Annotated in this window: 54 protein-coding genes (1 of these 54 only partly in view); 25 read left to right on the forward strand and 29 right to left on the reverse strand. The window is 71.6% G+C overall.

Annotated features, from left to right (window positions below):
• The 6 genes from LE548_RS18115 to LE548_RS18140 form a co-directional block, all read right to left on the reverse strand.
• On the reverse strand, positions 1 to 779 hold a 779-nt coding region (locus LE548_RS18115; protein WP_225097906.1), incomplete at its 3' end, for a TIGR03084 family metal-binding protein.
• Positions 780 to 904: 125 nt separating this feature from the next.
• Positions 905 to 1900, reverse strand: coding sequence for a DMT family transporter (locus LE548_RS18120; protein ID WP_225097907.1), 996 nt, complete (start codon positions 1898 to 1900; stop codon positions 905 to 907).
• Between the two features lie 131 nt (positions 1901 to 2031).
• Positions 2032 to 4053: an ABC transporter ATP-binding protein gene (locus tag LE548_RS18125; RefSeq protein WP_225097908.1), complete on the reverse strand. Its 2022-nt coding sequence runs from the start codon at positions 4051 to 4053 to the stop codon at positions 2032 to 2034.
• A gap of 96 nt (positions 4054 to 4149) precedes the next feature.
• The gene (locus LE548_RS18130; RefSeq protein WP_225097909.1) at positions 4150 to 4290 is read right to left on the reverse strand and encodes a hypothetical protein; all 141 of its coding nucleotides are present in this window, start codon (positions 4288 to 4290) and stop codon (positions 4150 to 4152) included.
• Positions 4291 to 4503: 213 nt separating this feature from the next.
• The gene (locus LE548_RS18135; protein WP_225098133.1) at positions 4504 to 5268 is read right to left on the reverse strand and encodes a metallophosphoesterase; all 765 of its coding nucleotides are present in this window, start codon (positions 5266 to 5268) and stop codon (positions 4504 to 4506) included.
• On the reverse strand, positions 5259 to 8300 hold the full coding sequence (locus LE548_RS18140) for an FAD-binding and (Fe-S)-binding domain-containing protein (RefSeq protein ID WP_225097910.1): 3042 nt from the start codon (positions 8298 to 8300) through the stop codon (positions 5259 to 5261). Before LE548_RS18140 ends, LE548_RS18135 begins: the two co-directional genes overlap by 10 nt.
• A gap of 168 nt (positions 8301 to 8468) precedes the next feature.
• Between LE548_RS18140 and serC the strand changes: the two genes are divergently transcribed.
• Positions 8469 to 9587: a phosphoserine transaminase gene (gene serC, locus LE548_RS18145; protein WP_225097911.1), complete on the forward strand. Its 1119-nt coding sequence runs from the start codon at positions 8469 to 8471 to the stop codon at positions 9585 to 9587.
• 104 nt (positions 9588 to 9691) lie between these two features.
• On the opposite strand, the gene LE548_RS18150 is transcribed toward serC, so the two are convergent.
• Positions 9692 to 9898: a hypothetical protein gene (locus tag LE548_RS18150; RefSeq protein ID WP_225097912.1), complete on the reverse strand. Its 207-nt coding sequence runs from the start codon at positions 9896 to 9898 to the stop codon at positions 9692 to 9694.
• Positions 9899 to 10299: 401 nt separating this feature from the next.
• Between LE548_RS18150 and LE548_RS18155 the strand changes: the two genes are divergently transcribed.
• Complete coding sequence (locus LE548_RS18155; RefSeq protein WP_225097913.1) at positions 10300 to 11019, forward strand: hypothetical protein; 720 nt, start codon at positions 10300 to 10302, stop codon at positions 11017 to 11019.
• Positions 11020 to 11134: 115 nt separating this feature from the next.
• On the opposite strand, the gene LE548_RS18160 is transcribed toward LE548_RS18155, so the two are convergent.
• Positions 11135 to 12664, reverse strand: coding sequence for a cellulase family glycosylhydrolase (locus LE548_RS18160; RefSeq protein ID WP_225097914.1), 1530 nt, complete (start codon positions 12662 to 12664; stop codon positions 11135 to 11137).
• A gap of 156 nt (positions 12665 to 12820) precedes the next feature.
• Between LE548_RS18160 and LE548_RS18165 the strand changes: the two genes are divergently transcribed.
• Positions 12821 to 13279, forward strand: a complete 459-nt coding sequence (locus LE548_RS18165) for a PPOX class F420-dependent oxidoreductase (protein ID WP_225097915.1) — start codon at positions 12821 to 12823, stop codon at positions 13277 to 13279.
• A 4-nt stretch (positions 13280 to 13283) separates the two neighbouring features.
• Here LE548_RS18165 and LE548_RS18170 read toward each other — a convergent pair whose 3' ends face one another.
• Complete coding sequence (locus tag LE548_RS18170) at positions 13284 to 14270, reverse strand: WD40 repeat domain-containing protein (RefSeq protein WP_225097916.1); 987 nt, start codon at positions 14268 to 14270, stop codon at positions 13284 to 13286.
• An 89-nt stretch (positions 14271 to 14359) separates the two neighbouring features.
• Here LE548_RS18170 and LE548_RS18175 point away from each other — a divergent pair, with 89 nt between their 5' ends.
• A complete protein-coding gene (locus tag LE548_RS18175; RefSeq protein WP_225097917.1) occupies positions 14360 to 15043 on the forward strand; it encodes a GDSL-type esterase/lipase family protein in 684 nt (227 codons plus the stop codon).
• An 88-nt stretch (positions 15044 to 15131) separates the two neighbouring features.
• On the forward strand, positions 15132 to 15716 hold the full coding sequence (locus LE548_RS18180; protein ID WP_225097918.1) for a Uma2 family endonuclease: 585 nt from the start codon (positions 15132 to 15134) through the stop codon (positions 15714 to 15716).
• Here LE548_RS18180 and LE548_RS18185 read toward each other — a convergent pair.
• Complete coding sequence (locus LE548_RS18185) at positions 15713 to 16816, reverse strand: hypothetical protein (protein WP_225097919.1); 1104 nt, start codon at positions 16814 to 16816, stop codon at positions 15713 to 15715. The genes LE548_RS18180 and LE548_RS18185 overlap by 4 nt on opposite strands.
• A 95-nt stretch (positions 16817 to 16911) precedes the next feature.
• Here LE548_RS18185 and LE548_RS18190 point away from each other — a divergent pair, with 95 nt between their 5' ends.
• Complete coding sequence (locus LE548_RS18190) at positions 16912 to 17907, forward strand: aldo/keto reductase (protein WP_225097920.1); 996 nt, start codon at positions 16912 to 16914, stop codon at positions 17905 to 17907.
• A gap of 212 nt (positions 17908 to 18119) precedes the next feature.
• Here LE548_RS18190 and thpR read toward each other — a convergent pair whose 3' ends face one another.
• Complete coding sequence (thpR, locus tag LE548_RS18195; RefSeq protein ID WP_225097921.1) at positions 18120 to 18692, reverse strand: RNA 2',3'-cyclic phosphodiesterase; 573 nt, start codon at positions 18690 to 18692, stop codon at positions 18120 to 18122.
• A 38-nt stretch (positions 18693 to 18730) separates the two neighbouring features.
• Between thpR and LE548_RS18200 the strand changes: the two genes are divergently transcribed.
• Positions 18731 to 19255, forward strand: a complete 525-nt coding sequence (locus LE548_RS18200) for a GNAT family N-acetyltransferase (protein WP_225097922.1) — start codon at positions 18731 to 18733, stop codon at positions 19253 to 19255.
• 41 nt (positions 19256 to 19296) lie between these two features.
• On the opposite strand, the gene LE548_RS18205 is transcribed toward LE548_RS18200, so the two are convergent.
• The 3 genes from LE548_RS18205 to LE548_RS18215 all read right to left on the reverse strand — a co-directional run bounded on the left by LE548_RS18205 (position 19297) and on the right by LE548_RS18215 (position 22409).
• Positions 19297 to 20466: a TIGR03118 family protein gene (locus tag LE548_RS18205; protein ID WP_225097923.1), complete on the reverse strand. Its 1170-nt coding sequence runs from the start codon at positions 20464 to 20466 to the stop codon at positions 19297 to 19299.
• Between the two features lie 134 nt (positions 20467 to 20600).
• Positions 20601 to 21938 carry an MFS transporter gene (locus LE548_RS18210; RefSeq protein WP_374116125.1) on the reverse strand — a complete coding sequence of 446 codons (1338 nt, stop codon included), beginning with the start codon at positions 21936 to 21938 and terminating at the stop codon, positions 20601 to 20603.
• Between the two features lie 27 nt (positions 21939 to 21965).
• Complete coding sequence (locus LE548_RS18215; protein WP_225097924.1) at positions 21966 to 22409, reverse strand: MarR family winged helix-turn-helix transcriptional regulator; 444 nt, start codon at positions 22407 to 22409, stop codon at positions 21966 to 21968.
• Between the two features lie 155 nt (positions 22410 to 22564).
• On the opposite strand from LE548_RS18215, the gene LE548_RS18220 reads away from it, so the two are divergent.
• Positions 22565 to 22765, forward strand: a complete 201-nt coding sequence (locus LE548_RS18220; protein ID WP_225097925.1) for a BrnA antitoxin family protein — start codon at positions 22565 to 22567, stop codon at positions 22763 to 22765.
• On the opposite strand, the gene LE548_RS18225 is transcribed toward LE548_RS18220, so the two are convergent.
• Positions 22758 to 24206 carry an NCS2 family permease gene (locus LE548_RS18225; protein ID WP_225097926.1) on the reverse strand — a complete coding sequence of 483 codons (1449 nt, stop codon included), beginning with the start codon at positions 24204 to 24206 and terminating at the stop codon, positions 22758 to 22760. The genes LE548_RS18220 and LE548_RS18225 overlap by 8 nt on opposite strands.
• 171 nt (positions 24207 to 24377) lie before the next feature.
• On the opposite strand from LE548_RS18225, the gene LE548_RS18230 reads away from it, so the two are divergent.
• Positions 24378 to 24644 carry a DUF2530 domain-containing protein gene (locus LE548_RS18230; protein WP_225097927.1) on the forward strand — a complete coding sequence of 89 codons (267 nt, stop codon included), beginning with the start codon at positions 24378 to 24380 and terminating at the stop codon, positions 24642 to 24644.
• Positions 24645 to 24660: 16 nt separating this feature from the next.
• Positions 24661 to 27075 carry an HAD-IC family P-type ATPase gene (locus LE548_RS18235; protein WP_225097928.1) on the forward strand — a complete coding sequence of 805 codons (2415 nt, stop codon included), beginning with the start codon at positions 24661 to 24663 and terminating at the stop codon, positions 27073 to 27075.
• Between the two features lie 7 nt (positions 27076 to 27082).
• Here the strand turns inward: LE548_RS18235 and LE548_RS18240 are convergent, their stop codons facing one another.
• Positions 27083 to 27913, reverse strand: coding sequence for a hypothetical protein (locus tag LE548_RS18240; RefSeq protein ID WP_225097929.1), 831 nt, complete (start codon positions 27911 to 27913; stop codon positions 27083 to 27085).
• A 180-nt stretch (positions 27914 to 28093) separates the two neighbouring features.
• Between LE548_RS18240 and LE548_RS18245 the strand changes: the two genes are divergently transcribed.
• Positions 28094 to 28735 carry an HAD family hydrolase gene (locus LE548_RS18245; RefSeq protein WP_225097930.1) on the forward strand — a complete coding sequence of 214 codons (642 nt, stop codon included), beginning with the start codon at positions 28094 to 28096 and terminating at the stop codon, positions 28733 to 28735.
• A 252-nt stretch (positions 28736 to 28987) separates the two neighbouring features.
• Here LE548_RS18245 and LE548_RS18250 read toward each other — a convergent pair whose 3' ends face one another.
• The 3 genes from LE548_RS18250 to LE548_RS18260 all read right to left on the reverse strand — a co-directional run bounded on the left by LE548_RS18250 (position 28988) and on the right by LE548_RS18260 (position 30863).
• Positions 28988 to 29215: a hypothetical protein gene (locus LE548_RS18250; protein ID WP_308030213.1), complete on the reverse strand. Its 228-nt coding sequence runs from the start codon at positions 29213 to 29215 to the stop codon at positions 28988 to 28990.
• A 443-nt stretch (positions 29216 to 29658) separates the two neighbouring features.
• Positions 29659 to 30288: a trans-aconitate 2-methyltransferase gene (locus LE548_RS18255; protein ID WP_225097932.1), complete on the reverse strand. Its 630-nt coding sequence runs from the start codon at positions 30286 to 30288 to the stop codon at positions 29659 to 29661.
• 74 nt (positions 30289 to 30362) lie between these two features.
• Positions 30363 to 30863 carry a hypothetical protein gene (locus LE548_RS18260; RefSeq protein WP_225097933.1) on the reverse strand — a complete coding sequence of 167 codons (501 nt, stop codon included), beginning with the start codon at positions 30861 to 30863 and terminating at the stop codon, positions 30363 to 30365.
• A 224-nt stretch (positions 30864 to 31087) separates the two neighbouring features.
• On the opposite strand from LE548_RS18260, the gene LE548_RS18265 reads away from it, so the two are divergent.
• Positions 31088 to 31861, forward strand: a complete 774-nt coding sequence (locus LE548_RS18265; protein ID WP_225097934.1) for a DNA-binding transcriptional regulator — start codon at positions 31088 to 31090, stop codon at positions 31859 to 31861.
• Between the two features lie 62 nt (positions 31862 to 31923).
• Here LE548_RS18265 and LE548_RS18270 read toward each other — a convergent pair whose 3' ends face one another.
• From LE548_RS18270 to LE548_RS18280, 3 genes are all read right to left on the reverse strand, one after another.
• Positions 31924 to 35067, reverse strand: coding sequence for a sacsin N-terminal ATP-binding-like domain-containing protein (locus LE548_RS18270; protein WP_225097935.1), 3144 nt, complete (start codon positions 35065 to 35067; stop codon positions 31924 to 31926).
• 85 nt (positions 35068 to 35152) lie between these two features.
• Complete coding sequence (locus LE548_RS18275) at positions 35153 to 35638, reverse strand: GNAT family N-acetyltransferase (protein WP_225097936.1); 486 nt, start codon at positions 35636 to 35638, stop codon at positions 35153 to 35155.
• Between the two features lie 33 nt (positions 35639 to 35671).
• Complete coding sequence (locus tag LE548_RS18280) at positions 35672 to 36598, reverse strand: DUF3027 domain-containing protein (protein WP_225097937.1); 927 nt, start codon at positions 36596 to 36598, stop codon at positions 35672 to 35674.
• Between the two features lie 275 nt (positions 36599 to 36873).
• On the opposite strand from LE548_RS18280, the gene LE548_RS18285 reads away from it, so the two are divergent.
• From LE548_RS18285 to LE548_RS18300, 4 genes are all read left to right on the forward strand, one after another.
• Positions 36874 to 38277 carry an MFS transporter gene (locus LE548_RS18285; RefSeq protein WP_225097938.1) on the forward strand — a complete coding sequence of 468 codons (1404 nt, stop codon included), beginning with the start codon at positions 36874 to 36876 and terminating at the stop codon, positions 38275 to 38277.
• Between the two features lie 120 nt (positions 38278 to 38397).
• Positions 38398 to 38877 (forward strand): DUF2771 domain-containing protein, encoded by a 480-nt coding sequence (locus LE548_RS18290; protein ID WP_225097939.1) that lies wholly within the window; start codon positions 38398 to 38400, stop codon positions 38875 to 38877.
• On the forward strand, positions 38847 to 39644 hold the full coding sequence (locus LE548_RS18295; RefSeq protein ID WP_225097940.1) for a futalosine hydrolase: 798 nt from the start codon (positions 38847 to 38849) through the stop codon (positions 39642 to 39644). The genes LE548_RS18290 and LE548_RS18295 overlap by 31 nt, the downstream gene beginning before the upstream one ends.
• The gene (locus LE548_RS18300) at positions 39631 to 40491 is read left to right on the forward strand and encodes a 1,4-dihydroxy-6-naphthoate synthase (protein WP_225097941.1); all 861 of its coding nucleotides are present in this window, start codon (positions 39631 to 39633) and stop codon (positions 40489 to 40491) included. Before LE548_RS18295 ends, LE548_RS18300 begins: the two co-directional genes overlap by 14 nt.
• An 81-nt stretch (positions 40492 to 40572) precedes the next feature.
• Here LE548_RS18300 and LE548_RS46065 read toward each other — a convergent pair whose 3' ends face one another.
• The gene (locus tag LE548_RS46065) at positions 40573 to 40956 is read right to left on the reverse strand and encodes a cold-shock protein (RefSeq protein ID WP_158922086.1); all 384 of its coding nucleotides are present in this window, start codon (positions 40954 to 40956) and stop codon (positions 40573 to 40575) included.
• A 173-nt stretch (positions 40957 to 41129) separates the two neighbouring features.
• Here LE548_RS46065 and LE548_RS18310 point away from each other — a divergent pair, with 173 nt between their 5' ends.
• A complete protein-coding gene (locus tag LE548_RS18310) occupies positions 41130 to 41387 on the forward strand; it encodes a hypothetical protein (protein WP_225097942.1) in 258 nt (85 codons plus the stop codon).
• On the opposite strand, the gene LE548_RS18315 is transcribed toward LE548_RS18310, so the two are convergent.
• Together LE548_RS18315 and LE548_RS18320 are read right to left on the reverse strand one after the other, a co-directional pair.
• The gene (locus LE548_RS18315; protein WP_225097943.1) at positions 41357 to 41989 is read right to left on the reverse strand and encodes an HAD family hydrolase; all 633 of its coding nucleotides are present in this window, start codon (positions 41987 to 41989) and stop codon (positions 41357 to 41359) included. The two genes, LE548_RS18310 and LE548_RS18315, sit on opposite strands and share 31 nt — an antisense overlap.
• A gap of 200 nt (positions 41990 to 42189) precedes the next feature.
• A complete protein-coding gene (locus LE548_RS18320) occupies positions 42190 to 43218 on the reverse strand; it encodes a hypothetical protein (RefSeq protein ID WP_225097944.1) in 1029 nt (342 codons plus the stop codon).
• 77 nt (positions 43219 to 43295) lie between these two features.
• Between LE548_RS18320 and LE548_RS18325 the strand changes: the two genes are divergently transcribed.
• Together LE548_RS18325 and LE548_RS18330 are read left to right on the forward strand one after the other, a co-directional pair.
• Positions 43296 to 45842, forward strand: a complete 2547-nt coding sequence (locus tag LE548_RS18325) for a helicase-associated domain-containing protein (protein ID WP_225097945.1) — start codon at positions 43296 to 43298, stop codon at positions 45840 to 45842.
• Positions 45843 to 45918: 76 nt separating this feature from the next.
• On the forward strand, positions 45919 to 47562 hold the full coding sequence (locus tag LE548_RS18330) for a DNA repair helicase XPB (protein ID WP_225098135.1): 1644 nt from the start codon (positions 45919 to 45921) through the stop codon (positions 47560 to 47562).
• Positions 47563 to 47568: 6 nt separating this feature from the next.
• On the opposite strand, the gene LE548_RS18335 is transcribed toward LE548_RS18330, so the two are convergent.
• Positions 47569 to 47751, reverse strand: coding sequence for a hypothetical protein (locus LE548_RS18335; protein ID WP_225097946.1), 183 nt, complete (start codon positions 47749 to 47751; stop codon positions 47569 to 47571).
• Between the two features lie 379 nt (positions 47752 to 48130).
• Here LE548_RS18335 and LE548_RS18340 point away from each other — a divergent pair, with 379 nt between their 5' ends.
• The gene (locus LE548_RS18340; RefSeq protein ID WP_374116135.1) at positions 48131 to 50095 is read left to right on the forward strand and encodes a UvrD-helicase domain-containing protein; all 1965 of its coding nucleotides are present in this window, start codon (positions 48131 to 48133) and stop codon (positions 50093 to 50095) included.
• 86 nt (positions 50096 to 50181) lie between these two features.
• Positions 50182 to 50841 carry a hypothetical protein gene (locus LE548_RS18345; protein WP_225097948.1) on the forward strand — a complete coding sequence of 220 codons (660 nt, stop codon included), beginning with the start codon at positions 50182 to 50184 and terminating at the stop codon, positions 50839 to 50841.
• A gap of 148 nt (positions 50842 to 50989) precedes the next feature.
• On the opposite strand, the gene LE548_RS18350 is transcribed toward LE548_RS18345, so the two are convergent.
• Positions 50990 to 51691: a copper homeostasis protein CutC gene (locus LE548_RS18350; RefSeq protein WP_225097949.1), complete on the reverse strand. Its 702-nt coding sequence runs from the start codon at positions 51689 to 51691 to the stop codon at positions 50990 to 50992.
• 110 nt (positions 51692 to 51801) lie between these two features.
• On the opposite strand from LE548_RS18350, the gene LE548_RS18355 reads away from it, so the two are divergent.
• On the forward strand, positions 51802 to 52449 hold the full coding sequence (locus tag LE548_RS18355) for a hypothetical protein (protein ID WP_225097950.1): 648 nt from the start codon (positions 51802 to 51804) through the stop codon (positions 52447 to 52449).
• Positions 52450 to 52476: 27 nt separating this feature from the next.
• Entirely contained in the window at positions 52477 to 53580 is a 1104-nt protein-coding gene (locus LE548_RS18360) for a GNAT family N-acetyltransferase (protein ID WP_225097951.1), read from the forward strand.
• 12 nt (positions 53581 to 53592) lie between these two features.
• Here LE548_RS18360 and LE548_RS18365 read toward each other — a convergent pair whose 3' ends face one another.
• Both LE548_RS18365 and LE548_RS18370 read right to left on the reverse strand, forming a co-directional pair.
• Positions 53593 to 53868, reverse strand: a complete 276-nt coding sequence (locus tag LE548_RS18365) for a DUF4031 domain-containing protein (RefSeq protein ID WP_225097952.1) — start codon at positions 53866 to 53868, stop codon at positions 53593 to 53595.
• Positions 53865 to 54257 (reverse strand): hypothetical protein, encoded by a 393-nt coding sequence (locus tag LE548_RS18370; protein WP_225097953.1) that lies wholly within the window; start codon positions 54255 to 54257, stop codon positions 53865 to 53867. The genes LE548_RS18365 and LE548_RS18370 overlap by 4 nt, the downstream gene beginning before the upstream one ends.
• A gap of 56 nt (positions 54258 to 54313) precedes the next feature.
• Between LE548_RS18370 and LE548_RS18375 the strand changes: the two genes are divergently transcribed.
• Together LE548_RS18375 and murQ are read left to right on the forward strand one after the other, a co-directional pair.
• Entirely contained in the window at positions 54314 to 55219 is a 906-nt protein-coding gene (locus LE548_RS18375) for a MurR/RpiR family transcriptional regulator (RefSeq protein ID WP_225097954.1), read from the forward strand.
• A gap of 50 nt (positions 55220 to 55269) precedes the next feature.
• Positions 55270 to 55949, forward strand: partial view of an N-acetylmuramic acid 6-phosphate etherase gene (gene murQ / locus LE548_RS18380; protein WP_225097955.1) — the 5' portion only. 244 nt of this gene lie beyond the right edge of the window; only the first 680 of its 924 coding nucleotides appear in the window; its start codon is at positions 55270 to 55272; its stop codon lies off the right edge, out of view.

The following is a 55949-nucleotide window of genomic DNA, read 5'->3' on the forward strand; positions in this document are numbered from 1 at the left end:
TTGGGCGGGCGGCCGGCGCCGGGCGGGCCCGCGAAGGCCTGGGCGATGTCGAGCCAGCGGTCGGCGTCCGGGCCCGTGGCCGTCAGGGCGAGGTCGGCGCGGTGGGCGCGCTGGGTGACGAGGAGGCAGAAGTCGAGGGCGGGGCCGGTGACGCGCTGCGGCGCGGCTTCGGGGCCGTAGGTCCACGAAGCGCCGGAGGGTGCCGTCAGTTCGACGCGGAACTCCTCGGCGGGCGGGGTGAGGCCGTGGACGGTGTGGGCGAAGTCGCGGGCCCGCACCCCGATGCGGACCACATGCCGGAGCCGGTCCGTGGGTGTGCGCACCACACCGAGCGCGTCGGCGACGTCCTGGCCGTGGGCCCAGGTCTCCATGAGGCGGCCGGTGGCCATGGAGGCGGCCGACATGGGTGGACCAAACCAGGGAAAGCGCGTGCCGGTGGGTGCCGCGCGCAGGGCCTCCTGGAGTGCGGCGCGCCCCTCCCGCCATCGGGCGAGCAGCTCGGCGGGTCGGAGCCGGGCGCCCTCGTCGGCGCCCTCGTCCACGAAGGTGCCGGGCGCCGCGAGCGCCTTCTCGGCCAGCTCACGGAAGCCGCCCTGATCCGTGACGGCGAGCAGCGCGGCCCGGTCCGTCCAGTGCAGATGGGCGATCTGATGGGCGACGGTCCAGCGCGGCGCGGGGGTGCTCCCCGCCCACTGCTCCTCGCTCAACCCGGCGGCGATGCCGTCGAGTTGGTCGCTTTCCTCACGCAGGTCGTCGAAGACGGGCGTCGGCTCGGACATGGGGCGAGCATGGCAGCGGAGACAGAAACAATCAAGCGTGCTTGCATGAATTTGTGACAAGCGGCAGGGAAGGCGGCGCCTCGCTCGGTACCTCACTCGACGGGCCGCATGAGCGGCCCATGGCGTCAGGCCTCCGGTGCCGGCTCCACGCGGGCCCTGCCCCGCCCCACCTGAGTCCGCACCGCACCGATGCTGGCCGCGATGACCAGGGTGATGGCGGCCGCCTCCGTCCACGACAGGGACTGGCCGAGGATCAGGAAGCCCGCCGTTGCCGCGATCGCCGGTTCCAGGCTCATCAGGATCGCGAAGGTGGAGGCGGGGAGGCGGCGCAGGGCCAGTAGTTCGAGGGTGTAGGGGAGGACCGAGGAGAGCAGGGCCACCGCCGAGCCGAGGGCGACGGTGGTGGGGTTCAGCAGGCGAGTGCCCGCCGAGGCGATGCCCAGGGGGAGGAAGAGGAGTGCCGCCACCGCCATGGCGAGGGCCAGGCCGTCCGCCTGGGGGAAGCGGCGGCCCGTACGGGCGCTGAAAAGGATGTAGACCGCCCACATGGCGCCGGCACCCAGGGCGAATCCGACACCGATGGGGTCCAGGTCGCTGAAGCCGCCGCCGCCCAGCAGGAACACGCCGAGCAGGGCCAGGCCCGCCCACACCGCGTTGATCGCCCGCCGGGAGGCCAGGACGGACAGGGTGAGCGGACCGAGGACCTCAAGGGTGACCGCCGGGCCCAGCGGGATGCGGGCGACCGCCTCGTAGAAGAGGCCGTTCATCGCACCCATGGCGATGCCGAACGCGAGCACCGTGCCCCAGTCGGCACGCGAGTGGCCGCGCAGCCGGGGACGGCAGACCACGAGGAGGACGATCGCCGCCGCCAGCAGGCGCAGGGTGACGACACCCAGCGCGCCCGCCCTCGGCATCAGCGTCACCGCGAGCGCGCCGCCGAACTGGACCGAGATGCCGCCGGCCAGCACCAGGCCGACCGGGCCGAGTGAGCCGAAACGGCGGGGCGCTCCGACTGGGGCCGCCGGGGCAGGCGTGGCGGTGCCGGAGGTACCAGAGGTACTGGAGGTACCAGAGGCACTGAAGGTGCTGGAGGTGCTGGAGGTGCTGGAGGCGGTGGTCACGGGCAGTCCTGGGCTTGATCGAGTACGTCCATCGCGATGTACTACCAGGTCCAGGGTAATAGACTCCGACAGGAGCGTGAACCCCTTAAGGGGCTGTCCCGGATGGTGGGACGCCTGCTGCGACACCGGGATCAGATGCCTTGCCGCCAGACCTCCTCGTCTCGGAACAGGGGGCGGCCGTCGGGGAGGTACGACGGCACAGTGCCGTAGGGCTCGTAGGCCGGCTGGGGCGCCACCCATGTCTGTGCGGGGACGTAGGCGGCGTGGTCGTACGGCTGCGGCTGCGGATGAGGCAGCGGATGAGGCTGAGGATGAGGATGTGCCGGCGCCTCCTCCCACAGCGGCATGCGCAGTTCGCCCGTGTCCATCACCGCGTTGTTCTGCGAGCGGTGGAGGCGGGCGTAGGCGCCACCCCTGGCCAGGAGTTCCTCGTGGCGGCCGGTTTCGACGATGCGGCCCCGGTCCACGACCAGGATGCGGTCGGCGTCGGGGGCGAGGTTGAGGTCGTGGGTGATCATGATCGTCGTACGGCCCGCCATCAGGCGGCGCAGGGGCTTGACGACCCTGCGCGCGGCCATCGCGTCCAGGCCGGTCGTCGGCTCGTCCAGGACCAGGACGGGGGCGTCGCGCAGGATGGCGCGGGCGATGGCCAGGCGCTGGAGCTGGCCGCCGGACAGGCGGGCCGAGTTGGGGTCGACCCGGGTGTCGTAGCTGTCGGGGAGGCGGACGATGAAGTCGTGGGCGTCGGCCGCTCTGGCCGCCTCCTCGATGGCCTGGTCGCTGGCGCCGGGGCGGCCGCAGGCGATGTTGGCGCGGACCGTGTCGTGCAGGACGAGGGTCTCCTGCGGGAGCAGGGTGACGTACTCGCGGAGGCGGGCCAGGGGAAAGTCCCGGAGGGGGACGCCGTCCAGCAGGACCTCGCCGGCGTCGGGGTCGTAGAAGCGGAGCAGGAGCTTGGAGACCGTGGACTTTCCGGCGCCGCTCGGGCCGGTGACGATCACCAGCTCGCCGGGGCTGACCGTGAAGGAGAGGCCTTCGAGGGCGGTTCTCTCGGCGCCCGGGTAGGTGAAGGCGACGTCGCGGACCTCGACCGTCCCGTCCGGGCGTCCGGTGTGCACAGGGCCGCTCGGGTCGGTGACCGAGGGGCTGACGTCCAGGATCTCGATGAGCCGCTCGGCGCCGGCCGTCGCGGCGGTGACGGTGAGGCCGAGCTGGGCGAGGCCGCGCACGGGCGGGTAGAGGTAGCCGAGGAAGGCGGCGAAGGCGAGGAGCTGACTGAGGGTCATCCGGCCGGTGGAGATCTCCCAGGCGCCGATGCCGATCACCGCGAGCACGCACACCGTCTCGATGACCTGCACGAGCTGCTCGTAGGCCTCGTTGAGCCGGGTGGAGCGGACCGAGGCGCGGAACCAGGCGTTCGCCTCCTCGCTCAGCCGGCGGCGTTCGGCGTCCCGGCGGTCGTAGGCCTGGGTGAGCACGATGTTGCCGAGGGACTCCTCGACCACGGAGGTGATCGCGCCGTCGGCGACCCGGCCCTCGCGGGAGACGTCCTTGATGGAACCGGAGAAGCGGCGCGCGGCCAGCCAGAACAGAGGCGCGAGGACGAAGGTGGCGGCGGCCAGATCCCAGCGCAGCCAGAACGCGGCGGCGGCGTAGAAGAGGGCGGAGAACGCGGCCGAGGCGGCGCCGATCAGGCCGGAGACCACCATCGTCTCGATGGCCTCGACGTCGCTGGTCAGCCGGGAGAGCAGATCGCCCTGGCGGTGGCGCTGGAAGAAGTGCGGCGGCAGTTGCTGGACATGGTCGAAGACATGCTCGCGCAGCCGCATCACGAAGCGTTCCGTGGCCCACGCGGCCAGGGAGTTGCCGGCGTACGCGACGAGCGCGCCGACGACGGCGATGCCCAGCCACTTCAGGGCCGGCGCCCAGAACGCGCTCAGCGAGCCCTTCTCCAGGGCGTGGTCGGTGAGGTCGCCGAACAGCAGGACGGCCTCGGTCTCGGCGAGCGCGGCGAGCACCGTGCACAGCCAGACGACGAGCAGCCATTTTCTGAGACCCTTGGTCAGCGGCCAGAAACGGCGGAATGCCGTCCGGGCGGGAATGGTGGGGGTCTCGTACTCGAACTCGTCACCCGCATCATCCACGTCGCTCATCGCATTCCCCTTCCGGAATCACCTTCCCGAACGAAAAAGAACGGAAGAAAAAGGGGCCGACGGTGCACCATCGACCCCTTTCCGCTCAGCCTCGGATCACTGGTCCTGGCCGGGGAACGGCTTGGGCAGCGGCTTCGGCGCGTGCTTCGGGCGCGGCTTCGGCTTGGGGTGCGGCGGCGGGGGGAGCTGCTTCGACTTGGGCTTGGGGGGCAGCGGGACAAGCTTGTTGAAGCCCATTTCCTACTCCTAGTGTTTCGCAGTTCTGGTGTTTCTCAGTTCTGTTTTTCGAGAATTCCGCGTCCGGCTCCCGACACCGAAGAACCTACACGCCGCCCACGACCCCGAACAGCAAAGTCGGCAAAGGGGCGCTGTGAATACCTTGGGATTCCTTGGTGGTTCCTGAGAGACCCGTGCGAACCTGAGAGTTCTCTTATGAACCTGAGAGCGGGCTTATGATCCGGCGTCAGCTCCCCATGCGGCCAGCACCTCCGTGTCCGTCGGCCGGGCGTGCAGGTAGTAATCGGCCCACTCGGCGATGTCCGGGTAGGCGCACTCCGCGGTGAGCCGGGCGGCTGCCGCCGGGATGTCGTACGGCGTCACCCGCAGGTCGGTTCCGGGGCCGAGGAGGCACCAGTGGGCGCCGGGGCGGCCGTAGGGCATGCCGACGCTGCCCGGGTTGACCACGAGGCGGCCGTGGGCGAGGCGGACGTACGGCATGTGGGTGTGACCGCAGACGACCGTGCCGATACCGGGGGCGAGGCCGGTGAACACTTCGGCCCAGCGGTCGGGGCGGGAGTCCACCAGCACCAGCTCCTCGTCGTCACGCGGGGTGGCGTGGCAGAACAGGACCGTGCCGAGGCCGCGGACGCACAGCGTGAGCGTCTTCGGCAGGGCGGCGAGGAGGTCGACCTGGTCCTCCCGCAGCGCCCCGGCCGCGAACGGGCCTATCGGGTCGGGGATCTCCGTGCGCTCGCCGCGCCGGTACTCCACCAGCTCCCGGTCCGCGTTCCCGCCGAGCCACAGCACCCGCTCACCCTGCTCCCGCAGCAGGTCCAGCACCTCGGCCGGCTGCGGGCCCGCCGCGATGTCGCCGGTGAGGACGATCCGGTCGGCCGCGGCCACGTCGGGCTCCGCCAGGACCGCTTCCAGAGCGGGCAGTACGCCGTGGATGTCGGACAGTACGGCCAGCCTTCCGTATTCCTCGGTCACTTCGATTCCTCGGCTTCCTTCTCCAGTGCCTGCGCCAGCACCTCCGCCAGATGCCGTCCCCGCACCCCGGCCAGCTGCTCCAGCTGGGTGCGGCAGGAGAAGCCGTCGGCCAGGATCAGCGTCTCCTCGGGCGCTTCCCGGACCGAGGGCAGGAGCTGGTCCTCCGCGCAGGCCTTCGATACCTCGAAGTGGCCTTTCTCGAAGCCGAAGTTGCCCGCGAGGCCGCAGCAGCCGCCGCTCAGTTCGCCGGTGAGGCCCGCGGCCTCGCGCAGGCGGCGGTCGGGGGTGTCGCCGAGCACCGCGTGCTGGTGGCAGTGGGTCTGGCCGGCGACCGGGCGGTTGACGGCGGGCGGGGTCCAGTGCGGGGCGAGCCGCTCCAGGGCCTCGGCGAAGGTGAGGACGGCCGCGGACAGTTCGGCCGCGCGGGGGTCGTCGGGCAGCAGCTCGGGCAGGTCGGTGCGCAGGGCCGCCGCACAGCTCGGCTCCAGGACGACGACCGGGACCCGCGCCCGCAGCACCGGCTCCATCAGGTCCAGGGTGCGGCGCAACACCGTGCGGGCGCGGTCCAGTTGGCCGGTGGAGACGTAGGTCAGGCCGCAGCAGACCCGGGCCCGGCGGGCGGTGAGGAGTGCGGTGGCGGGCCTCGGCCGCCCGGTGCCGAGCGCTCCGCCGCGCGGCAGCAGCGTCGGCGGCAGGGTCACGCGCAGTCCGGCGGCCTCCAGCACCCGGACCGCCGCCTGGCCGACGGGCGGGGAGAGATGCTCGGTGAAGGTGTCCGGCCACAGCACGACCAGGTCCCCGGTTGCCTCGGCGGGTCCCCGCCCGGCTGCCTCGGCAGGTTCCCGTCCGGCTGCCTCGACGCGTCCCCGTCCGGCTGCCTCGGCAGGTCCCCGCCCGGCTGCCTCGGCGGGTCCCCGTCCGGTTGCCTGGGCGGGTTCCCGGCCGCGCCACCACGCCGTGAACGTTCGTGTCGCCAGTCGGGGGATCTCCCGTTCCGGCGCGATCCCGGCGAGGCGCTTGCCGACGGCGGCGAGCGGTCGCAGGGAGGCGAGTGCGTTGAGGAGCGGGGCCGTGTGGGTGCGGGCGGTCCAGCGCAGCCACTCGGGCAGGCGGCCCATGCTGTGGTGTGCGGCGGGGCGGCGGCGGCCGGCGTAGTGGTGGTGCAGGAACTCCGCCTTGTAGGTGGCCATGTCGACGCCGACCGGGCAGTCCGAGCGGCAGCCCTTGCAGGACAGGCACAGGTCGAGGGCGTCACGGACCTCCGTGGAGCGCCAGCCGTCGGTGATCAGTTCGCCCGCCAGCATCTCGTGCAGCAGCCGGGCCCGGCCGCGCGTGGAGTGCTCCTCCTCGCCGGTCGCCCGGAAGGACGGGCACATGACGGAGGGGCCGGTCACCGTCGTCGTACGGCATTTCGCCACGCCGACGCAGCGGCGGACGGCCGCGCGGAAGTCGCCGCCGTCGGCCGGGTAGCCGAAGGCCACGTCCACGGGCTTCGCCGGGAGCGCGGAGAAGCGGAGGTTGGTGTCCAGCGGGGCCGGGCGGACCAGCATGCCGGGGTTGAGCAGGTCGTCGGGGTCCCAGAGGGCCTTGGCCCGCTCGAAGAGCCGGACCGTCTCGGCGCCGTACATGCGCGGCAGCAGCTCGGCGCGGGCCTGCCCGTCCCCGTGCTCCCCGGACAGTGAGCCGCCGTGCGCCACCACCAGGTCGGCCAGCTCCTCGGAGAAGCGGCGGAAGCGGCCGACGCCGGCCTCGGTGAGCAGGTCGAAGTCGATGCGGACGTGGATGCAGCCGTCACCGAAGTGGCCGTACGGCGTGCCGCGCAGCCCGTGCGCGGACAGCAGGGCGCGGAAGTCGCGCAGATAGGCGCCGAGCCGGACGGGCGGCACCGCGCAGTCCTCCCAGCCGGGCCAGGCCTCGGAGCCGTCGGCCATCCGGGTGGCCGTACCGCTCGCGTCCTCGCGGATCCGCCACAGCGTCCGCTGGGCGGCGGGGTCCGTCACCACGATCGCGTCCACCACGTCGGCCGTGCGGACGATCTCCTCCGCACGCGCGCGTGCCTCCCCCGCCGACTCCCCGCCGGTCTCCACGAACAGCCAGGCACCCCCCTTCGGCAGCCCGGCGGGCGAGCGCACCAGGTCGGCCGCCATGCCCTCCACGGTCAGCGGGCCGAGGGGCAGAAGTCCGGCGGCGGCCTCGGCGGCCGCGCTCTCGTCGCCGTACCCCAGCACGGCCAGCGCACGCGCGCGGGGTGCCTCCACCAGCCGTACGACCGCCTCGGTCAGGATGCCGAGCGTGCCCTCCGAGCCGCAGAAGGAGCGGGCCACGTCGGCGCCCTTCTCGGGCAGCAGCGCGTCCAGCGCGTACCCCGAGATCCGGCGGGGCAGCTCCGGGAAGCCGGTGCGCAGCCGGGCCAGCTCGCCCTCTGCCAGCTCCCGCAGGCCCTCGGGCGCCCCGGCCCAGTCCTGCCCCAGCCGCAGCCGCCGCCCGCGCGCGGTGAGGACGGACAGCTCCCGCACACTGTCCGCGGTGGTCCCCCAGGCGACCGAGTGGGAGCCGCACGAGTTGTTGCCGATCATCCCGCCGAGCGTGCATCTGCTGTGCGTCGAGGGATCGGGGCCGAACCGCAGCCCGTGCGGGGCGGCGGCCTCCTGGAGCCGGTCGAGGACGAGGCCCGGCTGGACCACGGCCGTACGGGTGTCGGGGTCGATGGAGATCAGGCCGTTCATGTGCCGCGTGAAGTCCAGCACCACGCCCGTGCCCGTCGCCTGTCCCGCGATCGACGTCCCCCCGCCGCGCGCCACCACCGGGACCCCGCGCGCCCGGCACACCTCCAGCACGGCGGCCACGTCGTCGGCGTCCGCGGGGGCCACGACACCGAGCGGGACACGCCGGTAATTGGACGCGTCCATGGTGACCAGCGCCCGGGACGTGACATCGAAACCGACCTCGCCCCGGACGGCTCTGCGCAGCTCCGCTTCGAGACCGGAAAGATCCGTTGCACGACCCGCACGACTCGCACGACCCCTGAGATCCGTCATGCGTCCAGGATGCATCCGCTCACGCACGGTCACCGCGAGTTTTCCACAGCCCCGCCCGTATCGTCGTACAAACAGTCGTACGAGTTCACAAGTCCACGACCCGGAGATCTCGTCTCATCGGACGGACATGGTTTCCGCCCGGTTTCGCCCACCGATACCCTCCGACTCGTGGCCGACATCCAGATTCCCGCAGACATCAAGCCCGCCGACGGACGTTTCGGCGCGGGCCCCTCCAAGGTGCGCACCGAGGCGCTGGACGCCCTCGCCGCCACCGGTACGTCCCTGCTGGGCACCTCCCACCGCCAGGCGCCCGTCAAGAACCTGGTCGGCAAGGTCCGCGAGGGCATCTCCGAGCTGTTCTCCCTGCCCGAGGGCTACGAGGTGGTCCTCGGCAACGGCGGCTCCACCGCCTTCTGGGACATCGCCACCCACGGTCTGATCGAGAACAAGTCCCAGCACCTCAGCTTCGGCGAGTTCTCCTCCAAGTTCGCCAAGGCGGCCAAGCTCGCCCCCTGGCTGGCCGAGCCCACCGTCATCGCCACCGACCCCGGCACCCACCCCGAGGCGCAGGCCGAGGCGGGCGTCGACGTCTACGCCTTCACCCACAACGAGACCTCGACCGGCGTCGCCATGCCGATCAAGCGGGTCGAAGGGGCCGACGAGGGCGCGCTGGTCCTCGTGGACGCCACGTCCGGCGCCGGCGGCCTCCCGGTCGACGTGTCGGAGACGGACGTCTACTACTTCGCCCCGCAGAAGTCCTTCGCCTCCGACGGCGGCCTGTGGATCGGCATCTTCTCCCCGGCCGCGATCGAGCGCGCGGAGCGCGTCCACGCCTCCGGCCGCCACATCCCGGAGTTCTTCTCGCTCCCCACGGCGATCGACAACTCCCGCAAGAACCAGACGTACAACACCCCGGCCCTCGCCACGCTCTTCCTCCTGAACGAGCAGCTGGAGTGGCTCAACGGCCAGGGCGGCCTCGCCTTCTCCACGGCCCGCACGAAGGACTCCTCGACCCGCCTCTACACCTGGGCGGAGGAGTCCAAGTACGCCACCCCGTTCGTCACCGACCCGGCCAAGCGCTCGCAGGTCATCGGCACGATCGACTTCTCCGACGAGATCGACGCGGCCGCCGTCGCCAAGGTGCTGCGCGCCAACGGCATCGTGGACACCGAGCCGTACCGCAAGCTCGGCCGCAACCAGCTGCGCATCGCGATGTTCCCGGCGATCGACCCGGCGGACGTCGAGGCGCTGACGAAGTGCGTCGACTTCGTGATCGAGAAGCTCTAGCCTCTCGGCGAGTGCGACGGTGAAGGGCGCCCGGCGAGCAATCGCCGGGCGCCCTTCGTCGTGACGTCCCTACGTGAACGTGACCTTCGCGGCGCCGGTCCAGTTCACGTAGTCGACGCGGAGGGTGTGCTCACCGCCCGGGATGGTGAGGTTGAGACTCGTGGAGCGGGCGGGTCGGTCCTCACCGGGGAGCCGGAGAAGGCGGTGTTCTTGTAGAACGTCCGCTTGTAGACGTTGGTCGAACAGCTGACGCCGGCGGCCGCCGCCTGCCGGGCTGCGGCCGGCAGACCGCCGAGGACGACGGCGGCCATGACACCACCGGACCGGGCGGCGACGAGACTCCTCTGGTGCAACGGGGGCCTCTCACGCCTGTGCGGGCAGGACGTACAGCGTGAAGACTCGTAAGGTAAGAAAAGGTTGCAATGCCTGAGGCCACCGACAAATGTGGTCCGCACGTCCGCACGTCACACGTCCGTGCAGCGGACACGGCCCACGGAGATCAAGATTCCGGTTCCTGTCGATTTTCGGTGACAATTCTGGCACTGGAATGGGCCATTCGATCGCATATCGTCGTTCCGTCGCCACCCCCCGTCTCACCGGCCACGACGCGCCTCGCCACCGAACAGTGACGCCGAAGCGCCGGACCGGTGACGAGCGGCATGCAGACCCTTTCCTTCCGGTGTCTCCGGTCGTCGCTTCGAGGAGCTCCTCCATGTCATCCGTGTTCGCACGCCGCCGCCGTTCTCTGCTGACCGCCTCGGTGCTCCTGAGCGCCGTCGGCGCCACCGCCCTGCTGCCGGTGGCGACCGCCTCGGCCGCCACCACCTCCCATGCCGCCGCCGGCCCGTCCGCACGCTACGCGGGCAAGGCCGTCGCCATCGGCCAGGACATGGTCGCCGTCCTGCGCGACGACCCCCGCGCCGGCGGCCCCGAGGCGTGGATCCGTGCCGTGCCGGCGCACTGGCGGCAGGGCGACGCCTACATGTACCGCGTCCTGGCCAAGCTCGACCGCGGCCACGGCTCGGACCAGGAACGCGGCCTCACCCTGCGCCTGGTGGGGGCCGGCGGCTCCGCTCCCGCGCTCAAGGTGACCTCCGCCAAGGGCGGCACGCACACCTTCGCGCTCCCCAGGGTCGGCACCCCCGACGCACGGGGCTGCACCCTCATCCAGGAGCAGTCCATCGGCGCCGGCACCGTCGCCGTGCTGAGCAACGGCCCCAAGGGACCGGAGGCGTTCTTCAAGGACGAGGGTGACGGCACGCGCGTCGCCGGTGTCGTCAACCGCGCGCACCCCTCACTGCCGAAGAGCGCCGGCTTCCTCGCCCGCATCGTGAACCCCTACGGGCCCGCCCCCAAGCTCCTCACCAACATGGAGGGCGGCGGCCACCCCGCGAGCACGACGGCCTTCCCGGCGCCGGGGTGCGTGAAGTGACGTAGCAGGGCCCGGAGTTCCGGGCCCGGCGGGCGGGACCGCGGCCATCGCACGCGCACACGGTCCCGCCCGTCCCCGTCACCGGCCCCACCCCAGCGGACGCGCGCTCAGACCGTCACCGCGCCGTACAGCTCACACTCGGTACACCCCCTCCACCCGGCGCGCCCCCGAACCCGAAGCTCACCGAACTCCCCGCCGGCACCGTGCCGTTCTGCGCGGCGTTCACCGCCGTGACCGTGGCCCCGCTCTGCGTGTACGACGCGTTCCACATGTTCGTGACCTTCTGAGCCCCGCTCCACGTCCACGTCACCTTCCAGGACGTCAGCGCCGTGGAACCGGTGTTCGTCACCGTCACGTCGGCGTTGAAGCCGCTGCCCCAGTCGCTGCTCACCGCGTACGAGGCCGAGCAGGAAGCCGCCGTACCCCCGCCGCCGCCACCGCCGCTCCCGCCACCCCCGCTACCCGGGAACAACGGTGCCTTGATGCTCGTCAGATACCCGTCCTTCACCGTGTCCACCGTCACCCAGTCGTCCTTCAGGATGCCGCCCGTGTCACCGGAGTCGGGGTTCCAGGACCAGAAGGTCCACTGGAAGCTGTCGGCACCGTACGTCGAGGTCGGGCGGAGGTAACTCACCAGTGCCGACAGCCACTTCTGGTCCACCGTCGGCTGCAGTGTCGTACCGAACTCGCCCAGCCACACCGGCGCGATGTTCTGCTTGAAGATGTAGCCCCAGTACGTGTCCCAGATGCCCGGCATGTTGGCCGGGAAGGACGGATCGCTGAACCAGCTCTGCTGGGCCACGCTGGTGGCGTAGTCGTGGGCGGAGTAGACGAGACGGTTCGCCACGTTGAGCCGTACCGGGTACTGGGCGACGCCCATCAGGTTGCCGCCCCACCAGCCCGACACGCCGTTGTACGACTGCACGCCCTCGACGAAGATCAGCAGGTTCGGGTTGACCGACAGGACGGCGTTTCCGGCGCGCTCGGCGGCGAGGCGCCAGTCGACCGATGTGTCCCCGCAGCCCCAGCAGGCCGGATCGTGCGGCTCGTTGTGCAGGTCGATGCCGATCACCGTGTCCTGGCCCAGATAGCGCGTGGCCAGGGTCTTGAGGTCGGCCATCCAGGTCGATTCGGGGACGGAGGATGTGTACCAGAGCGCTGACTGGCCGCCCGCGTCCGGGCGGTGGCGGTCCAGGATCACCTTCAGGCCGTCCTGGCCCGCGTACGCCACGATCTTGTCCAGGACCTGGAGGGACGTCAGGCCCTGGAGGTCGGCGTTCTTGCCTCCCGAGAAGTCGATGCTGTTGGGGACCGCGCCGGGCTTGAGGATGTCGTCGCTGTAGGGCAGCCGGATGGTGTTGTAGCCCAGCGATCTCATCTGGTCGATCATGCTGCGGTAGTCCCGGGACCACAGGCCGTGGACCACCTGGTTGCTGGTCTCGAAGCCGAACCAGTTGACCCCGGCGATCCGCACCGGCTGCCCGGCCGCGTCCAGGATCTGCCGTCCGCTGGTGTGCCAGTAGCCGGCGCCAGGTGCGGCTGCGGCTGCGGGAGTGGTGGCCGCGTGCGCCGTATGGGCACCGGCCAGGGGAAGGAGGAGCGCGGCGGCGGCAGCACACAGCGCACTTCGCAAGCTGTGGAACATGTGCCTTTCCTCTCGGGAGGCGCGGCCCAGGGCGAGTGGGAGCGCTCCCACGCACCGCGTGTCTCCAGCAAACAGATGGATCATGCTCACGTCAAGAGTAGCGTCGGTGCGCGTTCTGGACTTGAGGAAGGAGCCGTCCGGTGTCTCCATGGAGACATGGCCAGTCCACGCCCGAGCCCCGCGCTCGCCCCCTTCGTCAAGCAGTACGCCGCCCTGCTCACGACCCACAAGCGGGACGGCACCGGCGTCGGCACCCCGGTGAACATCGCCGTCGAGGGGGACCACGCCTACTTCCGCACCCCGGGCACCACCTCGAAGGTCAAACGCCTGCGCAGCAACGCCGAGGTGGAGCTGGCCCCCTCCACCCTGCGCGGCGCCCCCACCGGCCCGGAGATCCACGCACGGGCCCGGCTGCTGGAGCACGGCAGTCCGGAGGACCGGCACGCGGCGCAACTGCTGCGGCACAAGTACCCGTTCATGCACGGGCTGCTGGTGCCCCTCACGCACAAGGTGATGCGCGCGGAGACCTTGCACTACGAGGTACGACCCGTGCAGGAGCAGCCTCCCGGGAAGTGGGCGGAGCCCACGGATCGATTCGACCGGCCGGACCAGTGACGGTTCAGCTCCGGCGCCGCAGCCGCCGCAGGCCGAAGAGGGCGGCCGCCCCGGCAGCGACGATCACGGCACCGACCTTGTAGCTCCCGCCGCCCGAACCGCCACCGCCGTCCGACCCGGAACTCCCCTTCCCCGCAGGGGACTCGGACGAGGATCGGCCGGGAGCGTCCTCTGCCACGACCTCGCTGTCGGCGCCCTCGGAGCTGTACAGCAGCTTGGTGCCGTCGACGGAATAGCTGACGCCCTCGCCCTGCCTCTGCAACGGCACGTCGAGCTGGCCCTCGCGCTTGATCCGGCCGCCGTTCCAGGCGTAGTAGATGCCGCCGAAGTAGCCACGCACGGCCAGCTGCCGTCCGTCCGGCGAGAAGGCGGCGTCCGTGGCCCACAGGTCGACGGCGGCGATGGGCCTGAAGATGTTCGCGCCGGAGGTGGAGAGGGTGGCCGGGCCCTCGTACAGGTGCCCGCCGTCCTCCTTCTTGTCGATGATGTAGACGCGCCCGGTCTTCGGGTGGACGACCAGCGACTCGGCGTCCCGGGGCCCGTTCTCGTACTTCACGACGTACTGCGTGGCGGTGACCGTCTCGTCCTTCAGCACCTTCGGCTCGGGCAGCCGGTAGATCCAGACGTACGGCCACTTGCCGCCGAAGTTGTCGCCGATGTCGCCGAGGTAGATCTGGTTGTCCGGCCCGATGGAGACGGCCTCGTCGTCGCGCGGGGCGCCGATGCCGCGCAGGGTGACGCGGGCGACCGTCTTTCCGGTCCTGCTGTCGACGGCGTAGATGTACGGGCCGTCGCCGCTGTCGTTGTGCGTCCAGTAGATGCCGGGGTGCAGGTGGGAGGCGGCGAGGCCGCTGGACTCGGCGATGCGGGGGTCCTTGAGGGTGAAGCCCTGATCGCCGGCGCGGGCCGTGTCGTCGGCTGCGGAGGCGGCGGGCACGGCCGACGCGCCCACGAGCAGGGACCCGGCGAGGAGGGCGAACGATCGGCGCATGCCCCCAAGCCTGCCATTGGCTCCGGGCGTTCGGCGGACGTGGTGGGCCTCACACTCCATGGGCATGCGTGATCGTCCATCATGAGCGGATGCTCAGATTCATGCCCGTAGGTGACTCCATGACGATCGGGAGCGCGGGCGAGCACACGTGGCGTCACCGGCTGTGGCGGCACCTGTGCGAGACGTACGGCGGCCCGTTCACGTTCGTCGGTCCGCGCGAGGAGCTGTACGACAAGACGGCCGAGGCCCCGGTGTCGTACGCCTACGCCGAACCCGGCTTCCCGCGCCGGCACCTGGCGGGCTGGGGCGAGGGCTGGCTGCACATGGCTCCGCTGATCGGTGAGGCGGTGCGCGCCCACCGCGCGGACGTGCTGCTGGTCTCCCTCGGCCTGATCGACCTCGGCTTCTACACGAACGCCGAGCAGACGGCGGAGAACGTGCGCGCCTTCATCGCAGGGGCCCGGGAGGCAGACCCGCGCATCCGCATGGTCCTGCTGCCGGTGATACCGAACATACGGGCCGAGCAGGACACCGACTTCGCCGCCCAGGTGGACCTCTTCAACGTCCTGCTCGCCAAGACGGTCGCCGACCTGGACGAGGCCCGGTCGCCGCTGCTGCTGGCCTCGACTCCGGAGGGGTACGACATCCACGTCGACACGTATGACGGCACGCATCCCAACGCGAACGGGGAACACCGGATCGCGGGGGCGTTCGCCGGGGCGATGTGGGAGGCGTGGGGGGTCGGACAGGCGTACGCGGCTGGAACGGATTGACCGATTTACGGCGTATCCCGGTCACGGTACGTATCGTTGAACCGCGCGGCTGCACCCGTCCGTGGGGCGGCCGGGGAGGAGCGCCACGATGACCGTCCTTGAAGACAGGATCGAGATGGCCGACGCCAACACCGAGCGTTTGGACGAGTGGTTCGAGCGGCTTGAGCGTATGCCCGTCCCCGAAGGATTCAGGGTCGAGATCGTCGGGGGCAACGTCCATATGACGCCACAGCGGGACACGCATTGGGAGATTATCCGCTGGATTGTTCGGGCCATCGAGGACAGGTTCGGGATGCGCGTGAAGGTGTTCTCGGACGTCCGCATCGACTTCCCCGGCCATGAGAACGCCTTCTGCCCGGATGTCGCCAAGCTGAAGGACTCGGCGAAGAAGGAGAAGGGCCGCTGGCGCTACCAGGACGTCGAATTCGTCGCCGAGGTCATCTCCAAGGGCACGGGACCCAACGACTACGGCCCGAAGAAGATCGCCTACGCCGAGGCCGAGGTCCCCGTCTACATCGTCGCCGACCCCTATGTGGGGCGGTGCTACGTCTACACCGACCCCCAGGACGGCGACTACGAGAAAAGGGAGACATTCGACTTCGGCACCGACATCGACCTCACCGGAACCGTCGTCGACCTCATCCTCAAAACCGACGACTTCCCCCGCGATTAACCCAACTCCCACACAAGCAGCGCCTCCCCCGACTCCGCCGCCGTCACCCACAACCCGTCCCCCAAGGCGGCCGGCGCACCGGCGCCCACCGCCCCCGGGTAGGCGACCCGCACCGGCACCCCCGACGTGTCGATGATCCAGTGCCGCCCCTCCCCCCACTCCTCATCACCCTCCACGGTCGATCCGATCAACGTCGTCTCGTCCAGGAAGCCGCCCGCCCAGTCCCAGTAGGGAAGCGCCTCGTCGTTGTCGGGCTCGGCGTCCGGATGCCGGGGGAGAGACGACTCGGCGTCCCACTCCAGGCCCTCCACCACGACACCGCTCGTGTCGCGGACGGCCAGGGCGTCCTGATCGTGGGTCACGGTCATCAGCCGCTCGCCCGAGGGGCTGACGCTCATCAGGGCCAGGTCACCCTCGACGTACTTGACGGCCAGCCTCTCCCCGTCCCAGCCGCCCCAGCGCAACGGCGCCCCGTCCTGCCCCTCGCCGATGCTCAGCCCCATCTGCCACGGGTCGGTCGGGTGGGGCAAGTGGTGACTGCCCGCTGCCGCCGCCTGGGCGTCGGCCCGCGCGAGCACCCGCCCGTCCCCGGCGTCCAGCAGCAGCCACTCGTCTATCGCGGCCGGGCTCAACTCCCCGGTGGACAAGGGCCCGCGCACATGCGCCCACACCAGCTTGCCGTCCACCGAGAACCCGGCCGAGCCGCCCTCCGGGTAGCGGTGGTCCGCGCTGTCGGCGTACTCCTCGTACGACTCGTGCATCTCCCGGCAGGCGCCGTACCAGCAGCCGTGCCGGATCTCCCAGCGGACCGCGCCCGACGGCTCCACCGCGCGGACGGCGTGCACTCCGGCGAACACGGCCAGGCTCGCATCCGGTGCCACCGCCCACATCCCGCGCCGCCGCGGCCAGGGCGCGGGCAGCCGCACCCGCTCCCCCGCCGGTGCGAACGCGTCGTCCAGGGGATGGACCACGAGCGCGTCGTCGGTGCGCTGGGCGAGCAGCCGCCGGCCCGGTCGCCCGAGCAGCTCCGGGAAGCCGGCCTCCGACAGGGGCAGCAACGCGGGGACGGTGGCACGAAGCCGGGCGGCACGAGCGGACACGGGGGCTCCCTGGGGACGATCGACTCGGCGAAACCCTATGCCACGCCCCAAAGACGCTTGCTTCGAGCGCACTTCAAGCCGTTGGCTAGGGAACCATGGAGTACACGCAGCTAGGACGTACGGGACTCAAGGTCAGCCGGCTCGTGCTCGGGACCATGAACTTCGGTCCGCAGACCGAGGAGGCCGACAGCCACGCGATCATGGACGCGGCCCTGGACGCGGGCATCAACTTCTTCGACACCGCCAACGTGTACGGCTGGGGTGAGAACAAGGGGCGCACCGAGAGCATCATCGGCAACTGGTTCGCCCAGGGCGGCGGGCGGCGCGACAAGGTCGTCCTCGCCACCAAGGTCTACGCCAACATGGCGCCCGACGGGCAGCCGGCCTGGCCCAACCACGACAAGCTCTCCGCGCTGAACATCCGGCGGGCCGTGGACGCCAGCCTGAAGCGGCTGCAGACCGACCACATCGATCTCTACCAGTTCCATCACATCGACCGGGACACCCCGTTCGAGGAGATCTGGCAGGCGATCGACACCCTGGTCCAGCAGGGCAAGATCCTCTACGTCGGCTCCTCCAACTTCCCCGGCTACAAGATCGCCCAGGCCAACGAGGCCGCCGTTCGCCGGGGCGGCACCATCGGGCTGGTCAGCGAGCAGTGCCTGTACAACCTGTTCGAGCGCCGCGCCGAGATGGAGGTCATCCCGGCCGCGCAGGAGTACGGCCTCGGGGTCATCCCCTGGTCCCCGCTGCACGGGGGTCTGCTGGGCGGGATCATCAAGAAGGAGGTCCAGGGCGGTCGCCGTGCCTCCGGACGCGCCGCCGACACCCTGAACGACCCCGCCGCCCGCGCCCGGGTCCAGGCGTACGAGGACCTGGTCGACAAGCACGGCCTGGAGCCCGGCGAGGTGGCCCTGGCCTGGCTGCTCACCCGCCCCGGCGTGACCGGCCCGATCGTCGGCCCGCGTACCGCTGAGCAGCTGGAGTCGGCGCTGCGTGCCGTCGAGCTGAAGCTGAGCGAGGAGCTGCTGGCGGGCCTGGACGAGGTGTTCCCGGGCCCGGGGCCGTCGCCGGAGGCCTTCGCCTGGTAGGGCGGATTCTCCTGGCAGCCCCGTGAGGGGCAGCGCCCCCAAGGGGCGCGGGGAACTGCGCGACCGGCCACCGACGGCCCGCAGCCGAAGAACCGGCCACAGTTCCCCGCCGCTCCTACCTGACAGCCGCCGAAACAGCCACCACCACAAACATCAGCACAAGCACACCGGCCATGATCCGGTTCCGGGTTTTCGGGTCCACGCCATCGAGCCTAGCGGCCTGCGCCCAGTGCCCAGCGGGCGACCACCTCATAGCGCGGCTGCTCGCCCGGCACCCCGGACCGTGGCAGGTTGCTGCGCACCAGCGCCAGCTCGCTCACCGTCCAGGTCGTGCTGGTGAAACCCCGGAGCAGATCGACGAAGGGCCGTACGTCCATCGAGTCCCGGCTCCGCGCCACGGTCAGGTGCGCCTTGTACCGCCGGTGCTCCTCCATCGGCAGCCCCGCCTTGCGTGCCGCCGCCTCGGCCCGCTCGGCCAGCAGCCGCATCGCCTCCACCCCGCCGTAGGCGCCCGTCCACAGGGCCTTGCCGTGCCCGAACTGGCCGCCGCCGGAGAGGGCCAGGTCGAAGGGGTCCGTGCGGCGGGCCGCCCGGGACAGGCGGTCCGACAGGTCGGGTACGAGATCGTCGGCGACCTCGCCGTAGAAGGCGAGGGTGAAGTGCCAGCCCGGCCGGTTGGTCCAGCGCAGCCCTTCCGCGCCGGGCAGCCTCTTCAACTTGGCGATTTCGGCGGCGAGTTCATGGACGACGTGGTCAGGAGGGAGCACCGCGGCGAAGAGTCTCATGCCTTCACCTTCGCAGACCCGGTGGGCATGATGGCTGCATGACGATCATCATTCGTGACGGCGGACCCGACGATCTTCCCGTGATACTCCGCATGCTCGACAGCTGTGTGGAGTGGCTGGTCGCGCAGGGCCGCACCGGCCAGTGGGGAAGCGAGCCGATGTCGGAGAACCCGAGGGTGGCGGACTCGGTCGCCGGGTACATGGGCAAGGGCCGTACGTACATCGCCGAGGTCGACGGCGTACCGGCCGCCACACTCACTCTCAGTGACGCTCCCGGCGACTATCTGTCCCACCTTCCGCCGCCCGGCGAGCCCGAGCGGTACATCCACTGGCTCGCCTCCGACCGCCGTTTCAAGGGGCGGGGCGCCGGTGCGGCGCTGCTCGCGCACGCGGCCGAGGAGACCCGGCGGGCCGGGGTCGGGCTGCTGCGCGTGGACTGCTACGCGGGCGGCGACGGCAAGCTCGTGGCCTATTACCGGGCCAACGGCTTCACGCCGACCGAGACCTACGCCTCCGGCGCGAACGGGGACTGGCCGGGGCAGGTGCTCGCCCGGCGGGTGTGACCGCCGGGCGAGCACTCCCGGGTGCGGGAAAGGCCGGCGGATCAGCGCTCGGCGCGCAGGGTGCCGAGCAGCCCGTCCTGTTCGTCGTTGATGCCCGCGGCGAACCAGACGCTGTTCTCGCCGCCGGACTTGGCGGTGCCCCGTTGCAGCCCCCACAGGCCGTTGATCACGATCGGCTGCCCGGCGGGGTTGTCCAGGGTCCCCTCGAAGCGGCCGGTCCGCAGGTCGAACGCGTGGATGCGGCCGTCGCCGAAGTTGCCGACGAGGAGGTCGCCGCCGAACTTCCCGAACTTCTTGGGTGCCACCTCCAGGCCCCAGGGCGAGTTGAGCGGCGAGGTGGGCACGCCCCCGCTGGCGAAGCGCTGGAGCAGCTTGCCCTTGGTGCTGAACACGTTGATGAAGCCGTTGCCCGGTCCGGCGACGTCGTCGTGCTTGTCCGCGTTCTGGAGGGCGTAGGTGACGAAGATCCGGTCACCGATGTTCTTGACGTCGAACGGCGCGAAGCCCGGGGGGAGGCTCGGGTCCTGGAACGCGTCGGCGGGCTGCGGGATCAGCTTGAAGTCGGTGCCGAAGACGTCGATGCGGGCGTCACGGAAGTTCGCGACGAGGATGCGCGGCTGCCGGTGCCCGTGCTGCTTCGTCTCCCTCTTCTCGCTGTCCACGAGGGTCAGGCCCTTGAAGACCGCGTCGTCCTCCTGGGCGACCTGGACGGCCTGCGTCGGGAGGACCCGGGGGTTGAAGGCGAAGAGGCCGCCGTTCTCCCCGGCGTAGATGAACCGCGCGGGGTGGGTCTTTCCGGAGGGGGTGGAGCTGAAGCGGAAGTCGTCGGTGTCGTTGCGTACGACCCCGGTCGGGTCGGCGTTGTCGGGGAGCTGCACGACGGGCGAGCCGACGACGACCGGCCGGTCGTCCCGGGCGCCCGAGTACACCGTGGACGTATTGGTCGCGTTGTTGGAGACCCTGATCGAACCGTCCGTCGTGCGCACCAACCCCCAGGGGTTCTGGAGGTTCTTGTCCTGCACCTCCGCTCGGTTCGCGAGGTCGGAGACGAGGTCGCGCTCCCGGAAGCCGTGGTCGCCGCCCGGCGGCCCGCCCACGGCCCCGGACGGCCCGGCGGCGGCGAGCGCGCCGACCGTGCCCAGGGTCAGCGCGACCGCCGTCAGCAGCCGTACGCGGGAGCGGGGTCTTGGGGTCGATGTCTGTGATGCCATGTGGATGCTCCTGTCCCATACGATTCCCGAGAGGACATATCGTCAGAAGTCATCTCATATGGGACAATCACGCCCGCGATCGACACGCAGACACGCATCCATACGGCCCTAGGCCGAGGCACTACGCCACAGCCCTACGCCGCCGTCGCCAGTTCCTCCCGCTCTCTCGGGACGAAGCGGACCCGAGGGTGGCCCCGATGCCAGCCCACCGTCAGACGCAGCCCGCCGATGCGGACCAGGATCAAACCGATCGCACCGGCCGCGGCGGCCGAGACGATGCCGCCGAGGGCGAAGCCGACCCGGGCGCCGTAGGTGTCGGTGATCCAGCCGACGACCGGCGCGCCCAGCGGCGTACCGCCCATGAAGACCATCATGAACAGGGCCATCACCCGGCCGCGCATGGCCGGGTCGGTGGCCATCTGGACGGCGGTGTTCGCCGTGACGTTCACCGTGAGGCCGAAGATCCCGATCGGGACCATGAGCAGCGCGAACAGCCCGTACGACGGTGCCAGCGCGGCCACGATCTCCAGCGCGCCGAAGGCCAGCGCGGCGGCGATCAGGACGCGCAGCCGGGCCGTGCCGCGCCGGGCGGCCAGCAGCGCGCCGACCAGCGAGCCGACGGCCATCAGGGTGTTGAAGAGGCTGTAGGCGCCGGCGCCGGCGTGGAAGATGTGCTGGGCGTAGGCCGACAGCCAGACCGGGAAGTTGAAGCCGAAGGTGCCGATGAAGCCGACCAGCACGATCGGCCAGATCAGCTCCGGGCGGCCGGCCACGTACTGGAGGCCTTCGCGGAGCTGGCCCTTGCCGCGCGGGGTGCGCTGGACGACATGCAGCTCGCGGGCGCGCATCAGCAGCAGGCCGGTGATGGGGGCGGCGAAGGACAGACCGTTGGCGAGAAACGCCCAGCCGGTGCCCACGCCGGTGATCATCAGACCGGCGACGGCCGGGCCGATCAGCCGGGCGGACTGGAAGTTCGCCGAGTTCAGGCTGACCGCGTTCTGCAGCTGCTCGGGGCCGACCATCTCGGAGACGAAGGACTGGCGGGCCGGGTTGTCCACCACGGTCGCGAGGCCGACGGCGAACGCGGCGACGTACACGTGCCAGACCTGGACCTGCCCGGTGAGGGTCAGCGCGGCGAGCGCCAGGCCCGTCACGGCCATCGACGCCTGGGTCACCAGCAGCGTGGGGCGCTTGGGGAGGCGGTCGACCAGGACACCACCGTAGAGGCCGAAGAGCAGCATCGGCAGGAACTGCAGGGCCGTCGTGATGCCTACGGCGGCGGAGGAGCCGGTGAGGCTGAGGACGAGCCAGTCCTGGGCGATGCGCTGCATCCACGTGCCGGTGTTGGAGACGACCTGGCCGAGGAAGAAGAGGCGGTAGTTCCTGATCCGCAGCGAGCTGAACATCGAGGACTTACGGGAGTTGTGGGTGGTCGGTGCGGGGGCGGAATCTACTCCGGGTCCCGTACTCAAAAGGGTTCGCCTCCTTGCGACGGTTTCTTACAGGTGTGCGAGCTTCTCCAGCACGGGGGCGGCGGCGCGCAGCTTGGCCCACTCGTCCTCGTCGAGGCCCTCGGCCAGGCCGGCCAGGAACGCGTTGCGCTTGCGGCGGCTCTCTTCGAGCATCGCCTCGGCCTGTTCGGTCTGGGTGACGACCTTCTGGCGCCGGTCCTCGGGGTGCGGCTCCAGCCGGACCAGCCCCTTGGCTTCGAGCAGCGCGACGATGCGGGTCATCGACGGCGGCTGGACGTGCTCCTTGCGGGCGAGCTCGCCCGGGGTGGCCGAGCCGCAGCGGGAGAGGGTGCCGAGCACCGACATCTCGGTCGGGCTCAGCGACTCGTCGACCCGCTGATGCTTGAGCCGACGGCTCAGCCGCATCACGGCGGAGCGGAGGGCGTTCACGGCGGCAACGTCGTCACCGTGGGAGAGGTCCAGATCCGGCATGTTCTTTAGAGTAACTCATTACCCTCGCTAAGGACTAGCGTCCCGCTGGAGCCATGCCCGTGACCTCGGCCACTGAACCCTTCACTCACCCATACGGGTGAGCCGATTGCGGAAAGCGACCCATCGGCCGGCCGGATGTGGCGACCCTCGTACGCATGGGGACCAGTGTGCTCAGCCTGCGGATAGACGGGGAGCTGCTCGAACGGCTCCGGCACCACGCGGCGAAAAGAGGAATGAGCGTCCAGGACTATGTCGTCCGGACGCTCATTCGCGATGACTTCGACGAGCGGTTCCAGGCCGCCGTCGAGGAGACGGAGAAGTTCTACGGGGTCTCCGAGCCCCGGCCGATCACGTGAGGCCCAGGGCCGGCATCAGGTAGTAGAAGGCGAAGACCGCCGAGACGAGGTACATCGGCACCGGGATCTCCCGGCCCCGGCCGGCGGCCAGGCGCAGCACCGTGAAGGTGATGAAGCCCATGCCGATGCCGTTGGTGATCGAGTAGGTGAACGGCATCATCAGCATCGTCACGAAGGCCGGGATGGCGATCGTGTAGTCCGCCCAGTCGATCTCCTTGATCGAGTTCGACAGGATCAGGAAGCCGACCGCGACCAGCGCCGGGGTGGCCGCCTGGGACGGAACCATCGTGGCGACCGGGGTGAGGAACAGCGCGACGGCGAAGAGACCGCCCGTGACGACGTTCGCGAGGCCCGTGCGGGCACCCTCGCCGACACCGGCCGTGGACTCCACGAACGCGGTGGTGGCCGAGGAGGAGCTGGCACCGCCCGCCGCGACCGCGAGGCCGTCGATGAAGAGGACCTTGTTGATGCCGGGCATGTAGCCCTCGGCGTCGGTCAGCTTGGCCTCGTCGCTGACGCCCATGATCGTGCCCATCGCGTCGAAGAAGCACGACAGCAGGACCGTGAAGACGAACAGGATGCCGGTCAGCACGCCGACCTTGTGGAAGCCGCCGAACAGGCTGACGTGGCCGATCAGGCCGAAGTCGGGGGTGGAGACCGGGTTGCCGGGCCACTTCGGGACGGTCAGGCCCCAGGACGGGATCGTGGTGACCGCGTTGAGGATCACCGCGAGGACGGTCATGCCGACGATCGAGATCAGGATCGCGCCCGGCGTCTTGCGGACGATCAGCGCGAAGGTCAGCAGCACACCGAGGATGAAGACCAGCACCGGCCAGCCGTGCAGGTGACCGCCGGTGCCGAGCTGGACCGGGACGGTGGTCTGGGCGATGTCGGGCATGCGGGTGACGAAGCCGGAGTCGACCAGGCCGATCAGCATGATGAACAGGCCGATACCGATCGAGATCGCCTTGCGCAGCCCGAACGGCACGGCGTTCATCACGCGCTCACGCAGACCCGTGGCGACCAGCAGCATGACCACGAAACCGGCCAGCACGACCATGCCCATGGCGTCCGGCCAGGACATCCGGGGCGCGAGCTGGAGCGCGACGACCGAGTTCACCCCGAGGCCGGCCGCGAGCGCGATCGGCACATTGCCGATGACGCCCATGAGCAGCGTGGTGAACGCGGCCGTCAGCGCGGTCGCCGTCACCAGCTGACCGTTGTCCAGATGGTGCCCGTGCATGTCCTTCGCGCTGCTGAGGATGATCGGGTTCAGCACGATGATGTACGCCATCGCGAAGAAGGTGGCGAAACCGCCCCGGATCTCCCGGGCGACGGAGCTGCCACGCTCGGAGATCTTGAAGTAGCGGTCGAGCCCGCTCTGGGGCGCACCGCCCGGCTTCTCGGGGGTGGGGACCTTGGCAGGTGCCGAGGTGGACATGCGTGACCTCATCTCCTACGGGGTTCCCCCGAGCCCCGTTGGAGTTTCATACGAGCAGATATGGACAAAGACAAACGGTTTCAGTATGAACGTATGAGTGCTAGATCGCTATCTCCGCGCGTAGACCGCCGTAGAAGGCGCTCAGAAAGGGGCGGCGCTTAAGCTGTGCCCATGGCGAAGTGGACCCCGAAGCACGAGGCGCCGGAGCCCCTGGAGGGCCCCGTGGTCGCCACCATCACCGGCGGCACGATCGTGTGGTTCGTGCTCTTCCTGGTCCAGCTGCCGTTCTACGGCTGGTTCCACTCCCACGGTCACCTGTGGTGGCTGTGGACCTGCCTGGCCGGAGGCGGGCTGGGGCTGATCGGGATCTGGTACGTCAGGAAGCGCGACGCCGCGATCAAGCGGGCAGCGGCGCTGAAGGCGACGACGGCGAAGTAGCCGTACCGTCGATTACATGACCCACATAGACGCGGGTGCCGAACTCGATCCGGTGCATCCGGTGCATCCGGTGCATCCGGTGGCCCTTCCGATGACCGGGTCGGCCGGGCTGACCGGTGCCGAGGTGGCGGAGCGGCGCTCGCGCGGTGAGGTCAACGACGTCCCCGTGCGCAGCAGCCGGTCGCTCGGGGAGATCGTCCGGGCCAACGTCTTCACCCGGTTCAACGCGATCATCGGCGTGCTCTGGCTGATCATGCTGTTCGTCGCGCCGATCCAGGACAGCCTGTTCGGCTTCGTGATCCTCGCCAACACCGGCATCGGCATCATCCAGGAGTGGCGGGCCAAACAGACCCTCGACTCGCTCGCGGTGATCGGCGAGGCCCGGCCGACCGTACGCAGGGACGGGACGGCCGTCGAGGTCGCCACCCATGAGATCGTCCTCGGCGACCTGATCGAGATCGGGCCCGGGGACAAGATCGTCGTGGACGGGGCGTGCGCGGAGGCCGACGGGCTGGAGATCGACGAGTCGCTGCTCACCGGCGAGGCCGACCCCGTCGTCAAACGCCCCGGCGACCCGGTCATGTCCGGCAGCTTCGTGGTCGCGGGCGGCGGCGCCTTCCAGGCCACCAAGGTCGGCCGCGAGGCCTACGCCGCCCAGCTCGCCGAGGAGGCCTCCCGCTTCACCCTGGTCCACTCCGAGCTGCGCACCGGCATCTCCACGATCCTCAAGTACGTCACCTGGATGATGGTCCCGGCGGCCGTCGGACTCGTCATCACCCAGCTCGTCGTCAAGAGCAACGGCTTCAAGGACGCCGTGGCCCGCACCGTCGGCGGCATCGTCCCCATGGTTCCCGAGGGGCTGGTGCTGCTCACCTCCGTCGCCTTCGCGATCGGCGTCATCCGGCTGGGCCGCAAGCAGTGCCTCGTCCAGGAACTCCCGGCCATCGAGGGGCTGGCCCGCGTCGACACCGTCTGCCTGGACAAGACCGGCACGCTCACCGAGGGCGGCATGGACGTCACCGAGCTGCGCACCCTCGACGGCTACGACGAGACGTACGTCCGCAAGGTGCTCGGCGCGCTCGGCGAGTCCGATCCGCGCCCCAACGCCTCCCTCCAGGCGATCATCGACGCCTACCCCGACAGCGACGAGTGGCGGTGCGTGGAGTCGCTGCCGTTCTCCTCGGCCCGCAAGTACAGCGGGGCCGCGTTCAGCGAGGGCGACGGCGAGACCAGCACCTGGCTGCTGGGCGCCCCGGACGTGCTGCTCGCCGACGGCGACCCGGCCCTGGCCGACACCGAGCGGCTCAACGAGCAGGGGCTGCGCGTGCTGCTGCTGGCCCGCGCCGGACGCGACCTGGACGACCCCGAGCCGGCGCACGGCGCCCACCCCACCGCCCTGGTCGTCCTGGAGCAGCGGCTGCGGCCGGACGCCGCCGACACCCTGCGCTACTTCGCCGAGCAGAACGTACGCGCCAAGGTCATCTCCGGGGACAACGCGGTCTCGGTCGGCGCGGTCGCGGCCAAGCTGGGCCTGGAGGGTACGGCGGTGGACGCGCGGCGGCTGCCCGGCGACCCGGCGGGGATGGCGCGGGCTTTGGACTCCGGGACCGTCTTCGGCCGGGTCACCCCGCAGCAGAAGCGGCACATGGTGGGCGCCCTCCAGTCCCGCGGGCACACGGTCGCGATGACGGGCGACGGCGTGAACGACGTGCTCGCGCTGAAGGACGCCGACATCGGCGTCGCCATGGGCTCGGGCTCGGAGGCGACGCGGGCGGTGGCGCAGATCGTGCTGCTGAACAACAGCTTCGCGAGCCTGCCGTCGGTCGTCGCCGAGGGGCGCCGGGTGATCGGCAACATCACGCGCGTGGCGACGCTGTTCCTGGTGAAGACCGTCTACTCGGTGCTGCTGGCGGTGCTGGTGGTGTGCTGGCAGGTCGAATACCCCTTCCTGCCACGGCACTTGACCCTCCTGTCCACCCTCACCATCGGCGTCCCGGCCTTCTTCCTGGCCCTCGCCCCCAACACGGAGCGGGCGAAACCTCATTTCGTGCGGCGGGTGATGCGGTACTCGATCCCGGGTGGCGTGGTGTGCGGGGTGGCGACCTTCGTGACGTACCTGATCGCCCGTCACTACTACACCGGGCACGACCGGTTGGACGCCGGGACCAGCGCGGCCACGCTGACGCTGTTCCTGATCTCCATGTGGATCCTGGCGATCATCGCCCGCCCGTACACCTGGTGGCGGGTGACCCTGGTGGCCGCGATGGGCGTGGCCTTCCTGTTCGTCCTCGCCGTCCCCACCCTGCAGAGCTTCTTCGCGCTGAAGCTGGTGGGGATGACGATGCCGTGGACGGCGGTGGGGGTGGCGGTGGTGGCGGCGGCCGCCCTGGAGTTCCTGTGGAAGTGGGTCGACCGCCGTTTCCCTGACTAGCTGAGGCTTACTTCGCGGCGACGTACACGCCCGTGGCGCTGACCGCCGGGGTGGTCGAGTAGCCGCCGAAGGAGTAGCGCCAGTAGCCGCTGTAGTTCACGGTGGCCGTGGTCTTCAGGTTGCCGTAGGAGTCGGTGTACACCGTCTTGACCGTGGTGTACGTGCTGGTGCCGGCCTTGCGGAACTGGAGCTTGACCGGCACACCGGAGAAGCCGTGGTAGAGGTGGTCCTGCCAGTTGGCGCGGGAGAGCTTGCCCGACACGGTGACGCTCTTGCCCTTGTAGACGGACGTCGAGCTCACGCTGGTCGTCAGCTTGGAGTTGCGCTGGACCAGGGTGGTGCCGAGGCCGCCCTGCTCCTTGAAGCCGACCTTGCTCATGTCGGGGTTGCTCTGGCTCTGGCCGTTGAAGGCGATGGCCACGCCGCCCACGCTCCAGCTGCCGGCCCAGGCGTTCTGCAGGTCGCCGTCGGCCGGGTGGATGTCGACGGAGCCCTTGCACGTGGCCGTCGTCGACGAGGTGGCGGTGCAGGTCGCCGGGTTGTCGCCGTACAGCCTGGGGGCCGTGTCGCCGTAGGTGCCGTGGTAGAGGAAGGCGCCCGTGTAGAAGTCCTTCGCGGCGATGTTCACGGTGGAGCCGTGCGTCAGCGTGTACGCGTACGAGACGCTGACCTCGCTGGTCGTTCCGACCTTGACCGCCTTGGCGATCGAGACGTTCGAGAAGCTGACGTTCAGCGTGTACGGGGTGCCCGAGTTCGGCGCGGCCTGCGCGGCCGGAACTGCGAGGGCGGTAAGGGCCAGGGCGCCGGTGACGGCGGCCATGGTGGCACGAATGCGCATGTGCGTTCCCCTGAAGGGAGAAGAGATCGTGGAGTCGGTTGACTCGCGTGATCAGATCCGCGACCCCGGGGGTTGGTTGTACGACAAGAACGATTTCCGGCCAGATTTGGGGCGGGGATTGCCTGATCATGACGTACGCCATGCGATCGGCCATGCACGTGGGGTGCATAGCCTCTCAAGGTGATTGAGACCATCGTGTTCGACATCGGAGAGACGATCACCCGGGACGACCGCTACTGGGGCTCATGGGCGGACTGGCTCGATGTCCCGAGGCACACACTGTCCGCCCTGGTCGGAGCTGTCGTCGCGCAGGGCCAGGACAACGCAGAAGCACTACGGCTGCTGCGCCCAGGGATCGACATCGCCGCCGAGTATCGCGCACGGGAGGCAGCCGGCCATGGTGAACATCTGGACGAGACCGACCTGTACCCAGATGTCCGGCCTGCGCTGTCGGCCCTTCAGGAGCAGGGCGTGCGGGTGATCGTCGCTGGAAACCAGACGCCGCGCGCGGGCGAGCTGCTGCGCGGCCTGGATCTCCCGGCGGACCTCGTCGTCACTTCCGGAGAGTGGGGTGTCGCAAAGCCGCAGCCGGAGTTCTTTCAACGGGTGACGGAGGTGGCGCACTCCGCGCCGGGCGCGACTCTGTACGTCGGTGACCATCCCGCCAACGACGTGTTCCCGGCGAAGGCAGCCGGGCTGCGCGCCGCGCACATCCGCCGCGGCCCATGGGGACACCTGTGGGCGGACGACGCCGACGTCGTCACAGCTGCCGACTGGCGAATCGACAGCCTGACCCAACTCACCACCATCGCCGTCGGCTGAGCGGCAACCAGCCCTTCCAGCAAAGCAGTTGGTGGAGCCGTTTGCTGGAGTGGCAGCGCCTCGCAGGTGCAGCCGCTCATGGGGCTCCAAGTGGCCGACCGCCCGCCGCGATGAGAGCGTGGACAGGGGCGGACGGCCGGTCTCGAACCGCTACTGGGCCTGTGGGCCGCACCCGATGCGGCACGCACTCCGCCGACAGCGGCGCCTCCCCTGCGCGACTCCCGGTCTGTTGCGGATGCTTGACGGGCGCGGTCATGCGAACACCCCGTCAGCACCGATCAGGTGGCGGTCCAGGTCGATGCCGAAGTCAGCGGCGAGGACCAGGGCGACACGGCGCCGGTACTGCCGAGCCCGCTCGCACTCCCGCTCGGCTTCGAGGACGTACGGCCGGACCAGGCGGGAGGCGAGGCCGTCGAGGGCCGTGTCCAGTCCGTACGGGGAACGATGAGCCGGAGGCCAGGCCGCGGCGGTCCGGGACATCTCCGGGCTATGCTCGAAAATGGGTGAGGCGGGGCACGCACCCGCCCGACGGCTACCGGTACCGGGCGCCAACACGCCCAGTACCCACCGCAGGAACACGTGGATAATGCTCACTGTCATCAGCTCCTCAGTAGCTGGTGGCCACGCCCCCGGACGGTTGCACCCGTCGCGGGGGTCCTTGTTTTTTCGCAGCGTGGGGGCCGTACCGCCAGACTGCCGAGATCTTGCGCGCCCGCATCGAGGGGGCGTGTACGTGGTGGACAAAACGCGCTGACGGCGGTGCCGACTGACGTCCGACCTGGTCAGGCCCAGGCAGCGGCAGAACCGGCACCTGCGGGTGCCACAGGTTTGCCCCCGCGCAGAGCCGCGAAGTGGAGCGCCATGACGGTTCGCCCCGTCTGCCAGAAGGCGGGGATTTCTGAGACAGGCGCGCAGTCGCGCGGTCAGGCCGCCAGGGCACGGACAAGCATCGTGCCCACGGCCCTGCCCTCTGGCGGGTCGATCAGAGACACGCACACGTCAGAGAAGCCGTGCCCCATCAGGATGCGCCCCCACTCATCCGGGGTGCGGTCGTGCCGCAGTCCGGCTTTGCCAGGCTTGGGCGCCTGACTGCCTGGAGGCAAATGCGAGAAGGCCAGGATGCCGCCCGGCGCCATACGCGGGCGGATCAGTGGGAGCAGGGTGTCCGGATCGACGAACCACACGGCACCAAAGATCGAGAGCACGACATCGTATGTCTCGTCCGTCTCGCTCAGGAACGCCGTCGCCTCCGCCGTACGGAACTCAAGGCCCGGCAGATTGCCCCAGCGCTCCCGCGCGGCCCTCTCGCGGGCGGGGGCGATGTCTACCCCTTGGCCTGTCGCACCAAGCGTCACGAGGTGCGCGAGGTTGCTACCGCTCCCCGAGCCGAGTTCCAGCACCCGACGTCCGGCCACGGGACCCAGAACGCTCTCGTCCGGCCCGTGATCGGCGTACTGGGTCCAGTTCAGCCAGGTCGTCTCACCCTTGGCGTTCGCGGTCCTGCGTGGCTTGCTCCCGACCGCGTACCTGTCCCAGGACTCAGCCAATGACATGCGGTGATCCTTTCCGGCATGGGGCCCATCCCCCAACGTACGGGGACAGGCCCCAACTCACCTGCTGCTCACTACTACTTGGGCGAGTCGTGGCACCCGGCGTGGCACTGGTTGCAGTCGGCCGCGTCCTCCATGCCCCACAGATCGGGGTCGATCTCGAACCCGGCCGCCTTGATGGCCTTGATCGTCTGTTCCAGAACGAGCGGGCCTCCGGTCCTGGGGTCGTGGCCGTCTCGCGTCGCCTTGTCGTCGCTGACGCACTGGACACCAGCCATCAGCCCGGGAAGCTCCGGAACGTGGTGGATGTACCGGCCGAAGTGCCGGCTGGTGAAGTGGTGGTACGGGATCGAGTCGAGCATGAACGAGTGCCATGCTTCGTCCACCTGCTCGGACGGGCCCATGAGAAGGTCCGGGTTCTCGCCGCACGTGACCAGGTAGGCGATGGCCTGTCCGAACTTCGCCTCTGCCAGTTCGCGTGTGTTCTCCGGGTTGCGGAGGAGGAGGGCTACCTCCCGCTCCCACACGTCCGGGGTGACGTACGCCTTCGGGTCGCGGATCACTACTGCCTTGCTCATGCTGGCTTGCCTCCACGTCATTGGGGGTCCGTGGTGCTCCGGTCATGTCGCCCGCCCCTGCACTTGGAGCAACAGCGCTGATGCGGATGGACATGACGACCATGTTCCGGATCGATCACGACCATTGCGGCGACGTTCAAGGCGTCCCTCGGGCGTCATGCCGGTGCCACCCCGAGGGCGTCAAACCGGTGTCATTGGAGGCGGGACGTGGCTACCCTCGGATCATGACGACTACGGCCGAGCGTGAGCGAGTCCCCAACGACGTGCTGACTTCCGTACGAAAGTCGATGAACCTCAGCCAAGACGAGTTCGCCCGGGGCTTACGTGGCGCAGGTGAGGAGCTGGGGGAACCGAACGACGCCTCCAAGCGACTCGTGCAACGCTGGGAGTCCGGGGAGACCAGGACATGCCGCCCGCTGTATGCGCGGGCACTGAAGCGGTTCACCGGCCGTGCCCCTGAGTCACTGGGGTTCGCGATCCCGATGGCACGCGTCCACTCGGACGGGGCAGGAGGCCACGACATGGAGGCTGGGGAGGTCGGCATGGCTGACGCTGCCACAAGCCCGGAGCCAGAGCCGCAGAGCGCGTACGCGGGCATCTGGCTGTCCCGGTACGAGTTCTACTCATCCAGCCGTGACGAGACGTTCGACTGCAAGCACCACGTCGTGATCGTCCAGCACGGCAACCGGCTGACAGCCCAGAGCCTGCCCGGAGCGTCGACCAACCCGGACAGCCCATTGTCTCTGGATCTCACCGCTGACCGGAACGTCGTCACCGGTACATGGACTGAGCAGACGGCGGCCGACGGGTACTACCGGGGCTCCCGGTACCACGGTGCGATTCAGCTACTCGTCGAGCCGACAGGCCGACGCATGGCGGGCAAGTGGGTCGGGTTCGGCAAGGACTTCGACGTGAACACGGGCCCGTGGGAGCTGCGCCTGCTCGACCGATCGACAGGCCGCGCGAGCATCGAGCGGTACTCGACCACACCGCAGTGAGGACCGGGGCGCTCCCCTGCAAGGAAACAGTAGGAGCGCCCCGTGCGGGCGCCTGGCCGCCGTCAGTCGAACCAGCGGTCCCGGGCCAGTTCCTCCGTCCTGGACGGGTCCTCCAACAGGGCGGCCACCTCGAAGCGGCGGGGCCACTGGCCGGCCGCCCAGGCCAGGCCGGCCGCGACGCCCTCCAGGGTGGCCGCGTGCAGCACGCCGTCGTCGGTGAGGCGCCAGTCGATCTCCACGGCGTCCACGACCAGCTCCTCGTGCTCGACGTACGTCTGCGGCGTACGCGGTCCGAGCAGGACCCGCACCGACTCCGGTACGTCGTGCTCGGTGCCCTTCGAGTGGACCTCGCCGGTGACGGACTCGCTCAGCCGCCGCACCTGGAACAGTTCCGCCAGCTCGGCGGCCCGGGCCGGCCGGACCGGCAGCAGCGGGACGCCGGAGGTGAAGGGCAGCAGGTCGGGCGAGTCGACCACGACGGCGTCGGCGGCGTCCACGACCGTCACCCGGCCGTCGACCACGGCTCGCAGCTCGTCCGGCAGGGTCACCTGCTCGGGGTCCAGGTCGGCCAACGCGCTGTACAGGCCGTGCAGTTGGGCTGACGTCACCGGCCGGTCGGGGTCGGCCAGGCGGTCCAGCAGCTCGGCGGCGCCGCCGGGCTCGTCCAGCAGGGCCGCGACCGAGGTGCGCACCCCGAGGGCGCGCAGCACCTGCTCGTCCTCGAACCCGGTGGCGTCGGCTTCGTCGTACAGGCCGTGCAGCAGCGGGTCGCCGCCGGCTGCCAGGAGGCCGGCCGGGCGGCGGCCGTCGATGACCGGGTGGCCGCGCAGCCACCACGCGGTGTACGGCCGTACGACCTCGTGGGTGCCGTCGGGCAGCAGGACGCGGACCGGCTGGGTGAGGGCGTCGCGCAGCGGCCGCTGGGCGAGCAGGGCGAGTGCCTCGGGCCAGTGGTCGTCGTCCACGAGGTCCAGGTCGCGTACGGCGATCAGCTCGGTGGCGACCGGCGGTACGGGGCTGTCCGGGAAGCGGTCGAGGATGTCCTCGCACCACACGTCGACGGCGTCCAGCAGCCCGGCGTCGTCGGGCTCGGCGAAGTCGCCCTCCCGGGGCTCCAGTTCGTCGGGGTCGAGGACCACGTCGGTGGCGCGGACCAGCGCGAAGCCGGCGAGCACCCCGCAGGCGGTGAGGGGCTGTTCGCCCCACTTGTCGGCCAGGTCCTGGTCCACGGCGGCCAGTTCGCCGTCGCGGATGACACGGGCGAAGGGGCTGCCCGGAAGCACCAGCTCACCGGCGGGCGCGAGTTCGCCGTCCTCGTCGGGCAGTGCGAGGGCGCCCAGCCAGGGCTCGTCACCGGGCTCCAGCCCCGCGTCACGCACCAGCGCCAGGACGGTGTCGGCGAGTTCCTCGGCGTCGGGCGCGTCCTCCTCCCAGCCGATGCCCTCGTCCTCCAGCGAGGCGGCGACGGCGGCCCGCACCTGCGGGGTGGTGAGCACCGCGCGCGGGGTGGCGGGCAGGGCGCCCAGCTTCTCCAGCAGCGGATGCGCGGCGTCCTCGTGGGCGACCTTCAGCCCGAGCCGGCCGAGGACGTCCGGGTGGATCAGGGCCGCGTCCGGGGTGGGGAGGAGGACCTGGCGGGGGCCGATGGTGGTCCGGCCGTCGGCCAGCGGCACGGGAAGGCCGGACAGCCGGTCCGGGTCGACCCCGGCGAGGCTGTCGTAGAGCCGCCACCACCAGTCGGGGTCCTTCTCCAGGCCGGCGAGGCGGTCGACGGCGTCGGCGAGCGAGAGCCGGGCGACGCCGAGGCCGCGCAGCTCGGCCCGGCGTTCGAGGCCGGCGGGCAGCAGGGTGGGCAGCACCTCGGCGAGCACCCGGACGGTCTGGGCCCCGGCGCCCTCCACGATCTCCGCGTCCCGGGGCCGCAGCGCCTCGGGCAGCTCGTCGTCCTCCCCGGGCTGGACGGCGGGCGGCAGGAAGGCGAGCCGGGGCAGCCGCTCCAGCACCGCCTGCCGCAGCGCGCCGTCCAGCTCGCCCTTGCCCAGCGGGCCGGGCACGAGGTCGATGATCCCGTCCGTCACCGGCCGCCAGCCGGCGAGGAGTTCGGTGTACGTGTCGGCCGCGCGCTGCACCAGGAAGTCGGTGAGGGGGCCGGGGGCGGTGTGCCGGCGGGTGGTGTCGAGGGGGAAGGAGGCGATCAGCAGGGCCGGGACGCCGAGGGGCTCGTCGCTGGGGGTGGGCGCGTGCACGACGGGCGCGGTGCGCGGCCGTGCGGGCCGCCCGTCCTCGCCCTCGGGTACGGCCCAGGTCACGGACCAGTGCGGACGCAGCCGCTCCTCGACGGGCCGGTCGGCGAGCAGCTCGGCGGCGAGCGGCCCGTGCGCCGCGGCCGTACGCCAGCGCGTGGTCCCTGTGCGGGAGTCCTCGACGACTACGACGGTGCCGCCGTCGTCGGCAGGACCGGTACGGCGGCGCAGGACGCGCGGGGCGTCCCCGCCGGCCTCGATGACGACCTCCGCCAGCCCGGGGAGGGCGAGGAGCAGGGCGTCGTCCACGGCGTCCAGGAGCCGCTCGGCGAGATCGGCGGCGGCCGCGTCCCGCAGGGGCAGGATGACGGCGGTGTCGTACGGCTCCGGGGCGGTGCCCTCGGCGGCGAACGGCAGCCGGAGGAGGGGAACGTGCCCGTCCCTTCTGCGCACCTCGTCCCCGAGTCCGGGGCTGTGCCGGGCGATGTCGGCGGCCAGCTCCCGGACCTCGGCGAGGGACCAGCGGACACCGCCGTGCCGCCCCACGATCGCGGGCTCGTCCGTCACCGCGAGTACGGCGGCGAACCCGACGCCGAACCGGCCCACGGCCCCCTGGGTGCCCTCGGTGTCCCGCTTGGCGGAGGCGCGCAGCGTGGACAGCGACTCGACGCCGGCGGCGTCCAGGGGGGCGCCGGTGTTGGCGGCGACGAGGACGCCGTCGCGGAGGGTGAGCCGCAGCCGGCCCGGGGTGTGGGCCCGCGCGGCGGCGTCGGCGGCGTTCTGGGCCAGCTCGATGACGAGCCGGTCCCGGTAACCGCCCAGGACCAGGTCCTCCTCGGCGTTGGCGTCCTCCCGGAAGCGGGCGGGGCTGGTGGCCCAGGCGTCGAGCACACCGCGCCGCAGCCGGGCCGTCCCGAACGGATCGGCACCCTCGGCCGCCGGCCGCACGTACTTGCTGCTCACGTTCACACTCCTCGTCGACGTCGGGACGAAGGTACAGCGGGCCGGGGCGAACCCTGACCTTCGCCCGCCCGCCGGGCTCGGCCGGTCAGGGAAAGGCTCGGTGGTAGCGCTGGCGGGACCCGCCCTCCGGGCCAGGGGGTGCTGGGGCGGAGGGGGTGAAGCCCAGGTGTTCGTAAAAGGCTCGGGCGCCGCTCTGTGCCGCGCCGGGGTGGTCCTTGCCGAACGTGACGACCTCCAGGGAGGCCGGGGCGTGGACCCATCTGCGGGCGGCGTCGGTCAGCAGGGCGCGGCCGACCCCCGTGCGCCGGGACTGTTCCGAGACCACCAGCCAGTGCACCTTGTGGACGGGTGCCGTACCGCCGAAGAGCAGGGCGCCGAGCAGGTCCGTACCGGAGTCCTCGCCGCAGCCCTCCCCGGTCTGTGCGACCAGTGCCGTGGAGCGGCGGATGTGTTTCTCCACGGCACCGGTGAAGCCGGGGTCGTCCACCATCGGGCCGAACCAGTGCTCCACCTGTGCCGCCAGCCGGAGAAAGCCGGGCAGGTCCCGCCGCCCGGCGAGTCTGATGATCACCTGCTCAGTCTCGCAGCCGGCCCCGGCCCCGGCTCAGGAGTGGCCCAGCTCCGCCGTCTCCTCGTCGGCCGGCTCCGGCACCGAGCCGGAGTCGCGGGCGGGACGCAGCGGGAAGGCGTCGACCTTCGTCTCGTCGATGACCGGCGGCGCCGGCTGCGGGGGCTTCGGCATGACCGCGGCCTCCGAGTGCGCCCCGCAGCCGTAGGCGAGGGAGACCACACGGCCGTCGGCCGGGGAGAACTCGTTGGCGCACACGCCGAAGGCCTGGCCCAGCGAGCCGCCGATCGGGTTGAGGAAACCGCAGGTCACGCACGTGGCAGGGGCCGCCTGAGCCATCGCCGTCTTCGGGCCGTACGCCTCCTCCCAGCGGTCGGCCGCGCTGTGCAGGCCGTAGCGGGACAGGACGCGGGCGCGGCGCATGCCCAGTTCCTCGGCGACCGCGGCGATCGAGCCGCGGGAGGGGACGGTGGGCTGGACGGCCGGGGTGCCGGGGGTGACCTCGGCGTCCTCCGCGTCCGCCAGTTCTTCCATCTCGTGGGAGACCACCGAGTGCGGCGGCGGTTCCTCCTCGGCCGTGTAGCCCGGCTCCAGGCGCAGGTCCTCCTGGTCGGTGGGCAGGAGGTCGCCGGGGCCGAGGTCGCCGGGGCGCAGGCGCTCGCTCCACGGGACCCACTCGGGGGCGAGGAGGGCGTCGGGTCCGGGGAGGAGGACCACCTCGTCGAGCGTCACGATCTTGGCGCGGGAGGCGCGGACCACCGTCGCCGCCCAGCGCCAGCCCCGGTAGCCCAGTTCCTTGCACTCGAAGAGGTGCGTGACAACGCGGTCGCCCTCCGACACCAGGCCGACGTGCTCACCCACCACGCCGGGCGCGGCTGCCTCCTCGGCGGCGGCGCGGGCGAGATCGACCGCCTCGGCGCACAGACGGTCGGGGGTGCGGCTTCGCGTTGTCGCTGCGCTCACAGGTATCGCTTCTCTCCTACGCCGTCTCACGAGTGCGGCTGCCTCCGGCGGGTTGGCCGACGGAGCGGACCGGGGGACCGCATCGACGTCTGCATCCGCGCGCTGGGCGCACCTCTGCCATCCATTCTGCGTTATGGCTGAGATACGCACGCTACACCGAACAGGATTCGTGGGTTTTTCCCACCCGCCCACACACCCGCCCGTGCATCCCGCACCGCCGCCCCGCGCACCCGACTCGCCCGGCCTCGCACTATCCACCCTCTTCTCGGGGCACTATGAACGTCGTGACAGCCGCGGACAAGGCGAGTGGTCGGGGCGGCGGTGCGGGACGCGTGGGCGGTGCCGTCCGCTCCGTCGGGCGCGCCCTGCACTTTCCGGTCACCGGGGCGGCCCGCGGGATCCGGAAGGCGACGCACGCCCATGGCGCGGGCGAGTCGGGGCTGGGCAAGCTGATCGAGCTGCACGCGGTGAACGGCGCCGGCGACGTCATGATCACCGTGGCGCTCGCCTCCACCGTGTTCTTCTCCGTGCCGACCGCCGAGGCCCGGGGCCGCGTCGCGCTGTATCTCGCCATCACCATGGCGCCCTTCACCGTCCTCGCCCCCGTCATCGGCCCCCTGCTCGACCGGCTGCCGCACGGCCGGCGCGCCGCGATGGCCGCGGCCATGCTGGCCCGCGCCCTGCTCGCGCTGATCATCTCGGGCGCCGTGGCGAGCGGCAGCCTGGAGCTGTACCCCGCCGCGCTGGGCGTGCTGGTCGCGTCGAAGGCGTACGGCGTGGTCCGCAGCGCCGTCGTGCCGCGGCTGCTGCCGCCCCGCTTCTCGCTCGTGAAGGCCAACTCCCGGGTCACCCTCGCCGGCCTGCTGGCCACCGGCGCCGCCGCGCCGCTCGCGGCGGGGCTGCACACCATCGGGGATCCCTGGCCGCTCTACGGCGCCTTTGTGATCTTCGTCGCGGGAACGTTCCTGTCGTTCACCCTGCCGCCCAAGGTCGACTCGGCCAAGGGCGAGGACCGGGCGCTGCTCGCCGCCGACGAGCAGCATCTGCACGGGCCGCTCAAGCGGGAGCAGATCAAGCGGCCGGGGCTGCGGACCGTCGGCCCCGCCGTCACGCACGCGCTCGGCGCCAACGCCGCCCTGCGCTGCCTCTCCGGCTTCCTGATCTTCTTCCTGGCCTTCCTGCTCCGCGAGCACCCGCTGACCGGCGAGAGCGCGGCGGTCTCGCTGGGGGTCGTCGGCGTGGCCGCCGGCGCGGGCAACGCCCTCGGTACGGCCGTGGGGGCCTGGCTGAGATCGCGCGCCCCGGAGATCATCATCGTGACCGTCGTCGCCGTGGTCCTCGGTACGGCGGTCGTGGCGGCCGTCTTCTTCGGCGCGTTCCTGGTGGCCTGCCTCGCCGCGGTCGCCGGGTTCGCCCAGGCGCTGGCCAAGCTGGCCCTGGACGCGCTGATCCAGCGGGACGTGCCCGAGCAGGTGCGCACCTCGGCGTTCGCCCGCTCCGAGACCCTGCTGCAGATGGCCTGGGTGTTCGGCGGCGCGGTCGGCATCGTGCTGCCGCTCGACGGCACCGTCGGGCTCCTCGTCGGCGCCGCGTTCGTCGCCGCCGGCTGGCTGACCACCGTGAAGGGACTGCTCGCCTCGGCCCGGCACGGCGGCCGCCCCCACGCCCGCGTCGCCTGACCTGCCGGGGCGTAACGAACCGGACACGGTTTCCCGAACACAGGCACGGCTGGCGTAACGAACCGGGCACGCCGCACCCCACGTGGGCGGACGGCTCCGGGCGCCCGATAGCCTTCGGCCATGACCACGCTGCAATCCGCTGTGCGACGCCGCCGCGCCGTCGCCGCCGCCGGCGCCGTTTCCGCCGGACTGCTTCTGCTCTCCGCCTGTGAGAAGCCGACGCCCGTCGCGACGATCACCGTCGGCGAGAGCTCGGTCAACTCCGAGGCCCTGTGCTACAACGACGGCAACACGCTGGACGCCAAGACGCTGGCGAAGTGCGCCAAGAAGGTGAACGACGTCAAGTCGATCACCGTGGACACGGACGCCACCGTCCGCTTCGGCGTCGACCCGAAGATCGCGGACGAGGGCTGGGTCCTGCTGGTGAACGGCCGTCAGTTCACCGACGTCAGCAAGAAGACGTACCGCACCATCCCGGGCAGCGCGTTCTTCAACGCCCAGTACGGCACCGAGGGCGACACCAACACGGTCTCCATCCAGATGGGCGGCACCAGCCCGGGCAAGGGACTGTGGTCCTTCAAGCTGAAGAAGGCCTCCTGACCACGCCTTCCGCACGCATCCTCGTAGCCACCGCGGTCCCCGCCGAACGGGACGCGGTGGCACGGGCGTTCTCCTCGCCGGACTCGCAGGACTCACCGGACTTGCCGGACTCGCCGGTGGAGCAGATCTGGCAGCCGGGCGTGGGACTGACGCGTACGACACGTACGGCCGGCGTCTGGGATCTGCTCGACGCGGGTGTCGGCCCGGCCCGCGCCGCCGCCTCCGTCTCCGCCGCACTCACCGCGGCCCAGCTCGCCGGTACCCCGTACGACCTGGTCGTCTCGGCCGGGATCGGCGGGGGCTTCCAGCCCGAGGCGCCCGTCGGCTCCCTCGTCGTCGCCCGTCGGATCACCGTCGCCGACCTGGGCGCCGAAACCGCCGACGGCTTCCTGCCGGTCACCGAACTGGGCTTCGGAACCGTCCACCACTACCCGCCGAGATCACTCGTACGGGTTGCCTGCCAGGCCACCGGCGCCCAGGCCGGCACCATCCTCACCGTCTCCACCGTCACCGGCACCGCCGCCCGCGCCGCCGAGCTGCGCGCCCGGCACCCGCAGGCGCTCGCCGAGGGCATGGAGGGCTTCGGGGTGGCGGAGGCGGCCGACGCGCACGGGACGGCCGTCCTGGAGATCCGCGCGGTCTCCAACCCGGTCGGCCCGCGCGACCGCGCCGCCTGGCGCATCGGCGACGCCCTGACCGCCCTCACCGAGGCATTCGGGAAGCTCGCGCCCGCATTGGAGAGTTGGAACCGACATGACGACCAGTGAGCAGCATCAGACCCTGCGGATCGCGTACTCCCCCTGCCCGAACGACACCTTCGTCTTCGACGCCCTCGCCCACGGCCGCGTGCCCGGGGCGCCCGCGCTGGACGTGACGTTCGCCGACATCGACATCACCAACGGCATGGCCGAGCGTGGCGAGTTCGACGTGCTCAAGGTGTCGTACGCCGTCCTGCCGTACGTCCTCGGCGAGTACGCCCTGCTGCCGTGCGGCGGCGCGCTGGGCCGGGGCTGCGGCCCGCTCGTCCTCACGCGGGAGGCGGGGGCGGACCTGACGGGCCGTACGGTCGCCGTGCCCAGTGAGAAGTCGACGGCGTATCTCCTCTTCCGCCTCTGGGCGGCCGACACCCTCCCCGGCGGGGTCGGCGAGATCGTCGTCCTGCCGTTCCACGAGATCATGCCGGCCGTGCGGGACGGCAAGGTGGACGCCGGACTGGTCATCCACGAGGCCCGCTTCACGTACCAGAACTACGGTCTGCACAAGCTCGCCGACATGGGCGAGCACTGGGAGCGGACCACCGGGCTGCCGATCCCACTGGGCGCGATCATCGCCAAGCGCGCGCTGGGCGCGGACACGCTGACCCGGCTCGCGGATTCCATCCGCACCTCGGTACGGGCCGCCTGGGACGACCCCGAGGCCTCCCGGCCGTACGTCATGGCCCACGCCCAGGAGATGGACCCGGCCGTCGCGGACCAGCACATCGGCCTGTACGTCAACGAGTTCACCGCCGACCTCGGCGAGGACGGCTACGCGGCGATCCGCGGCCTGCTGACGCGCGCTGCAGCCGAGGGACTACTGCCCGCCCTCCCACCCGAGGCGCTCGCGTTTCCCTGAGGCGACCCGCGCACACGCGCGACGGCCGAGGGGCTGGTGCCGCCCCTCGGCCCGGATGTGCTCGTGTTTCCCTGACGGTCCTCAGACGTCCAGCTGGTCGGCGACCGCGCGGAGCAGGCCGGCGATCTTCTTGCCGGACGCCTTGTCCGGGTAGCGGCCCTTCTCCAGCATCGGGGTGATGTTTTCGAGAAGGGTCGTCAGGTCCTGCACGATCGAGGCCAGCTCGTCCGGCTTCTTGCGCTGGGCGGCGGCGACCGACGGCGTCGGGTCCAGCACGGTCACGGAGAGCGCCTGGTCACCGCGCTGACCGGCGACGACGCCGAACTCCACGCGCTGTCCCGGCTTGAGTACGTCGACTCCGGCGGGGAGAACCGAGGAATGGACGAAGACGTCACCGCCGTCGTCGCGGGAGAGAAAGCCGAAGCCCTTCTCGCTGTTGAACCACTTGACCTTGCCGGTAGGCACGTCTGTCCTCGTCCTCGTGTCTCGTCGGGAATACTTCGGAAACGGCTCTTGATAGCACTACAGCGGGTCGACCATGACCCGCCGCTACCAAGCGCTACCAAGGCTAATGGTCTTCGGGCGGGTGACAAGACGTCCCCCGGTTCTTCACCGTGGCTGGGAACTACCCTGGTCCGGTGCGTGACAAAACCCAAACGAATTCCACCGAGCCCGGTGACCTGCTGATCCGCGCCGGTGCCGTCGTCTTCTTCCTCGGGGCGCTGGCCACTCTGGTCACGGTGGCCCCGCTGTTCCTCGGCGACAAGCCTTTTCCGACGTACATGTACCTGCTGAGCATGCTCATGGGCGTCGGTTTCCTGCTCGCCGCCGCCGGTGTGCTGCGGTCGGTGACGGCCGGCCGGCGTCAGGCGCGGGCGGCAGCCGCCGAACGGTAGCCGTCGAGCCAGCCCGGGAACGCGGAGAGGTCGTCCAGCACGACGTCCGCCCCGGCCGCGTGCAGATCGTCGGCCGGGCACGGCCCGGTGGCCACGGCGACGGACAGCGCGCCCGCCGTGCGCGCCCCGCGCACGTCCCCGACATGGTCACCGACGTACACGCCCGCACCGTACTCGCGCAGCGCCCGCGCCTTCTGCTCGGCCCACAGGTCGCCCACGACCACGTCGGGCTCGATGCCGAGGTGCGCCAGGTGCAGCTTGGCGTTGGGCTCGTACTTCGCCGTGACGACCATGGTCCGCCCGCCGGCCGCCCGTACGGCCGCTATCGCTTCCCGCGCGCCCTCCATGGCAGGGGTCGCGGCGATCGCGATCGTCGGGTACATCTCCCGGTACAGGTCCGCCATCGCGGGGATCTGCTCCTCGGGGAACCAGTTGACCAACTCCTCCGCCAGCGGCGGCCCCAGCCGCGTCACCGCCAGATCGGCGTCGATGTACGTCCCGGTCCGCTCCGACAGCGCCAGGTAGCAGGCGCGAATGCCCGGCCGCGAGTCGATGAGGGTCATGTCGAGGTCGAAGCCGACGGTGAGAGTCATGCGGCTCATTGTGCCGGGTGCCCGTCCGCCGCCGGGTGCCTCCGGCGGTTCGGCCGAACGGGTTGGCGCCGTAGAGGCAACTGCGCACTGCCGGGTGCGGGTGCGCTGTGGTCGCTCGTTCCCCCAAGTTCTCGGCTTCGCTCGAACAGGGGGGACCCCCATCGCGGCGGAGCCGCATATCGACACAGCCCCGCACCCCTTCGGGGCGCTCACCTCCGCCGCTGCGACCGCCACACCAGGTACAGAGCCGACGCCACCGCCGCCCCCCGCACCACCCACGGCCACGTCCCCGCGACCGCGTCCCCCATGTGCCCCTGAGCGATCGGCTGCCCCCAGCGCCCGTTGTCCCGACCCCACAGCCACACCAGCCCCGCCGCCACCGCCGTACCCGGCAGGATCAGCACCGCCGTCTTGGTCTCCGCGGCGGTCAGCCGGCGGGAGCCGTAGGCGATGGCCCAGCCGAGCAGGAGCGCGAACCAGTTGCCGAGCACCGCGCCGGCGACCAGCGCGGCGGCGGCCAGCAGCAGGAAGGGGTTGGTCCAGCCGGCGGCTGGGCGCAGGGGCAGCATCCGGCGGCGCCCGGTGGGAGCGGCCTCGTCCGCGGTGTCAGGCGCCTCGTCCGTCACCTCCTGCGCGGCGGCCTTCTCCGTCCCCGACGTCCCCTCCGTCTCCTTCGGCGGCCGGCGGAGCAGGTCCGGGATCTCCACACCCCCGACGAACCCCGGCACGGAATCGGTGTCCGGGCCGCCGAGGGGAGCGCCGCCGAGCTGCCACCAGTCGGGATGCGTGGCGCTGTCGCCGAGTTCGTGCGCGGAGGCGAGATGGGGCGGGGCGGGCGCGTCGCGCGGCGCGGACGGTGCCGCGGGCTCGGAACCGGCGGAGCGAGGGCGCGGTACGGCCCGGCGCAGGCCCTTCGGCCGGTCCTTCTTCCCGTCGGTGTCGCCCGCCTCGGGCTGTACCGGCACCGCGGCCGCCGGGGGCTGCGGGAAGCGTCCGGGGCCGGGGCCGGATGTGCCGCCCGCGGCCGCCACGACCTCGTCGGGGGTGCCGAGCCGATCCAGGATGCGGCGTACGGCGGCCGGACTGTCCACCGTCACCTTGGCCCGGTGCCGGTCGATCTCGTTGCGCAGCTCCGTCACGAGCCGCATCCGCGTGGACGACGGCAGCTGCCGCTGCTGAGCGATGTCCCCGACACGGCTCAGGTACTCGTAGACGACCTGGTCGCTCTCGATCCCCACGGTGAGGACGGTACCGCTTGGTCACCGTCCACCCGACTCACTCGGCTGGAACCGGCGCACCCGCTACCGTGGGTCAGATGAGCCAAGCGGCCCGACCAGCTCCCCGTTCCCTCGCGGAAGCGCTGCGCGCCAGGGACGACGCCTCCCTGTCCGCGCTCCTGCGCAGCCGGCCCGACCTCATCACGCCCGTCCCGACCGACCTCACCCAGCTGGCCACCCGGGCCGGCACCCGCGCCTCGGTGCTGCGTGCGCTGGAGCGGCTGGACCGGTTCGCGCTGCAGACCGCGGAGGCGCTGGCCGTCGCCCCGGACCCGGCGTCGTACGACACCCTGCTCGGGCTGATGGCGGGCGACGCCCGGGACGCGACGGTCGCCGGCGCGCTGCCGCGTGCCCTCGGCACCCTGCGCGAGCAGGCGCTGGTGTGGGGCGACGACGAGCGGCTGCGGCTCGTCCGCACCGCCCGGGAGCTCCTCGCCCCGTCCGCGCAGCACCCCTCCCCGACCGGGCTCGGCCCGACCGTGCAGGAGGCGACCTCGGGCATGTCGCCGGGCCGGGTCCAGGAGATCGTGACGACGGCCGGGCTGCCGTCGACGCACGACGCGGTGTCCGCCGTGGCCGCGCTCACCGCGCTGTTCACCCACCGCGGGAAGATGGCCAAGCTGCTCGCCGGCGCCCCGGCCGGGTCGCACGAGGTGCTCGCCCGGCTGGTCTGGGGACCGCCGTACGGGCAGGTCACCCCGGAGCCGGCCGCGCATCTGCGCTGGCTGCTCGACCGGGGCCTGCTGCTGCCGACCGCCCCCGGCACGGTGGTCCTGCCCCGCGAGGTGGCCCTGCATCTGCGCGAGGGCCTCGCGCACCGCACGCCCGAGCCGCTGCCGCCCGCCGTGGAGCCGGCCGCCGCCCACAACCCGCAGGTGGTCGACGCGACGGCGGCCGGCCAGGCGTACACCGCGCTCGCCACCGTCGAGGAGCTGCTGAAGGACTGGGACGAGGGCGGCCCGGCCGTGCTGCGGGCCGGCGGGCTGAGCGTGCGGGACCTGAAGCGGACCGCCGTCGCGCTGGACGTGGCGGAGCCGGTCGCCGCGTTCTGGGTGGAGCTGGCGTACGCGGCCGGTCTGATCGCCTCCGACGGCGAGGCCGACGAGCGGTACGCGGCCACGCCCGCCTACGACGAGTGGCTGGAGCGGCCCGCCGCCGAACGCTGGGGCCGGCTCGCGGAGGCCTGGCTGGCGGCCACCCGGACGCCGGGGCTGGTCGGCGGGCGGGACGCCAAGGACCGCACGCTCTCCGCGCTCGGGCCGGGCCTGGACCGCTCGGCCGCGCCCGAGGTACGGCACCGGGTGCTGACCCTGCTCGCCGGGCTCCCCACGGGCACGGCGGCGGACACCGAGTCGGTCCTGGCCCGGCTGCGCTGGGAACGGCCCCTGCGCGGCCGGCAGCCGGACGGCGCGGAGGACCTGCGCTCCCGGCTGGCCCGCTGGACCCTGGCGGAGGCGGAACAGCTGGGGATCACCGGCCGGGGCGCGCTGTCGGCGCACGCCCGCGCCCTGCTGGGCGCACCGGCCCCCGCCGCCGCCGTACCCCCGCGGGACGGTTCCGGTCCGGGCGCCAAACTCCCGGTCCATCACCATCACACCCCCGCCTCCCTCTCCCCCCTTGAGCAGACGACGGCGACCGCGGCGGCCGCCCGGATCCTGGCCCCGCTGCTGCCCGAACCCCTGGACCACGTGCTGCTCCAGGCCGACCTGACGGCGGTGGCGCCGGGCCCGCTGCGGCGGCCGCTCGCCGACACGCTGGGCGTGCTCGCGGACGTCGAGTCCAAGGGCGGCGCGACGGTCTACCGCTTCACACCGGGCTCGGTCCGCCGCGCCCTGGACGCCGGCCGCAGCGCCGCCGACCTGCACGCCTTCCTCACCGAGCACTCCCGTACGCCGGTCCCGCAGCCGCTCGCGTATCTGATCGACGACGTGGCCCGCAAGCACGGCCGGCTGCGGGTGGGCGCGGCCTCGGCGTACGTACGCTGCGACGACGACGCCCTGCTGAACGAGATCCTGGCCGACAAGCGCGCCGCCGCCCTGCGGCTGCGCCGGCTGGCCCCGACCGTGCTGGCCGCCCAGTCCGACCCGGCGACGCTGCTGGAGGGCCTGCGCGCGATGGGCTTCGCGCCGGCCGCCGAGTCCGCCGAGGGCGATGTCCTGATCGCCCGCGCCCACGCCCACCGCACCCCGCCGCGCACCGCACCCGAGCCGGTCCCGGACGGCCCGCCGCCACCCGACGCCACGCTGCTGACGGCGGCGATCCGCGCGATCCGGGCCGGCGACCTGGCCGCGACCACCCCGCGCAAGCCCGTCGGCGAGTCCGCCGGGGCCGGGGCCCTGCCGACGGGCGGCGAACTCCCCCGCACCTCCGCCGCCGAGACCCTGGCCACCATGCAGGCCGCCGTCCTGACCGGCGGCTCCCTCTGGATCGGCTACGTCAACGCCGAGGGCTCCGCCAGCCAGCGCGTCATCGCCCCGGTCCGCGTCGAGGGCGGCTTCGTCACGGCGTACGACCACACGGCGGACGAGGTCCGGACGTATCCGCTGCACCGGATCACGGGGGTGGCGGAGCTGGCCGAGGACTGACCTGCGGCTCACCCGCTTCCTCGGCGAATGCGGCACACTGGACGTTTGGCCGGTGAGGAAAGGGTGTGTGCCGCTCGTGAACGGACCGCTGATCGTACAGTCCGACAAGACCCTGCTCCTGGAAGTCGACCACGAGCGGGCCGACGACTGCCGACGGGCCATCGCGCCGTTCGCCGAGCTGGAGCGGGCGCCGGAGCACATCCACACCTACCGGGTCACGCCGCTCGGGCTGTGGAACGCGCGGGCGGCCGGGCACGACGCCGAGCAGGTCGTGGACGCGCTGGTGCAGTACAGCCGGTATCCGGTGCCGCACGCGCTGCTGGTCGACATCGCCGACACGATGGACCGCTACGGCCGGCTGACCCTGTCCAAGCACCCCGCGCACGGACTCGTGCTCACCAGCACCGACCGGCCGGTGCTGGAGGAGGTGCTGCGGTCCAAGCGGATCGCCCCGCTGGTGGGCGCCCGGATCGACCCCGACACCGTCGTCGTGCACCCCTCGGAGCGCGGGCAGATCAAGCAGGTGCTGCTGAAGCTGGGCTGGCCGGCCGAGGACCTCGCCGGGTACGTCGACGGTGAGGCGCACCCCATCGAGCTGCTGGAGGACGGCTGGGCGCTCAGGCCGTACCAGAAGCAGGCCGTGGAGAACTTCTGGCACGGCGGCAGCGGTGTGGTCGTGCTCCCCTGCGGTGCCGGAAAGACGCTGGTCGGCGCCGGGTCCATGGCGCAGGCCAAGTCGACCACCCTCATCCTCGTCACCAACACCGTCTCGGCGCGGCAGTGGAAGCACGAGCTGGTGAAGCGGACCTCGCTGACCGAGGACGAGATCGGCGAGTACAGCGGGACGAGGAAGGAGATCCGGCCGGTCACCATCGCCACGTACCAGGTGCTGACGACGAAGCGGAAGGGTGTCTATCCGCACCTGGAGCTGTTCGACTCCCGGGACTGGGGGCTGATCGTCTACGACGAGGTGCATCTGCTGCCGGCTCCCGTCTTCAAGTTCACCGCCGATCTCCAGGCGCGCCGGCGGCTGGGGCTGACGGCGACGCTGGTCCGTGAGGACGGGCGCGAGTCGGACGTCTTCTCCCTCATCGGGCCCAAGCGGTTCGACGCGCCCTGGAAGGAGATCGAGGCGCAGGGGTACATCGCGCCCGCCGACTGTGTCGAGGTGCGGGTGAACCTGACCGACTCCGAGCGGCTCGCGTACGCCACCGCCGAGACGGAGGAGAAGTACCGCTTCTGTGCGACGACGGACACCAAGCGGAAGGTGACGGAGGCGATCGTGCGCCGCTTCGCCGGCCAGCAGATCCTCGTCATCGGCCAGTACATCGACCAACTCGACGAGCTGGGCGAGCACTTGAACGCCCCGGTGATCAAGGGCGAGACGTCCAACGCGCAGCGCGAGAAGCTCTTCGACGCGTTCCGCGAGGGCGAGATCAGTGTGCTGGTGGTGTCGAAGGTCGCGAACTTCTCCATCGACCTGCCCGAGGCGACGGTCGCCATCCAGGTGTCCGGCACCTTCGGCTCGCGCCAGGAGGAGGCCCAGCGCCTGGGCCGCGTGCTGCGCCCGAAGGCCGACGGCCACCAGGCCCACTTCTACTCGGTGGTCGCCCGCGACACCATCGACCAGGACTTCGCCGCCCACCGGCAGCGCTTCCTGGCCGAGCAGGGCTATGCCTACCGCATCGTGGACGCCGACGAGATCCTTGCGGAGAGCTGAGCCGGGTCACTTGCGGCGTATGCCCGCTTCCTCGCCGTACTCGCCGAAGATCACGACGCTGATCGCCGCTTCCGCGAACACCTTGAGGGCGCGCAGGGCGTTGCCGATCGGATGGTGATGGGGGCCGTCCGTGGCCGTGGCGCCCGCCGGGGGCCGGGCGGGGGCCGGGGAGATGGATGCTGCGCTCATGTCTCCATGGTGGCTCTCCGGGCATAAGACCCGCATCGGTCTCCGGGGCCAATTCCGGATGCCCCGGACTAGGCCCGCGGGTGGACTCCGCCCCCTACTCCAGGGATCACCTGTCCCCTAGGGGCCGGGAAATTCATTGGCCCCCTCCCCAACCCCTCCCCTAGAATCTCCGCTCTTGCCCGCCTCCCTTCCGCGGAGTGCCGTCGCCCGGTCGGAAACCGTGCGGCATCGTCGTAGCCGTCCCAGCAGGTCTACCGGAGGCACCCCCTTGTCCACGCCCGCCCCAGAGCCGCTCGACGCCCCACTCGCTGCCCCGCTCGACGACCCCCTCGCCCGGGAGCGCGCCCATCTGTCCGCCTCCCGTGCCGCGCTGCGCGCCATGCGCGAGGACGTGGAGGCGCTGGACATCAAGGACGTCGCCGCGAACTGGGTGAACGCCCAGGTGCTGTCCCGCCAGATCGACGAGCGGATCAAGGCGCTGGCCGACCTGAGCGACACCCCGCTGTTCTTCGGGCGGCTCGACTATCTGCACGCTCCGGGTGCGGACCGGGCCGAGGGTGCGGAGGGCGAGCAGTTCTATATCGGGCGCCGGCATGTGCACGACGCCGACGGCGATCCGATGGTCATCGACTGGCGTGCCCCGGTCTCCCAGCCGTTCTACCGGGCGTCCAAGAAGGACCCGATGGACGTCGGGCTGCGCCGCCGCTTCGGCTACACCGGCGGCGACCTCACGGCGTACGAGGACGAGCACCTGTCCGACCCGGAGGAGTCGGCGAAGGCCAGCAAGCTGCTCCAGCAGGAGATCGAGCGGCCGCGCGTCGGCCCCATGCGGGACATCGTCGCCACCATCCAGCCCGAGCAGGACGAGATCGTCCGCAGCGGGCTGGGCGGGACCGTCTGTGTACAGGGAGGGCCCGGCACCGGGAAGACCGCCGTCGGTCTGCACCGGGTCGCGTATCTGCTCTACGCCCACCGGGACCGGCTGGCCCGCACCGGCACGCTCGTCATCGGGCCGAACCGGTCCTTCCTGCACTACATCGAGCAAGTCCTGCCCGCCCTGGGCGAGTTGGCGGTGCAGCAGGCCACCGTGGACGACCTGGTGGCACATGTGGAGGTGCGCGGCACGGACGAGGCGGCCGCGGCCGTGGTCAAGGGCGACGCCCGGATGGCCGAGGTGCTGCGCCGGGCGCTGTACGCGCACGTGAGCATGCCGACGGAGCCGGTCGTGGTCGTGCGCGGGTCGCGGCGCTGGCGGGTACCGGCGTACGAACTGGAAGACGTCGTACGGGAGTTGCTGGAGCGGGACATCCGGTACGGCGCCGCCCGCGAGGCCCTGCCGCAGCGGATCGCGCACGCGGTGCTGGTGCAGATGGAGCGGGCCGGGGAGGCGCCGGACGACCGGGTGCAGGACGCGGTGGCCCGCAACAGCGCGGTCAAGGCGGCCGTGAAGGCGGTCTGGCCGGCCGTGGATCCGGCGAAACTGGTGCTGCGCCTGCTGACGGACGCGGACTTCCTCGCCGAGCACGCCGAGGGGATCCTCGACGAGGACGAGCAGAAGACGATCCTGTGGGCCAAGCCGGTGCGCAGCGTGAAGTCGGCCAGGTGGTCCTCGGCGGACGCGGTGCTGATCGACGAGGCGACGGACCTGATCCAGCGCACGCACTCGCTCGGCCATGTCGTCCTGGACGAGGCGCAGGACCTGTCCCCCATGCAGTACCGCTCGGTCGGCCGCCGCTGCACCACCGGCAGCGCCACCGTCCTCGGCGACCTGGCCCAGGGCACGACCCCGTGGGCGACCCGGAGCTGGGACGAGGCGCTGGCCCACCTGGGCAAGCGGGACGGTGTGATCGAGCAACTGACGACGGGTTTCCGCGTGCCGACGGACGTCATCCGTTACGCCTCCCGGCTCCTGCCCCACATCGCCCCCGGTCTCACCCCGGTCGCCTCCGTCCGGGAGAACCCCGGCTTCTTCGAGGTCCGTACGGCCACCGGGACCGCCGACGTCGTCGCGGCCTGCGAGGAGTTGCTGGGCAACGAGGGCTCGACGGGCCTGATCGCCGCCGACGCCCGCATCCCGGCCCTGGCCGAGGCCCTGACGGCTGCCGGGATCTCGTATCTCGCCCCTGGCGAGGAGACCACCCGCGAGACCCGCCTCACCCTGGTCCCGGCCTCCCTCGCCAAGGGCCTTGAGTACGACTACGTCGCCCTGGACGAACCGCAGGCGGTGGTGGACGGGGAGCCGGACGAACGGACGGGGCTGCGGCGGCTGTACGTGGCGCTGACCCGAGCGGTGTCGGGCCTGATCGTCACGCACTCGGCGCCCCTGCCCGCACAGCTGGGCTGAGCCGACGGCGGGGCTGTCGGTGCGGATGAGTAGGCTGCGGTGCCGTTGTGTCAGGTCAGTCGCGTCCCCCTTTGGAAAGGCCTCCGTTGAGCACACCGCCGTCCCCGCATCCCGGATACCAGCAGACCCCCGGGGCGTACCCGCAGCAGCCGGGTCCCTACGCGCAGCAGGCGCCTGGGCCGTACGCGCAGGCGCCCGGGCCCTACCAGCAGCCGGCCCCCGGGGCGTATCAGCAGGCGCCCGCGCCGTATCCGCCCCAGCAGGCGCCCGGCGGCTACGGCCAGCCCCAGGCTCCGTACCAGCAGGCACCCGTCGACCACAGCCGGCCCGCCCCGTATCAGCAGGCGCCCGCCGGCCCCGGGTGCGAGGTGTGCGGAGCCGGGCCCGCCACGCGGGTGACGATCCGGGGCCACCAGGGCATGCTCATCGTGATGCGGAACCTGTGGCGCAAGGGCACCTTCTGCCAGTCCTGCGCGCTCGCCGTCTTCCGCAAGATGCAGTCGGACACGCTGGCGAAGGGCTGGTGGGGGCCGATGTCGATGGTCATCACGCCCATCACGCTGCTGATCAACCTCTTCGCCCTGTCCAAGATCCGCAAGCTGACCGCCCCGACGGCCGCACTCGGCCCCGGCCTGGACCCGGGCCTCCCGGTGTTCCGCCGCCCGGCCGGAATGTTCGGCCTGCTCCCGCTCTCGGGCTTCGGCGTGGTGTTCCTCTTCGTCCTGGTCGTGCTCGCGACGGCGTGAGGGAAGCGCCCCGAAGGGGCGCGGGGCAGTGTCCGGTATGCGGCTCCGCCGCGATGGGGGTCCCCCTGTTCGAGCGAAGCCGAGAACGTGGGGGAGCGAGCAACCACGACGGCGCCGCACCGGGCGTACGTCCCGGACCGGAGCGGCGCTATTCCCCGTCCAGCACCCTCCGCCATTCCCGCACAGCCTCCTCGGAAACCGGCCCGGCCCAACCCGCGGGGCGAGCGGCGCCGCCGATGTGGAAGGCGTCGATCCCTGCCGTGCGCAGCGGGCGTACGTGCTCCAGGCGCAGCCCGCCGCCCACCAGGACCGTCTGGCCGTACCCGGGCTCGCCCCGGCGCCCCGCCTCCGCGAGCAGCGTCGGCAGCCCCTCGTCCACCCCGCCTGCGGCGCCCGCCGTGAGGTAGGTGTCCAGGCCGGGCAGGTCGGCGAGCTGCTTGCGCAGGGCGTCGCGGTCGGCGGCGCGGTCGATCGCGCGGTGGAACGTCCACGCGCAGCCGTCCAGCGCGCCGGCCACCCGCTCCACCGCCGCCAGGTCCACCCCGCCGTCCGCGTCGAGGAACCCGAGCACGAACTGGTCGGCGCCGGCGTCCCGCAGCTCGCCCGCCACCCGGACCAGCCGCTCCAGGTCCCCGGCGGCTCCGACCGCGAAGCCGTCCGTCAGCCGCAGCATCACGCGCAGGTCGATGTCGACGGCGGCCCGGATGCCGGCGACGGTGGCCGGCGCGGGGGTGAGCCCGTCGGCCGCCATCTCGGTGACCAGCTCCAGGCGATCCGCGCCTCCCGCCTGGGCGGCGACCGCGTCCTCGACGTCGAGCGCGATCACCTCCAGGACTGCACGCTTGCTCATGGCACCCCATTCATCGCGGCTACAGGTCCAGGGACAGGTGTAGAGGTCTAGTCCAATTCAAGGGTACGCCCTGCCCCCTCCCACGGCCGACAGCACGCCACAATGTGCCCATGGCCGACCTCGACGACCTGCGTTCCCGCTGGCTGCGTGCCCTGCTCGCGGCACGTGACGACGACTCCTGCGCCCCGGACCCGTACCGGTACGCCGACGCCCTGCTGCGCCGCTGGCAGGAACCGCAGCGCCGCTACCACACCCTTGAGCACCTCACGGCGGTCCTCGACCGCATCGACGTGCTCGCGGAGTACGCGGACGACCCGGACGTCGTACGCCTGGCCGCCTGGTTCCACGACGCCGTGTACCTGCCGGAACGGTCGACGAACGAGGAGCGCTCCGCCCGCCTCGCCGAGCGCGCCCTCCCCGAGGCCGGGGTCTCGCGGGACAAGACCGCCGAGGTGGCCCGGCTGGTCCGGCTCACCGTCACGCACGACCCGGCCGACGACGACCGCGACGGCCAGGTGCTGTGCGACGCGGACCTCGCGATCCTGGCCGCGCCCCCGTCGGCGTACGCCACCTACACCGCCGAGGTGCGCGAGGAGTACCACTTCGTGCCGAACGACGCCTTCCGGGAAGGCCGTTCGGCGGTTCTGCGCCAACTCCTCGGCCTGCCCCGGCTGTTCCGCACCCCGTACGGCCAGGAGCACTGGGAGGCCACCGCCCGCTACAACCTCGCCTCGGAACTGGAATTGCTGTCGACCTGAGCCCGCGCCTTCCCTAGAGTGCGCCTCATGCGAACGATCAACGGGGAAGATGTGACCAAGGCCGTCACCGGATGTGTGGCGGCGCTGCGGCCGGCGGCGGACCGGGACTGGACGGCCGTCAAAGCCGGGCGGGTGGAGTTGAGTTGTCACGGCACCGCGTTCCACATCGCCGAGTGCTGCCTGGGATACGCGGCCAACCTCGCCGGACGCGCCCAGGACGACTACGTCCCCTTCGAGGCCACGCTCGACGAGGGCACCGACAACGCCGGTCTGCTGCATGTCATCGAGGCGGCCGGCGCGCTGCTCGCCGCCGCCGTCGACACCGCCCCGCCCGGTGTGCGCGCCTTCCACCCCTACCCGTTCCGCAGCGCCGACCGCCATGGCTTCGCGGCGATGGGCATCGCGGAGACACTGCTGCACACCCACGACATCGCCCAGGGCCTCGGCCTCCCCTACGAGCCGCCGGCCGACCTCGCCGAGTCCGTCCTGACCTGGCTCTTCCCGCAGGTCAAGCCCGGCCCGGAGCCCTGGCCGACCCTGCTGTGGGCCACCGGGCGCGGCGAGCTGCCCGGCCGCGCCCCGGTCACCGAGTGGCGCTGGCGCAACAACCTCGTCATCCCCGCCGACCGCGTCACCCTCACCGGCCTGCGCCCGGCCGTCGCCCGCGATCTGCGCCTCGGCGGCGACGGCGGCCTGGACTGGATCGAGGGCGGCCCGTACGAGGGCACCCGGGACGCCGCCGGCATGCTGGTGAAGGCGTACGAAGCCGGCGTGCACCGGCCGGAGTTCGGGGTCTTCGCCCTCGTCCGGCACGAGGACGGCCGCGCGATCGGCGGCATCGGCTTCCACGGCGCACCGAACGAGGAGGGCTGGGTGGAGGTCGGCTACGACCTCGCCGAGGGCGCCCGGGGCCAGGGGTACGCGACGGAGGCCCTGCGCACGCTGGCCGACTGGGCGCTGGCCCGGGACGACGTCCGCATGGTCATCGCGACCGTCGAGCACGCCAACGTCCCCTCGCAGCGCGTGGCGTCCCGGGCCGGCTTCACCCGCGCGACCGTGGAGGAGGAGCGCATCGCACACGCCGAGCACGGCATGGAGGACGGGCTCCAGCTCTATGTCCGCCGGGCCTGACGGGCTGCGACTCTACGTCCGCCGGGCCTGAGGGCCCTTCCTGCGCCGCAGTCCGGAGGCGTGCAGCAGCCGCACCACCTCGCGGCTGCTGACCTCCACCGCCCCGGCGGCCACCACGTCCGCGTACCGGTGCGCCGGAATGTCGTAGTGGTCGCCGTCGAAGGCCCGCCTCGGCACCTCCAGCTTCTCGGCGAACGCGTGGAGTTCGTCGTACGACACATCGCTGATCAGGTGCGACCAGAGGCGCCCGTGTCCCGGCCAGGCGGGCGGGTCGAGGTACAGGGTCACGAGGAGGTCGTCCCGCCGGTGGCCGAGCCCAGCAAGCCCACCGCCGCGACCTTCACGCCCGCCTTGTGACAGACCCAGTGCGGATCGGGGCCCAGTTCCGGCTCCACGTCGAGGGCGTGCGGGTCGCCCGAGCCGCACACCGGGCACAGCGGCCAGCGGCCGTACCGCTCCAGCAGTGCGTCCTGCACGTCCTGGGCGACCAGCCCGGCGAGGTAGGCCATGCCGTCCGGCCACTGCTCGACCCACCAGCGCCGTTCCGCGACGGAGTCCTCGACCAGCGAGACGACGTCCGCGTGGGCGACCTCGCCCGCGATCAGATCGGCCAGCACCAGCGCGCGGGCGGCGTGCAGGGCCTGCTCAAGGGGGCTGACGGGATCGAGGGACTCCATGGAACCCATTGTGCGCACTCTTGACCGCCATACCGAACCGAAAATAGCTTTCACATGTGACCCAGGACGTGAAGGAAATTTTCGGCAGTCCGGGCGGCTCGCTCGCCGCGAAGGTGCGCACCCTCGCCCCTTCCATGACCCGGTCCATGCTGCGCGTCGCCGAGGCCGTCGCGAACGACCCGGCCGGCTGCGCCGCCCTCACGGTCACCGGCCTCGCCGAACTCACCGGCACCAGCGAGGCCACGGTGGTGCGCACCGCCCGCCTCCTCGGCTACCCCGGCTACCGGGACCTGCGCCTGGCCCTCGCGGGCCTCGCCGCACAACAGCAGTCGGGCCGGGCGCCCGCCATCACGACCGACATCGCGGTGGACGATCCGCTCGCCGACGTCGTCGCGAAACTCGCCTACGAGGAGCAGCAGACCCTCGCCGACACCGCCGCCGGACTCGACACCGCGCAGCTCGGCGCCGCCGTCACCGCGCTGGCCGGCGCCCGCCGCACCGACGTCTACGGCATCGGGGCGTCCGGGCTGGTCGCCCAGGACCTCACCCAGAAGCTGCTCCGCATCGGCCTCATAGCCCACGCCCACAGCGACCCGCACCTCGCGGTGACCAACGCGGTGCAGCTCCGCTCGGGCGACGTGGCGATCGCGATCACCCACTCCGGCTCGACGGGGGACGTCATAGAGCCGCTGCGGGTCGCCTTCGAGCACGGGGCTACGACCGTGGCCGTCACCGGCCGGCCCGACTCGCCGGTCACCCAGTACGCCGACCACGTACTGACCACGTCCACCTCACGGGAGAGCGAGCTGCGGCCCGCCGCGATGTCCTCGCGGACGAGTCAACTGCTCGTGGTGGACTGCCTGTTCGTGGGAGTGGCCCAGCGGACGTACGAGACGGCGGCGCCCGCGCTGGCCGCGTCGTACGAGGCGCTGGCGCACCGGCATCGCACCAGCCCCAGGTGAGCACCAGCACGCGAACCCGAACCTGAGAGACCTGAGAGAGCCGCCCCCTCATGACCTCCCCCGACCTGCGCAGCCAGTTGGCCTCCCTGACCACCGAGGCCTTCCGTCCCGACCTCGCCGACATCGACCGCCTGCCCACCCTCGACATCGCCCGCCTGATGAACGGCGAGGACGCCGGTGTCCCCGCGGCCGTGGCGGCCCAGCTGCCCCGGATCGCCGCAGCCATCGACGCCGTCGCCGCACGCATGGCGAACGGTGGCCGGCTGATCTACGCCGGTGCCGGTACCGCCGGCCGGCTCGGCGTGCTGGACGCCTCGGAGTGCCCGCCCACCTTCAACACCGATCCCGCCCAGGTCGTCGGCCTGATCGCGGGCGGCCCCTCGGCCATGGTGACCTCGGTGGAGGGCGCGGAGGACTCCGAGGAGCTGGCCCGGCAGGACCTGGACGCGCTGAAGCTCACCGCCGGCGACACCGTGGTCGGCATCTCCGCCTCGGGCCGCACCCCCTACGCGATCGGCGCCGTCGAGCACGCGCGGGCCCAGGGCGCGTTGACGATCGGGCTGGCCTGCAATGAGCACAGCGCGCTCGCGGCGGCGGCCGAGCACGGCATCGAGGTCGTGGTCGGCCCCGAACTGATCACAGGCTCCACCCGCCTGAAGGCGGGCACGGCGCAGAAACTCGTCCTGAACATGATCTCGACGATCACGATGATCCGGCTGGGCAAGACCTA

It is taken from the genome of Streptomyces sp. CoH27 (assembly GCF_020181035.1).
GTDB classification, from domain to species: domain Bacteria; phylum Actinomycetota; class Actinomycetes; order Streptomycetales; family Streptomycetaceae; genus Streptomyces; species Streptomyces camelliae.

Bases quoted from the DNA above. Each gene is read 5' to 3' on its own strand.
- LE548_RS18125 (WP_225097908.1), bottom strand. From the start codon at position 4,053: ATGAGCGACGTGGATGATGCGGGTGACGAGTTCGAGTACGAGACCCCC.
- LE548_RS18130 (WP_225097909.1), bottom strand. From the start codon at position 4,290: ATGGGCTTCAACAAGCTTGTCCCGCTGCCCCCCAAGCCCAAGTCGAAG.
- LE548_RS18140 (WP_225097910.1), bottom strand. From the start codon at position 8,300: ATGACGGATCTCAGGGGTCGTGCGAGTCGTGCGGGTCGTGCAACGGAT.
- LE548_RS18150 (WP_225097912.1), bottom strand. From the start codon at position 9,898: ATGGCCGCCGTCGTCCTCGGCGGTCTGCCGGCCGCAGCCCGGCAGGCG.
- LE548_RS18155 (WP_225097913.1), top strand. From the start codon at position 10,300: ATGTCATCCGTGTTCGCACGCCGCCGCCGTTCTCTGCTGACCGCCTCG.
- LE548_RS18160 (WP_225097914.1), bottom strand. From the start codon at position 12,664: ATGTTCCACAGCTTGCGAAGTGCGCTGTGTGCTGCCGCCGCCGCGCTC.
- LE548_RS18165 (WP_225097915.1), top strand. From the start codon at position 12,821: ATGGCCAGTCCACGCCCGAGCCCCGCGCTCGCCCCCTTCGTCAAGCAG.
- LE548_RS18170 (WP_225097916.1), bottom strand. From the start codon at position 14,270: ATGCGCCGATCGTTCGCCCTCCTCGCCGGGTCCCTGCTCGTGGGCGCG.
- LE548_RS18175 (WP_225097917.1), top strand. From the start codon at position 14,360: ATGCTCAGATTCATGCCCGTAGGTGACTCCATGACGATCGGGAGCGCG.
- LE548_RS18180 (WP_225097918.1), top strand. From the start codon at position 15,132: ATGACCGTCCTTGAAGACAGGATCGAGATGGCCGACGCCAACACCGAG.
- LE548_RS18190 (WP_225097920.1), top strand. From the start codon at position 16,912: ATGGAGTACACGCAGCTAGGACGTACGGGACTCAAGGTCAGCCGGCTC.
- thpR (WP_225097921.1), bottom strand. From the start codon at position 18,692: ATGAGACTCTTCGCCGCGGTGCTCCCTCCTGACCACGTCGTCCATGAA.
- LE548_RS18200 (WP_225097922.1), top strand. From the start codon at position 18,731: ATGACGATCATCATTCGTGACGGCGGACCCGACGATCTTCCCGTGATA.
- LE548_RS18205 (WP_225097923.1), bottom strand. From the start codon at position 20,466: ATGGCATCACAGACATCGACCCCAAGACCCCGCTCCCGCGTACGGCTG.
- LE548_RS18215 (WP_225097924.1), bottom strand. From the start codon at position 22,409: ATGCCGGATCTGGACCTCTCCCACGGTGACGACGTTGCCGCCGTGAAC.
- LE548_RS18220 (WP_225097925.1), top strand. From the start codon at position 22,565: ATGGGGACCAGTGTGCTCAGCCTGCGGATAGACGGGGAGCTGCTCGAA.
- LE548_RS18225 (WP_225097926.1), bottom strand. From the start codon at position 24,206: ATGTCCACCTCGGCACCTGCCAAGGTCCCCACCCCCGAGAAGCCGGGC.
- LE548_RS18230 (WP_225097927.1), top strand. From the start codon at position 24,378: ATGGCGAAGTGGACCCCGAAGCACGAGGCGCCGGAGCCCCTGGAGGGC.
- LE548_RS18235 (WP_225097928.1), top strand. From the start codon at position 24,661: ATGACCCACATAGACGCGGGTGCCGAACTCGATCCGGTGCATCCGGTG.
- LE548_RS18240 (WP_225097929.1), bottom strand. From the start codon at position 27,913: ATGCGCATTCGTGCCACCATGGCCGCCGTCACCGGCGCCCTGGCCCTT.
- LE548_RS18250 (WP_308030213.1), bottom strand. From the start codon at position 29,215: ATGTCCCGGACCGCCGCGGCCTGGCCTCCGGCTCATCGTTCCCCGTAC.
- LE548_RS18255 (WP_225097932.1), bottom strand. From the start codon at position 30,288: ATGTCATTGGCTGAGTCCTGGGACAGGTACGCGGTCGGGAGCAAGCCA.
- LE548_RS18260 (WP_225097933.1), bottom strand. From the start codon at position 30,863: ATGAGCAAGGCAGTAGTGATCCGCGACCCGAAGGCGTACGTCACCCCG.
- LE548_RS18265 (WP_225097934.1), top strand. From the start codon at position 31,088: ATGACGACTACGGCCGAGCGTGAGCGAGTCCCCAACGACGTGCTGACT.
- LE548_RS18285 (WP_225097938.1), top strand. From the start codon at position 36,874: ATGAACGTCGTGACAGCCGCGGACAAGGCGAGTGGTCGGGGCGGCGGT.
- LE548_RS18290 (WP_225097939.1), top strand. From the start codon at position 38,398: ATGACCACGCTGCAATCCGCTGTGCGACGCCGCCGCGCCGTCGCCGCC.
- LE548_RS18300 (WP_225097941.1), top strand. From the start codon at position 39,631: ATGACGACCAGTGAGCAGCATCAGACCCTGCGGATCGCGTACTCCCCC.
- LE548_RS18315 (WP_225097943.1), bottom strand. From the start codon at position 41,989: ATGAGCCGCATGACTCTCACCGTCGGCTTCGACCTCGACATGACCCTC.
- LE548_RS18325 (WP_225097945.1), top strand. From the start codon at position 43,296: ATGAGCCAAGCGGCCCGACCAGCTCCCCGTTCCCTCGCGGAAGCGCTG.
- LE548_RS18335 (WP_225097946.1), bottom strand. From the start codon at position 47,751: ATGAGCGCAGCATCCATCTCCCCGGCCCCCGCCCGGCCCCCGGCGGGC.
- LE548_RS18340 (WP_374116135.1), top strand. From the start codon at position 48,131: ATGCGCGAGGACGTGGAGGCGCTGGACATCAAGGACGTCGCCGCGAAC.
- LE548_RS18350 (WP_225097949.1), bottom strand. From the start codon at position 51,691: ATGAGCAAGCGTGCAGTCCTGGAGGTGATCGCGCTCGACGTCGAGGAC.
- LE548_RS18355 (WP_225097950.1), top strand. From the start codon at position 51,802: ATGGCCGACCTCGACGACCTGCGTTCCCGCTGGCTGCGTGCCCTGCTC.
- LE548_RS18360 (WP_225097951.1), top strand. From the start codon at position 52,477: ATGCGAACGATCAACGGGGAAGATGTGACCAAGGCCGTCACCGGATGT.
- LE548_RS18370 (WP_225097953.1), bottom strand. From the start codon at position 54,257: ATGGAGTCCCTCGATCCCGTCAGCCCCCTTGAGCAGGCCCTGCACGCC.